The sequence below is a fragment of the Streptomyces sp. NPDC056452 genome (assembly GCF_042796085.1).
Taxonomy (GTDB): Bacteria; Actinomycetota; Actinomycetes; order Streptomycetales; family Streptomycetaceae; genus Streptomyces.
On the sequence record NZ_JBHTRI010000015.1, the window covers coordinates 1 to 56932 of the forward strand.

The 56932-nt window shown below is 70.9% G+C and carries 52 protein-coding genes (1 of these 52 cut by a window edge); 19 read left to right on the top strand and 33 right to left on the bottom strand.

The genetic code is table 11. From position 1 onward, the window contains the following. Positions 1–129: 129 nt before the first annotated feature. Positions 130–1083 (bottom strand): heme o synthase, encoded by a 954-nt coding sequence (locus tag ACFQ6X_RS16765; RefSeq protein WP_383182095.1) that lies wholly within the window; start codon positions 1081–1083, stop codon positions 130–132. Between the two features lie 285 nt (positions 1084–1368). Here ACFQ6X_RS16765 and tkt point away from each other — a divergent pair, with 285 nt between their 5' ends. The 6 genes from tkt (at position 1369) to ACFQ6X_RS16795 (ending at position 8385) form a co-directional block, all read left to right on the top strand. Beyond that, positions 1369–3456, top strand: a complete 2088-nt coding sequence (tkt, locus tag ACFQ6X_RS16770; protein WP_383182097.1) for a transketolase — start codon at positions 1369–1371, stop codon at positions 3454–3456. A 34-nt stretch (positions 3457–3490) separates the two neighbouring features. After that, entirely contained in the window at positions 3491–4609 is a 1119-nt protein-coding gene (tal, locus tag ACFQ6X_RS16775; protein ID WP_383182099.1) for a transaldolase, read from the top strand. Between the two features lie 5 nt (positions 4610–4614). Continuing rightward, positions 4615–6147 (top strand): glucose-6-phosphate dehydrogenase, encoded by a 1533-nt coding sequence (zwf, locus tag ACFQ6X_RS16780; RefSeq protein WP_383182101.1) that lies wholly within the window; start codon positions 4615–4617, stop codon positions 6145–6147. After that, the gene (opcA, locus tag ACFQ6X_RS16785; protein WP_383182103.1) at positions 6144–7175 is read left to right on the top strand and encodes a glucose-6-phosphate dehydrogenase assembly protein OpcA; all 1032 of its coding nucleotides are present in this window, start codon (positions 6144–6146) and stop codon (positions 7173–7175) included. The genes zwf and opcA overlap by 4 nt, the downstream gene beginning before the upstream one ends. Beyond that, positions 7172–7954 (top strand): 6-phosphogluconolactonase, encoded by a 783-nt coding sequence (gene pgl, locus ACFQ6X_RS16790; RefSeq protein ID WP_383182105.1) that lies wholly within the window; start codon positions 7172–7174, stop codon positions 7952–7954. Before opcA ends, pgl begins: the two co-directional genes overlap by 4 nt. A 71-nt stretch (positions 7955–8025) precedes the next feature. Continuing rightward, on the top strand, positions 8026–8385 hold the full coding sequence (locus ACFQ6X_RS16795) for a VOC family protein (protein ID WP_383182107.1): 360 nt from the start codon (positions 8026–8028) through the stop codon (positions 8383–8385). Between the two features lie 10 nt (positions 8386–8395). On the opposite strand, the gene ACFQ6X_RS16800 is transcribed toward ACFQ6X_RS16795, so the two are convergent. The 15 genes from ACFQ6X_RS16800 to uvrA all read right to left on the bottom strand — a co-directional run bounded on the left by ACFQ6X_RS16800 (position 8396) and on the right by uvrA (position 28435). Continuing rightward, positions 8396–9904 (bottom strand): PH domain-containing protein, encoded by a 1509-nt coding sequence (locus tag ACFQ6X_RS16800; RefSeq protein ID WP_383182109.1) that lies wholly within the window; start codon positions 9902–9904, stop codon positions 8396–8398. Beyond that, a complete protein-coding gene (locus ACFQ6X_RS16805) occupies positions 9901–10404 on the bottom strand; it encodes a PH domain-containing protein (RefSeq protein ID WP_383182111.1) in 504 nt (167 codons plus the stop codon). Before ACFQ6X_RS16805 ends, ACFQ6X_RS16800 begins: the two co-directional genes overlap by 4 nt. 4 nt (positions 10405–10408) lie before the next feature. Then, positions 10409–12061, bottom strand: a complete 1653-nt coding sequence (pgi, locus tag ACFQ6X_RS16810) for a glucose-6-phosphate isomerase (RefSeq protein ID WP_383182113.1) — start codon at positions 12059–12061, stop codon at positions 10409–10411. A gap of 154 nt (positions 12062–12215) precedes the next feature. Continuing rightward, a complete protein-coding gene (locus ACFQ6X_RS16815) occupies positions 12216–12551 on the bottom strand; it encodes an RNA polymerase-binding protein RbpA (RefSeq protein ID WP_079099553.1) in 336 nt (111 codons plus the stop codon). 109 nt (positions 12552–12660) lie between these two features. Further along, positions 12661–12897, bottom strand: coding sequence for a preprotein translocase subunit SecG (secG, locus tag ACFQ6X_RS16820; protein ID WP_069172160.1), 237 nt, complete (start codon positions 12895–12897; stop codon positions 12661–12663). A gap of 114 nt (positions 12898–13011) precedes the next feature. Next, positions 13012–13788, bottom strand: coding sequence for a triose-phosphate isomerase (gene tpiA / locus ACFQ6X_RS16825; RefSeq protein ID WP_383182116.1), 777 nt, complete (start codon positions 13786–13788; stop codon positions 13012–13014). A gap of 6 nt (positions 13789–13794) precedes the next feature. Beyond that, complete coding sequence (locus ACFQ6X_RS16830) at positions 13795–15006, bottom strand: phosphoglycerate kinase (RefSeq protein WP_383182118.1); 1212 nt, start codon at positions 15004–15006, stop codon at positions 13795–13797. 112 nt (positions 15007–15118) lie between these two features. Then, the gene (gap, locus tag ACFQ6X_RS16835) at positions 15119–16129 is read right to left on the bottom strand and encodes a type I glyceraldehyde-3-phosphate dehydrogenase (protein WP_351176312.1); all 1011 of its coding nucleotides are present in this window, start codon (positions 16127–16129) and stop codon (positions 15119–15121) included. Between the two features lie 223 nt (positions 16130–16352). Beyond that, positions 16353–19286, bottom strand: a complete 2934-nt coding sequence (locus tag ACFQ6X_RS16840; protein WP_383182121.1) for a M14 family zinc carboxypeptidase — start codon at positions 19284–19286, stop codon at positions 16353–16355. A 210-nt stretch (positions 19287–19496) separates the two neighbouring features. Beyond that, positions 19497–20486, bottom strand: a complete 990-nt coding sequence (gene whiA, locus ACFQ6X_RS16845; RefSeq protein ID WP_030919772.1) for a DNA-binding protein WhiA — start codon at positions 20484–20486, stop codon at positions 19497–19499. Further along, on the bottom strand, positions 20477–21511 hold the full coding sequence (yvcK, locus tag ACFQ6X_RS16850) for a uridine diphosphate-N-acetylglucosamine-binding protein YvcK (protein WP_383182123.1): 1035 nt from the start codon (positions 21509–21511) through the stop codon (positions 20477–20479). Before yvcK ends, whiA begins: the two co-directional genes overlap by 10 nt. Then, positions 21508–22467 (bottom strand): RNase adapter RapZ, encoded by a 960-nt coding sequence (gene rapZ / locus ACFQ6X_RS16855; protein WP_383182125.1) that lies wholly within the window; start codon positions 22465–22467, stop codon positions 21508–21510. The genes yvcK and rapZ overlap by 4 nt, the downstream gene beginning before the upstream one ends. After that, positions 22464–24596: an excinuclease ABC subunit UvrC gene (uvrC, locus tag ACFQ6X_RS16860; protein ID WP_383182127.1), complete on the bottom strand. Its 2133-nt coding sequence runs from the start codon at positions 24594–24596 to the stop codon at positions 22464–22466. Before uvrC ends, rapZ begins: the two co-directional genes overlap by 4 nt. A gap of 132 nt (positions 24597–24728) precedes the next feature. Next, positions 24729–25157 carry a Rieske (2Fe-2S) protein gene (locus ACFQ6X_RS16865; protein ID WP_383182129.1) on the bottom strand — a complete coding sequence of 143 codons (429 nt, stop codon included), beginning with the start codon at positions 25155–25157 and terminating at the stop codon, positions 24729–24731. A gap of 257 nt (positions 25158–25414) precedes the next feature. Beyond that, positions 25415–28435, bottom strand: coding sequence for an excinuclease ABC subunit UvrA (gene uvrA, locus ACFQ6X_RS16870; protein ID WP_383182132.1), 3021 nt, complete (start codon positions 28433–28435; stop codon positions 25415–25417). A gap of 174 nt (positions 28436–28609) precedes the next feature. On the opposite strand from uvrA, the gene ACFQ6X_RS16875 reads away from it, so the two are divergent. Together ACFQ6X_RS16875 and ACFQ6X_RS16880 are read left to right on the top strand one after the other, a co-directional pair. Then, positions 28610–29299, top strand: a complete 690-nt coding sequence (locus ACFQ6X_RS16875; protein ID WP_383182134.1) for a maleylpyruvate isomerase family mycothiol-dependent enzyme — start codon at positions 28610–28612, stop codon at positions 29297–29299. A 10-nt stretch (positions 29300–29309) separates the two neighbouring features. Continuing rightward, positions 29310–29966: an MBL fold metallo-hydrolase gene (locus ACFQ6X_RS16880; protein ID WP_383182136.1), complete on the top strand. Its 657-nt coding sequence runs from the start codon at positions 29310–29312 to the stop codon at positions 29964–29966. A 92-nt stretch (positions 29967–30058) separates the two neighbouring features. Here ACFQ6X_RS16880 and ACFQ6X_RS16885 read toward each other — a convergent pair whose 3' ends face one another. The 5 genes from ACFQ6X_RS16885 to ACFQ6X_RS16905 all read right to left on the bottom strand — a co-directional run bounded on the left by ACFQ6X_RS16885 (position 30059) and on the right by ACFQ6X_RS16905 (position 37114). Further along, the gene (locus tag ACFQ6X_RS16885) at positions 30059–31066 is read right to left on the bottom strand and encodes a TerC family protein (protein ID WP_383182138.1); all 1008 of its coding nucleotides are present in this window, start codon (positions 31064–31066) and stop codon (positions 30059–30061) included. 263 nt (positions 31067–31329) lie between these two features. Further along, complete coding sequence (locus ACFQ6X_RS16890; protein ID WP_383182140.1) at positions 31330–33264, bottom strand: TerD family protein; 1935 nt, start codon at positions 33262–33264, stop codon at positions 31330–31332. Between the two features lie 109 nt (positions 33265–33373). Beyond that, positions 33374–33952, bottom strand: coding sequence for a TerD family protein (locus ACFQ6X_RS16895; RefSeq protein ID WP_096629140.1), 579 nt, complete (start codon positions 33950–33952; stop codon positions 33374–33376). A 132-nt stretch (positions 33953–34084) separates the two neighbouring features. After that, positions 34085–36202, bottom strand: a complete 2118-nt coding sequence (gene uvrB, locus ACFQ6X_RS16900) for an excinuclease ABC subunit UvrB (RefSeq protein ID WP_329212212.1) — start codon at positions 36200–36202, stop codon at positions 34085–34087. A gap of 39 nt (positions 36203–36241) precedes the next feature. Further along, a complete protein-coding gene (locus ACFQ6X_RS16905; RefSeq protein ID WP_383182142.1) occupies positions 36242–37114 on the bottom strand; it encodes an MHYT domain-containing protein in 873 nt (290 codons plus the stop codon). A gap of 214 nt (positions 37115–37328) precedes the next feature. Between ACFQ6X_RS16905 and ACFQ6X_RS16910 the strand changes: the two genes are divergently transcribed. The 5 genes from ACFQ6X_RS16910 (at position 37329) to ACFQ6X_RS16930 (ending at position 42087) form a co-directional block, all read left to right on the top strand. Continuing rightward, on the top strand, positions 37329–38201 hold the full coding sequence (locus ACFQ6X_RS16910) for a glycerophosphodiester phosphodiesterase (protein ID WP_383182144.1): 873 nt from the start codon (positions 37329–37331) through the stop codon (positions 38199–38201). Positions 38202–38257: 56 nt separating this feature from the next. Then, on the top strand, positions 38258–38803 hold the full coding sequence (locus ACFQ6X_RS16915) for a methylated-DNA--[protein]-cysteine S-methyltransferase (protein WP_383182146.1): 546 nt from the start codon (positions 38258–38260) through the stop codon (positions 38801–38803). A 48-nt stretch (positions 38804–38851) separates the two neighbouring features. Next, on the top strand, positions 38852–40168 hold the full coding sequence (locus tag ACFQ6X_RS16920) for an MFS transporter (RefSeq protein WP_383182148.1): 1317 nt from the start codon (positions 38852–38854) through the stop codon (positions 40166–40168). Between the two features lie 63 nt (positions 40169–40231). Next, positions 40232–41185, top strand: a complete 954-nt coding sequence (locus tag ACFQ6X_RS16925; protein ID WP_383182150.1) for a pseudouridine-5'-phosphate glycosidase — start codon at positions 40232–40234, stop codon at positions 41183–41185. After that, positions 41182–42087 (top strand): carbohydrate kinase family protein, encoded by a 906-nt coding sequence (locus ACFQ6X_RS16930; protein WP_383182152.1) that lies wholly within the window; start codon positions 41182–41184, stop codon positions 42085–42087. The genes ACFQ6X_RS16925 and ACFQ6X_RS16930 overlap by 4 nt, the downstream gene beginning before the upstream one ends. 10 nt (positions 42088–42097) lie before the next feature. On the opposite strand, the gene ACFQ6X_RS16935 is transcribed toward ACFQ6X_RS16930, so the two are convergent. The 3 genes from ACFQ6X_RS16935 to ACFQ6X_RS16945 form a co-directional block, all read right to left on the bottom strand. Next, on the bottom strand, positions 42098–42739 hold the full coding sequence (locus tag ACFQ6X_RS16935) for a uridine kinase (protein ID WP_383182154.1): 642 nt from the start codon (positions 42737–42739) through the stop codon (positions 42098–42100). 63 nt (positions 42740–42802) lie between these two features. Next, positions 42803–43297 (bottom strand): cupin domain-containing protein, encoded by a 495-nt coding sequence (locus tag ACFQ6X_RS16940; RefSeq protein ID WP_383182156.1) that lies wholly within the window; start codon positions 43295–43297, stop codon positions 42803–42805. Between the two features lie 83 nt (positions 43298–43380). Further along, positions 43381–44046, bottom strand: coding sequence for a winged helix-turn-helix transcriptional regulator (locus tag ACFQ6X_RS16945; RefSeq protein WP_383182158.1), 666 nt, complete (start codon positions 44044–44046; stop codon positions 43381–43383). Positions 44047–44134: 88 nt separating this feature from the next. Here ACFQ6X_RS16945 and ACFQ6X_RS16950 point away from each other — a divergent pair, with 88 nt between their 5' ends. The 4 genes from ACFQ6X_RS16950 (at position 44135) to ACFQ6X_RS16965 (ending at position 46981) form a co-directional block, all read left to right on the top strand. Then, on the top strand, positions 44135–45346 hold the full coding sequence (locus ACFQ6X_RS16950; protein ID WP_383182160.1) for a pyridoxal phosphate-dependent aminotransferase: 1212 nt from the start codon (positions 44135–44137) through the stop codon (positions 45344–45346). Continuing rightward, complete coding sequence (locus ACFQ6X_RS16955; protein ID WP_383182162.1) at positions 45343–45981, top strand: peptidase; 639 nt, start codon at positions 45343–45345, stop codon at positions 45979–45981. Before ACFQ6X_RS16950 ends, ACFQ6X_RS16955 begins: the two co-directional genes overlap by 4 nt. 116 nt (positions 45982–46097) lie before the next feature. Then, a complete protein-coding gene (locus tag ACFQ6X_RS16960) occupies positions 46098–46595 on the top strand; it encodes a DUF3574 domain-containing protein (protein WP_383182164.1) in 498 nt (165 codons plus the stop codon). A 74-nt stretch (positions 46596–46669) separates the two neighbouring features. Then, positions 46670–46981, top strand: coding sequence for a hypothetical protein (locus ACFQ6X_RS16965; protein ID WP_383182166.1), 312 nt, complete (start codon positions 46670–46672; stop codon positions 46979–46981). Between the two features lie 7 nt (positions 46982–46988). Here the strand turns inward: ACFQ6X_RS16965 and ACFQ6X_RS16970 are convergent, their stop codons facing one another. The 3 genes from ACFQ6X_RS16970 to ACFQ6X_RS16980 form a co-directional block, all read right to left on the bottom strand. Continuing rightward, a complete protein-coding gene (locus tag ACFQ6X_RS16970; RefSeq protein WP_383182168.1) occupies positions 46989–48272 on the bottom strand; it encodes an SWIM zinc finger family protein in 1284 nt (427 codons plus the stop codon). Next, a complete protein-coding gene (locus ACFQ6X_RS16975; RefSeq protein WP_383182170.1) occupies positions 48269–51166 on the bottom strand; it encodes an SNF2-related protein in 2898 nt (965 codons plus the stop codon). Before ACFQ6X_RS16975 ends, ACFQ6X_RS16970 begins: the two co-directional genes overlap by 4 nt. Positions 51167–51289: 123 nt before the next feature. Beyond that, positions 51290–52348, bottom strand: coding sequence for a slipin family protein (locus ACFQ6X_RS16980; protein ID WP_383182172.1), 1059 nt, complete (start codon positions 52346–52348; stop codon positions 51290–51292). A 219-nt stretch (positions 52349–52567) separates the two neighbouring features. On the opposite strand from ACFQ6X_RS16980, the gene ACFQ6X_RS16985 reads away from it, so the two are divergent. Then, entirely contained in the window at positions 52568–52936 is a 369-nt protein-coding gene (locus ACFQ6X_RS16985) for a hypothetical protein (RefSeq protein WP_383182174.1), read from the top strand. On the opposite strand, the gene ACFQ6X_RS16990 is transcribed toward ACFQ6X_RS16985, so the two are convergent. From ACFQ6X_RS16990 to ACFQ6X_RS17000, 3 genes are all read right to left on the bottom strand, one after another. Beyond that, entirely contained in the window at positions 52930–53391 is a 462-nt protein-coding gene (locus ACFQ6X_RS16990; RefSeq protein ID WP_383182176.1) for a DoxX family protein, read from the bottom strand. The genes ACFQ6X_RS16985 and ACFQ6X_RS16990 overlap by 7 nt on opposite strands. 148 nt (positions 53392–53539) lie before the next feature. After that, a complete protein-coding gene (locus ACFQ6X_RS16995; protein ID WP_383182178.1) occupies positions 53540–54238 on the bottom strand; it encodes a class I SAM-dependent methyltransferase in 699 nt (232 codons plus the stop codon). A 60-nt stretch (positions 54239–54298) separates the two neighbouring features. Beyond that, complete coding sequence (locus ACFQ6X_RS17000) at positions 54299–55447, bottom strand: ADP-ribosylglycohydrolase family protein (protein WP_383182180.1); 1149 nt, start codon at positions 55445–55447, stop codon at positions 54299–54301. An 80-nt stretch (positions 55448–55527) separates the two neighbouring features. Between ACFQ6X_RS17000 and ACFQ6X_RS17005 the strand changes: the two genes are divergently transcribed. Further along, a complete protein-coding gene (locus ACFQ6X_RS17005) occupies positions 55528–55806 on the top strand; it encodes a DUF6343 family protein (RefSeq protein ID WP_383182327.1) in 279 nt (92 codons plus the stop codon). Positions 55807–55821: 15 nt separating this feature from the next. Here the strand turns inward: ACFQ6X_RS17005 and ACFQ6X_RS17010 are convergent, their stop codons facing one another. From ACFQ6X_RS17010 to ACFQ6X_RS17020, 3 genes are all read right to left on the bottom strand, one after another. Next, positions 55822–56190, bottom strand: a complete 369-nt coding sequence (locus ACFQ6X_RS17010; protein ID WP_329212185.1) for a tetratricopeptide repeat protein — start codon at positions 56188–56190, stop codon at positions 55822–55824. A gap of 89 nt (positions 56191–56279) precedes the next feature. Beyond that, on the bottom strand, positions 56280–56882 hold the full coding sequence (gene coaE / locus ACFQ6X_RS17015) for a dephospho-CoA kinase (protein WP_383182182.1): 603 nt from the start codon (positions 56880–56882) through the stop codon (positions 56280–56282). Positions 56883–56925: 43 nt separating this feature from the next. Continuing rightward, a protein-coding gene (locus tag ACFQ6X_RS17020) for a PAC2 family protein (RefSeq protein WP_383182184.1) crosses the window boundary here: on the bottom strand, positions 56926–56932 show its final stretch. 932 nt of this gene lie beyond the right edge of the window; 7 of the gene's 939 nt are visible here — the last part of the coding sequence; the start codon falls outside the window, past its right edge; it ends in the stop codon at positions 56926–56928.

A 56932-nucleotide genomic window follows, 5' to 3' on the forward strand; every position in this document is an offset into this window, starting at 1 on the left:
TGCGGGTTGGGGGCAACTCCATGCGACCCATAAAAATTGAGCCCCCGGCCGGTAACACCCGGGGGCGGGGGGGGGGTCGGGGAATTTGCCACGCCCCCCGCCCGTCGGCGGAGCTTCGTACCTGCGGGACTACCGCAGGAAGGGGTCCACCGCGATGGCGACGAACAAGAGGGAGACATAGGTGATGGACCAGTGGAACAGTCGCATCTCCTTGAGCTTTCCGCCGGTCACCCCGGCCCTGGCCCGGTTCTGCAGGCCGTGCGCCTCCCAGAGCCAGAAGCCGCCGGCCAGCAGGGCCACAGCCGTGTAGAACCAGCCGGTGTAGCCCAGCGGGGTGAGCAGCAGCGAGACGCCGACCATCACCCAGCTGTAGACGACGATCTGGCGGGCGACCACCCGGTTGGAGGCGACGACCGGGAGCATCGGGACGCCGACCCGGGCGTAGTCCTCCTTCACCTTCATCGACAGCGGCCAGTAGTGCGGCGGCGTCCAGAAGAAGATGACGGCGAAAAGAATGACTGCGGCCCAGGACATCGAATTGGTCACGGCGGACCAGCCGATGAGCACGGGCATGCAGCCGGCGATTCCGCCCCAGACGATGTTCTGCGAGGTCCGGCGCTTGAGCAGCATCGTGTAGACGACGACATAGAACAGAAGTGCGCCGAGCGAGAGCGCGGCCGAGAGCCAGTTGACGAGCAGGCCGAACCAGACCGTCGAAATCACTCCGAGGGCGATTCCGAAGACCAGGCACTCGCGCGGGCTCACCATGCCGGTGACCAGCGGCCTCTGGGACGTACGGTCCATCAGCGCGTCGATGTCACGGTCGATATACATGTTGAGCGCATTGGCACCGCCCGCGGAGAGATATCCGCCGATGGTGGTGGTGACTACGAGCCACAGGTCGGGCACGCCTTGAGCGGCAAGAAACATCACCGGAACGGTGGTGATCAGCAGCAACTCGATGATGCGCGGCTTGGTAAGTGCCACGAATGCCTTGATGCGGGCCCCGAACGGGCGTTGGCCCACTGGGCTCGGAGTCAAGGCGACCCCTGCGGGTCGGGACTCGACGGCCGTCACGCACACCCCTGACAGAGAAATCCCAGCAAGCTCCGGGCATGAAGGCCCGGTAAAGACTTGCGCGAACCAGACCACTGTAGACGTTGCGGATACGCCGCTCTTCGCGGGGGTGGGGTCGTGTTGGGGTGGCGCAGAAGTGAACGGTGGCGCTCATACGGGAGGCGAACTCCGCAGGTCGCCCGCACTGTGGAAAGGGCAGAAGTGAGGCCTTGTTCCGGGGGTAGGCTCGGCAATGCCCGGTGCGGTATCAGCCACCGGTTTACGAACAGTGGAGAGGAGCCCTGACTCAGGGTGAGCACCAAGCCGACCACCACAGACCTCCAGTGGACCGAATTGGACCAGCGGGCCGTGGACACTGTCCGCGTCCTCGCCGCGGACGCCGTACAGAAAGTCGGAAACGGCCACCCGGGTACGGCGATGAGCCTGGCTCCTGCCGCGTACACCCTCTTCCAGAAGGTGATGCGCCACGACCCGGCGGACGCCGACTGGACCGGCCGCGACCGGTTCGTCCTTTCCGCGGGCCACTCCAGCCTGACGCTCTACATCCAGCTCTACCTGGCCGGTTACGGCCTGGAGCTGGACGACCTCAAGGCCTTCCGCACCTGGGGCTCCAAGACGCCCGGCCACCCGGAGTACGGCCACACCACCGGCGTCGAGACGACGACCGGCCCGCTCGGTCAGGGTGTCGCGAACGCCGTGGGCATGGCGATGGCCTCCCGTTACGAGCGCGGCCTGTTCGACCCGGAGGCGAGCCCCGGCACCTCCCCGTTCGACCACACGATCTGGGTCATCGCCGGTGACGGCTGCCTCCAGGAGGGCATCTCCGCCGAGGCGTCCTCGCTCGCCGGCCACCAGAAGCTCGGCAACCTGGTGCTCCTGTGGGACGACAACCACATCTCGATCGAGGGCGACACGGAGACCGCGGTCTCCGAGGACACCCTCAAGCGGTACGAGTCCTACGGCTGGCACGTCCAGCGCGTCGACCAGTCGCCCAGCGGCGACCTGGACCCCGAGGGCCTCTACCGGGCGCTGCTGGCCGCCAAGGCCGAGACCGAGCGCCCGTCGTTCATCGCGGCCCGCTCGATCATCGCCTGGCCCGCCCCGAACGCCCAGAACACCGAGGCCGCACACGGCTCGGCGCTCGGCGACGAGGAGATCGCGGCCACCAAGCGGGTGCTCGGCTTCGACCCGGAGAAGACCTTCGAGGTCTCCGACGAGGTCATCTCGCACACCCGTGAGGCACTGGACCGCGGCCGTGAGGCCCAGGCCGAGTGGGAGAAGTCCTTCGCGGCGTGGCGCACGGCCAGCCCGGAGCGCGCCGCCGAGTTCGACCGCATCTCCGCGGGCGAGCTGCCCGAGGGCTGGGAGGACAAGCTTCCCGTCTTCGAGGCCGGCCACGGTGTCGCCACCCGTGCGGCCTCCGGCAAGGTCCTGCAGGCGCTCGGCGGGGTCATCCCCGAGCTGTGGGGCGGCTCGGCCGACCTGGCCGGTTCGAACAACACCACGATCGACAAGACGTCGTCGTTCCTCCCGGCAGGCAACCCGCTGCCCGAGGCCGACCCGTACGGCCGGACGATCCACTTCGGCATCCGCGAGCACTCGATGGCCGCGGCCATGAACGGCATCGCACTGCACGGCAACACCCGTATCTACGGCGGCACCTTCCTGGTGTTCTCCGACTACATGCGCAACGCCGTGCGCCTGTCCGCGCTGATGCACCTGCCGGTGACGTACGTGTGGACGCACGACTCGGTCGGCCTCGGTGAGGACGGTCCGACCCACCAGCCGGTCGAGCACATCGCCTCGCTGCGCGCCATCCCGGGCCTCAACGTCGTCCGCCCGGCCGACGCCAACGAGACCACGATCGCCTGGCGCGAGATCCTTCGCCGCTACACCAAGGTGTTCGGCAAGGGCGCCCCGCACGGTCTGGCGCTGACCCGCCAGGGTGTGCCGACGTACGCGGCGAACGAGGACGCGGCCAAGGGCGGCTACGTCCTGTTCGAGGCCGAGGGCGGCGAGCCGCAGGCCGTTCTGATCGGTACGGGCTCCGAGGTCCAGCTGGCCGTCGAGGCGCGGGACGAGCTCCAGGCGGCCGGTGTTCCGACCCGTGTGGTCTCGATGCCGTGTGTCGAGTGGTTCGAGGAGCAGGACCAGGAGTACAAGGACAGCGTGCTGCCGCCGTCCGTCAAGGCCCGTGTCGCCGTCGAGGCCGGCATCGGTCTGACCTGGCACCGGTACGTGGGTGACGCGGGCCGGATCGTCTCGCTGGAGCACTTCGGTGCCTCGGCCGACGCCAAGGTCCTCTTCCGCGAGTTCGGCTTCACCGCCGGCCACGTGGCCGCCGCCGCCCGGGAATCTCTCGCCGCCACCGCGCGCTGACCCGGTTATACGACTAGTAGGAGATGCAATTCTCATGACAGACGCACTCAAGCGCCTCTCCGACGAGGGCGTGGCGATCTGGCTCGATGACCTTTCCCGTACCCGGATCACCTCCGGCAACCTGGCCGAGCTGATCGACCAGAGCCACGTCGTGGGTGTCACGACCAACCCGTCGATCTTCCAGAAGGCGATCTCCGAGGGCCACGGTTACGACCAGCAGCTCACCGACCTCGCCACCCGCAAGGTCACGGTCGACGAGGCCATCCGCATGATCACGACGGCCGACGTCCGCGACGCCGCCGACATCCTGCGCCCGGTCTTCGACGCCACCGACGGCCAGGACGGCCGGGTCTCCATCGAGGTCGACCCGCGCCTGGCCCACCGCACGGCGGCCACCGTCGCCGAGGCCAAGCAGCTTGCCTGGCTGGTGGACCGGCCGAACACGCTCATCAAGATCCCGGCGACCAAGGCCGGCCTGCCGGCGATCACCGAGGTCATCGGCAAGGGCATCAGCGTCAACGTGACGCTGATCTTCTCGCTGGAGCGCTACCGCGAGGTCATGGACGCCTACCTGGCGGGCCTGGAGAAGGCGAAGGCCGCGGGCCTGGACCTCTCCAAGATCCACTCGGTGGCCTCGTTCTTCGTGTCCCGTGTGGACAGCGAGATCGACAAGCGCCTGGACGCCGTGGGCACCGACGAGGCGAAGGCACTGAAGGGCAAGGCCGCTCTGGCCAACGCCCGCCTCGCCTACGAGGCGTACGAGGAGGTCTTCTCCTCCGACCGCTGGGCGGCCCTGGACAAGGCCCGCGCCAACAAGCAGCGTCCACTGTGGGCCTCCACGGGCGTGAAGGACCCCGCGTACAAGGACACCCTGTACGTGGACGACCTGGTCGCCCCCGGCACGGTGAACACCATGCCCGAGGGCACGCTGAACGCCACGGCGGACCACGGACAGATCACGGGCAACACCATCGTCGGCACCTACGAGCAGGCACGTGCCGAGCTCGACGCCGTCGGGAAGCTCGGGGTCAGCTACGACGACGTCGTCCAGCTCCTCGAGGACGAGGGCGTCGAGAAGTTCGAGGCTGCCTGGATCGACCTGCTCAACTCCACCGAGGCCGAGCTCAAGCGCCTCGCTCCTTCGGAGGGCTGACCACCTTGTCTGGTGTTCCCGGAGTGAACCCGCTCCGTGACGCCCAGGACCGACGGCTCCCGCGTATCGCGGGGCCGTCGGGCCTGGTGATCTTTGGCGTCACGGGCGATTTGTCCCGTAAAAAGCTGATGCCCGCCGTCTACGACCTGGCCAACCGCGGCCTGCTGCCGCCGGGCTTCTCGCTCATCGGTTTCGCACGCCGCGAGTGGCAGGACGAGGACTTCGCCCAGGAGGTCCACGACGCCGTCAAGCAGCACGCGCGTACGCCGTTCCGTGAAGAGGTCTGGCAGCAGCTCATCCAGGGGATGCGCTTCGTCCAGGGCAACTTCGACGACGACGACGCCTTCGAGACCCTGAAGGCCACGATCCAGGAGCTCGACAAGGCACAGGGCACGGGAGGCAACTTCGCCTTCTACCTGTCCGTACCGCCGAAGTTCTTCCCCAAGGTCGTCCAGCAGCTCAAGAAGCACGGGCTCGCGGACCAGAAGGAGGGCTCCTGGCGGCGTGCCGTCATCGAGAAGCCGTTCGGGCACGACCTCACCAGCGCGCAGGAGCTCAACCAGCTCGTGCACGATGTGTTCCCGCCGAACGAGGTCTTCCGTATCGACCACTACCTCGGCAAGGAGACGGTCCAGAACATCCTGGCGCTGCGCTTCGCCAACACGATGTTCGAGCCGATCTGGAACAGGTCGTACGTCGACCACATCCAGATCACGATGGCCGAGGACATCGGCATCGGCGGCCGGGCCGGCTACTACGACGGCATCGGCGCAGCCCGTGACGTCATCCAGAACCACCTGCTCCAGCTGCTGGCGCTGACCGCGATGGAGGAGCCCGGCTCCTTCCACCCGAAGGCCCTGGTCGCCGAGAAGCTCAAGGTGCTCACGGCGGTGGAACTGCCGGACGACCTGGGCAAGCACACCGTGCGCGGCCAGTACGCGCACGCGTGGCAGGGCGGCGAGGAAGTCCCCGGCTATCTGGAGGAGGACGGTATCGACCCCAAGTCGAAGACCGACACCTTCGCCGCGATCAAGCTGACGATCAACAACCGCCGCTGGGCGGGCGTGCCGTTCTACCTCCGTACCGGAAAGCGGCTCGGTCGCCGGGTCACGGAGATCGCGGTCGTCTTCAAGCGCGCCCCGTACCTGCCCTTCGAGTCCGGTGCGACGGAGGAGCTGGGCGGCAACGCCCTGGTCATCCGGGTGCAGCCGGACGAGGGCGTCACGGTGCGGTTCGGCTCCAAGGTGCCCGGTACCTCCATGGAGGTACGGGACGTCACGATGGACTTCGCGTACGGCGAGTCCTTCACGGAGTCCAGCCCGGAGGCGTACGAGCGGCTTCTCCTGGATGTCCTGCTCGGCGACGCCAACCTCTTCCCGCGCCACCAGGAGGTCGAGCTCTCCTGGAACATCCTCGACCCGATCGAGGAGTACTGGGACAAGCACGGCAAGCCCGCCCAGTACGCGGCCGGCACCTGGGGTCCGGCCGAAGCCGACGAGATGCTCGCACGCGACGGACGGAGCTGGCGCCGGCCATGAAGATCGATCTCACGGAAACCACGTCCAGCAAGATCAACCAGGCCCTGGTGTCGGCCCGCCGTTCCATCGGCACCCCGGCCATCGGAATGGTGCTCACCCTCGTCGTCGTCACCGACGAGGAGAACGCCTACGACGCCCTCCGGGCGGCGGCCGACTCCTCGCGCGAGCACCCCTCGCGCATCATCGCGGTGATCAAGCGGATCAGCCGTTCGCCGCGCAGCCGGCGTGACGCCCGCCTCGACGCCGAGGTGCGGGTCGGTTCCGACTCGGGCTCCGGCGAGACCGTCGTCCTGCGTCTGCACGGCGAGCTGGCCAATCACGCCCAGTCGGTCGTCCTGCCGCTGCTGCTGCCGGACGCCCCGGTCGTGGTGTGGTGGCCCGAGGACGCCCCGGCGGACCCGGCGAAGGACCCGCTGGGTGCGCTGGCCCAGCGCCGTATCACCGACACGTACTCGGCCGAGCACCCGCTCGACGAGCTCGCGGTGCGTGCGGCGACGTACCAGCCGGGCGACACCGACCTGGCGTGGACCCGCATCACGCCGTGGCGCTCGATGCTGGCGGCCGCGCTCGACCAGCAGCCCGCCCAGGTCGTCTCGGCGACGGTCGAGGGCGAGTCGGACAACCCGAGCTGCGAACTGCTGGCCATGTGGCTCGCGGACCGGCTCGGTGTCCCGGTGGAGCGCACCCTGTCCGCCGGTCCCGGTCTTACGGCCGTCCGGCTGGAGACCAAGAACGGTGTCATCGTTCTGGACCGGGCCGACGGCTCGCTGGCCACGCTCTCCATGGTGGGCCAGCCGGACCGTGCGGTGGCGCTGAAGCGGCGGGAGACCGCCGAGCTCCTCGCGGAGGAGCTGCGACGGCTGGACCCGGACAACATCTACGAGGCCACGGTGAAGTTCGGCGTGGAGCGTCTCGGCGGTCCCGCCGAGGCGTCCTCGGTCGGTGCCGGGCACAAGCCGTCGTCCCCCGCCGGGGCCGCGGCCCCGGCGGCGAAGAAGGCCGCGGCCAAGAAGGCGGCCTCGAAGTGAGTGCTCCGCAGCTCGTCGTGCACCGCGACAAGGAGCTGATGGCCCAGGCCGCGGCGGCCCGGCTGATCACGAAGATCGTGGACGCCCAGGCCGCACGCGGATCGGCCTCCGTGGTCCTCACCGGCGGGCGCAACGGCAACGGCCTGCTGGCCGCGCTCGCCGGTTCGCCCGCGCGGGACGCGATCGACTGGTCGCGGCTCGACCTGTGGTGGGGCGACGAGCGGTTCCTGCCCGAGGGCGACCCGGAGCGCAACGTCACGCAGGCCCGCGAGGCCCTGCTGGACGCGGTGGCCCTGGACCCGTCCCGGGTGCACGCGATGCCTGCTTCGGACGGTCCGTACGGCGGCGACGCGGATGCCGCCGCCGCCGGGTACGCGGCCGAACTGGCTGCCGCGGCGGGCCCGGAGGACCACGGGCCCGTACCGACGTTCGATGTGCTGATGCTGGGCGTCGGCCCGGACACGCATGTCGCGTCGCTCTTCCCGGAGCTGCCGGCGGTACGGGAGACCGAGCGCACCGTCGTCGGTGTGCACGGCGCTCCCAAGCCGCCGCCCACCCGTGTCTCGCTCACGCTGCCCGCCATCCGGGCCGCGCGCGAGGTGTGGCTCCTGGCGGCGGGTGAGGACAAGGCCGAGGCGGCGGAGATCGCGCTGTCCGGTGCCGGGGAGATCCAGGCCCCGGCGGCGGGCGCGTACGGCCGCAGCCGCACGCTGTGGCTGCTGGACGCGGCGGCGGCCTCGCGGCTGCCGCGTGCGCTCTACCCGCCTGCCTCCGCGTAGGCACTGGTCGTCCGAGGCCCGGTTCCGCTCCCAGGAGCGTGGCCGGGCCTCCGTCGTGCCAGGGTGGCGCCATGGTGCGAATCGGGACTGTGGTGATGGGCGCGTCGGACGTACGGCGTGCGGCGGACTTCTGGATGGCGGCGCTCGGCTACGTGGAGCGTGAGCCGCTCGAGGACGACTGGGTGGTGCTGGTCCCGGCCGAGGGGCACGGCGCCGGACTGGCCCTGGGGCGGAGCCAGTCGCCCGTGCAGGAGGTGCCGCGCGTCCACCTCGATCTGTACACCGCCGAGCAGGACGCCGAGGTGGCGCGGCTGACGGGCCTGGGGGCGCGGCCGGTGGCGTGGGAGCTCTATCCGCCGGATCCGGACTTCGTGGTTCTCGCGGACACCGAGGGCAACCGCTTCTGCGTCATCGACACGACGCACGGCTGACCCGTGCCGCTCAGGTGCGCTCCAGGAACGGCTCCAGCAGGCCGGGCACGGCCTCCGCGGCGAAGGTGAGGCCTTCGGAGGAATCGGTGTCGTGCGCGGTGTACGCCCCGGCCCCGGCTGCCGTCGTGGCGGTGACACTCAACAGCCCGGCCCGGCGCTGGAAGCAGGACTGCTTCACCGTCCAGCCGATCACCCCGGTCCGCTGCAGGGCCGCCGTGGACCGCCGGACGGTACCGGACCGGGTCACGAGGTAGTCGCCGCTGACGGTGTGCCCCAGTGCCCGGTACGCGTCGAGGGCCAGCAGCACGGCGAGGGGAAGGAACACCACGGCACAGGCCAGCGCGATCCACAGGAGTACGGGCGTGAGTACGGCGCCCAGCACCGCCAGGGCCAGCACGGGGACCAGAACGGCCCCCAGCGCGCGGCGCAGCCTCCTGCTCCGGGCCGCGCGGGGGTGGGTGGTCAGCGGGGCACCGGTCGGGGTCCTTCTCTCCCGCAGGACCTCGGCCGCGATCGTGTCGGCCAGCGCACGGGGCGCGGCCGGGAGCAGGGTGTTGTGGTCGGCGCCCTGCGCTTCCTCGTCCTTGGCCAGCCCCGTGGTGATCGCGTCCACCCGCGCGGCGCCGAACAGCCGTACGCCGAGCGGTTCCACCAGGTCCACTCCGCGCAGCCGGCGTTCCTCGACGGAGAGGGAGCGGGAGGTCAGCAGCCCCCGCCGCACCCGCAGGGTGCCGCCGGGTTCGCGTTCCAGGCGGTAGTTCCACCACATCTCGACCCAGAGGCCGAGTGCCCCGACGACACCGGCGGCCAGGGCCGCACCCACCATGACCAGGATCGCCCAGACCAGCGGGGTGTCGAGGAAGCGGTCCGCGACCCAGTCGATCACCTCTCCCTGCACCCCGGCCCACTCGCTGATCTGCAGCAGACCGCCGACCGCGGCGCCACCCAGTGCGGGAGCGACGAAGGAGACCGGTGCGTAGCGGATCCAGTGCGGGTCGAGCGTGGCCAGTTCGCCCTCGCGGTGCGTCCCGGAGCCCGACTCCGCGGCACGGTCGAGGAGTTCGTGACGCAGCCGCTCCCCCTCGGCCCGGGCGACGGGGTCGAGTTCCAGGGTGGATTCGCTGCCGGCCTGTTCGCCGGTGCCGATGCGCACCGTGACCAGCCCGAGGAGCCGCAGCTGGACGGGGGCGGTGAGGTCGACGCTGCGGATCCGTGTCCGGTCCAGTGAGCGCCGTTTGACCAGCAGGAGCCCGGTGTGCAGATCGACGCGTTCGGGGCCGATGCGGTAGCGGGTGCGCCGCCACCGCACGTAGTCACCGGCGGCGGCGCACCCGATCAGGACAACCGCCCCGGCCAGCGCCCAGCCGATGGCTCGCGCGTATCCGAACCGGCCGGACAGCGCGAGGACGGCCGGTACGGCGGCGCCGGCCGCGACTCCTGCCGTGACGAGCGCGGTGACCAGCACCGTGCGCGGGTGGATCCGCCGCCACCGGGGGTCCTCGGCCGCGGCGGTGCTCACGTGGCGTCCCCGGGGGTGGCCTGCGTGACCCTGGTCAGCCGTTCGGCGAGCTCGGCCGCGACCTCGTGGCCGAGGCCCTCGATCTGCACGGCCCCCTTGGCGGACGCGGTGGTGACCGTGACCGTGGCCAGTCCGAAGAGCTGCTCCAGCGGGCCCCGCACGGTGTCCACGGTCTGGATGCGGGACATCGGCGCGATCCGCCACTCCTGCAGGAAGACACCGGTCCGTACGTAGACCGCGTCGTCGGTGACCTCCCACCGGTGGGTGCGGAACCACCAGAGGGGGAAGAGGACGGCGCACAGCAGGCCGATGACGGCCAGGGCCGCCGCGGGCACCAGGAGCCAGAACCTGGCCGGAGCGATGAAGGCTCCCAGCAGGCCCAGCACGGCCACCGCAGCGCCCGTCAGCAGCAGCCACTGGGCCCGCCACCAGCCGACGGCCCGCGGAGCCGGCGCGTTCCGCGGCGGCCTGAGTACTACCGTCCCCGCCCCCCTGCCCATCGGCTCAGCGACCCCGCAGCGTGCGGTACGCGGAGACGAGGGCGGCGGTGGAGCTGTCGAGCTCCTCGGCGCCGGTGCCCTCGGTCAGGACCGGCTCGATCTTCCTGGCGAGGACCTTGCCGAGCTCGACGCCCCACTGGTCGAAGGAGTCGATGTTCCAGACGGCGCCCTGGACGAAGACCTTGTGCTCGTACAGCGCGATCAGCTGGCCGAGCACCGACGGGCTGAGCCGGTCGGCGAGGATCGTGGTCGTCGGGTGGTTGCCGCGGAAGGTCTTGTGCGGAACGAGTTCCTCGGCGACGCCCTCCGCGCGGACCTCTTCGGGCGTCTTGCCGAAGGCGAGGGCCTGGGTCTGGGCGAAGAAGTTGGCCATCAGCAGGTCGTGCTGGGCGATCAGGCCGGGCAGCAGGTCGCCGACGGGCGCGGCGAAGCCGATGAAGTCCGCCGGGATGACCTTCGTGCCCTGGTGGATCAGCTGGTAGTAGGCGTGCTGGCCGTTGGTGCCGGGGGTGCCCCAGACGACCGGGCCGGTCTGCCAGTCGACCGGATTGCCGTCCCGGTCCACGGACTTGCCGTTGGACTCCATGTCCAGCTGCTGCAAGTACGCGGTGAACTTGGACAGGTAGTGGCTGTAGGGCAGCACGGCGTGGGACTGGGCGTCGAAGAACGCGCCGTACCAGACACCCAGCAGACCCAGCAGGAGCGGGGCGTTCTCCTCGGCGGGCGCGGTGCGGAAGTGCTCGTCGACGAGGTGGAAGCCGTCGAGCATCTCGCGGAACCGGTCCGGACCGATGGCGATCATCAGCGAGAGGCCGATCGCCGAGTCGTAGGAGTAGCGGCCGCCGACCCAGTCCCAGAACTCGAACATGTTGGCCGTGTCGATGCCGAAGTCCGCGACCTTGTCCGCGTTGGTCGACAGCGCCACGAAGTGCTTGGCGACGGCGTCCTGACCGGCCCTCAGCTCGGTGAGCAGCCAGTCGCGGGCGGAGGTGGCGTTGGTGATGGTCTCGATCGTGGTGAAGGTCTTGGACGCGACGATGAACAGCGTCTCCGCCGGGTCGAGTCCCTGTACGGCCTCGTGCAGGTCCGCACCGTCGACGTTGGACACGAAGCGGACGGTGAGCGAGCGGTCGGTGAAGGAGCGCAGCACCTCGTACGCCATGGCGGGGCCGAGGTCGGAGCCGCCGATGCCGATGTTCACGATGTTCTTGATGGGCTTGCCGGTGTGACCGGTCCACTCGCCCGCCCTGACCCGGTCGGAGAAGGCGGCCATCTTGTCGAGGACGGCGTGCACGGCCGGCACCACGTTCTCGCCGTCGACCTCGATCACGGCGTCGCGCGGGGCGCGGAGCGCGGTGTGCAGGACGGCGCGGTCCTCGGTGGTGTTGATCTTCTCGCCGCGGAACATCGCGTCCCGCAGCCCGGCGACGTCCGTGGCGGCGGCGAGCTCGCGCAGCAGGCCCAGCGTCTCGTCGGTGACCAGGTGCTTGGAGTAATCGATGTGGAGGTCGCCGACCCGGAGGGTGTACGCGCTCCCGCGGTCCGGCGCGTCCGCGAACAGCTGACGCAGATCGGTGCCGCCGAACTCCTCACGGTGCTTGCCGAGAGCCGTCCACTCGGGCATCTGATTGAGCTTCGTTCGGCTTTGTGCGTTCATCCGGGAAATCGCCCACTTCTACTCGTACCTGCAACATCCCCGCTGCCCCACCAACCTAATTGATCGGAAGGGCGCGACGGGGCAGCAGCGGGCTGCGGGACGACATACGGATTCCGGCCGGGCACCCATGGGGTGACCGGCCGGTGAACAGCTCTCAGATTTCGCCGCGGAGTTTTGCGAGGGCTTCGGCGAGGATCGCTTCGCCGTCCGCGTCGCTGCGCCGCTCGCGCACGTACGCCAGGTGCGTCTTGTACGGCTCGGTGCGCGGGGGCGCCGGCGGATTGTCCCGGTCCTGGCCGGCCGGGAAGCCGCACCGCGGGCAGTCCCAGGTCTCCGGTACCTGCGCGTCATGGGCGAAGCTCGGCTGCGTCTCGTGCTCGTTCGAGCACCAGAAGGAGATGCGGAGGCGCGGCGCGGACTCGCCGCGCTCGGCCTCCCCCATCGGCCCCGCTCCGACCCGGCTTCCCCGGATCGCGTTGCCACTTGCCACGGTCGTAACTCCCTGCGTGATGGTGCTCGAAGATGCCCCAGTCTACGTAAGGCCCAACGCGCGTCCAGTAGAAGGAGTTACACCCTCACCGGGAATCGCGAGCGACGGGTCAGCTGTCCAGCTTGATGAGCAGACCAAGGACGACAATGCACGCGAACCAGGCCAGACCAACCACAACGGTAATGCGGTCGAGGTTACGCTCGGCGACCGACGAGCCGCCCACGGACGACTGCATTCCGCCACCGAACATGTCGGAGAGGCCGCCGCCCTTTCCCTTGTGCATCAGCACCAGCAGCATCAGCAGCAGGCTGAAGACGATCAGGGCGATCTCGAACGCCAAAATCACGGCTGGTCCCTACTTTCCGGAATCTTTAGGACTGCATGTACGAACAGCGGGGGCCTGAGGGGGATACCCCTCTCGGCCCCCGCAAGGGTACGACGGATCGGCGCTACCGCATACTCACTGGTCGCGGAAGCGGACGATCTTGACGAACTCGTCGGCGTCCAGGGCGGCGCCGCCGATGAGCGCACCGTCCACATCGGGCTGCGCCATGATGGCCGCGACGTTGCCGGACTTCACCGAGCCGCCGTACTGGATACGGACGGCGTCGGCCAGCTCCTGCGAGTACAGCTCGGCGAGGCGGCGGCGGATCGCACCGCAGACCTCCTGGGCGTCCTCGGGGGTGGCGACCTCGCCGGTCCCGATGGCCCAGACCGGCTCGTACGCGATCACGATGGACTCGGCCTGCTCGGCCGGGACGTCCTTCAGGGCACCGTCGAGCTGCGCGAGGGTGTGGGAGACCTGCTCACCGGCCTTGCGGACGTCCAGGCCCTCACCGACGCAGAGGATCGGCGTCAGACCGTGCTTGTAGGCGGCCTTCACCTTGGCGTTGCAGATCTCGTCGTTCTCGCCGTGGTACTGGCGGCGCTCGCTGTGGCCGACGGCCACGTACGTGCACTTCAGCTTGGCGAGCATCGGGCCGGAGATCTCACCGGTGTACGCGCCGGAGTCGTGCGCGGAGATGTCCTGGGCGCCGTACTTGATCTTCAGCTTGTCGCCGTCGATCAGGGTCTGCACGGAGCGCAGGTCGGTGAAGGGCGGCAGGACGGCGACCTCTACGGCGTCGTAGTCCTTGTCGGCCAGCGCGAAGGCGAGCTTCTGGGTGTGGGCGATGGCCTCGAGGTGGTTGAGGTTCATCTTCCAGTTGCCCGCCATCAGCGGGGTGCGGGTGCTCATTAAGGGTCAGTCCTCCAGTGCGGCGAGGCCGGGAAGCGTCTTGCCCTCGAGGTATTCGAGGCTGGCGCCGCCACCGGTCGAGATATGGCCGAATGCGTTCTCGTCGAAGCCCAGGATGCGGACGGCGGCTGCGGAGTCCCCGCCGCCGACGACGCTGAAGGCCGAGGAGTCGACGAGGGCCTGGGCGACCGCCTTGGTGCCCTCGGCGTAGTCGGGGTGCTCGAAGACGCCCATCGGGCCGTTCCAGAAGACGGTGGCCGCGTCGGCGAGCTTCGAGGCGTAGAGCTTGTTGGTCTCCGGGCCGTTGTCCAGGCCCATCACGCCGGCCGGAATGGCGTCGGCGGCGACGGTGGTGGGGTTGCCCGGGGTCTTGGCCTTGAGGTCCGGGAACTGCGCGGAGACGACGACGTCGACGGGGAGCACGAACTCCACGCCCTTCTCCTCGGCGCGCTTGAGGTAGCCGAGCACCGCCGGGATCTGGTCCTCCTGGAGGAGGGAGCTGCCGACCTCGTGGCCCTGGGCCTTGAGGAAGGTGTAGGCCATGCCGCCGCCGATGAGGATGCGGTCGGCCTTCTCCAGCAGGTGGTCGATCACGCCGAGCTTGTCGGAGACCTTGGAGCCGCCGAGGACCACGGCGTACGGGCGCGTGACGTCCTCGGTGAGCTTCTTGAGGACGCCGACCTCGGTGGCGATCAGGCCGCCGGCCGCGTGCGGCAGCCGGGCCGGGAGGTCGAAGACCGAGGCGTGCTTGCGGTGGACGGCACCGAAGCCGTCGCCCACGTACACGTCGGCGAGCTCGGCGAGCTGATCGGCGAAGGCGCCGCGCTCGGCGTCGTCCTTCGACGTCTCGCCGGCGTTGAAGCGGAGGTTCTCGATGACGGCGACCTGGCCGTCGGTGAGAGCGGCGACCGTGGCGCGGGCGGACTCGCCGACGGTGTCGGTCGCGAAGGCGACCTCGGCACCGAGCAGCTCACCGAGGCGCGCGGCGGCGGGAGCCAGCGAGAACGCCGGGTCCGGGGCGCCCTTGGGGCGGCCGAGGTGCGAGGCGACGACGACCCGCGCGCCGGCTTCGGCGAGCCTGGCGACCGTCGGCTGGACGGCGCGGATGCGGCCGTCGTCGGTGATCGTGGTGCCGTCGAGCGGCACGTTGAGGTCGGCGCGGACGAATACCCGCTTGCCGGCGACCCCTTCGGCGAGAAGTTCGTCGATCGTCTTCATCTTGTTCGCGGTACTCCTTGGAAGGACGGATGAGCACGCAAGGGGCTCGGACGGCGCCACGTTGCGCCGCCCGAGCCCCTTACTCACATCGAGATGCCTGCCGATCCGAGGATCAGAGCTGCTCGCCGACGAAGACCGTCAGGTCGACGAGGCGGTTGGAGTAACCCCACTCGTTGTCGTACCAGCCGAGGATCTTCACCGACGTACCCTCCTGGACCATGGTCAGGGAGGAGTCGAAGGTGCAGGAGGACGGGTCGCCGACGATGTCCGAGGACACGATCGGGTCCTCGGTGTAGGTCAGGAAACCCTTGAGGTCGCCGTCGTCGGAGGCCTTCTTGAACGCGGCGTTGACCTCGTCCTTGGTGACCTCGCGCTGCAGCGTCACGACGAGGTCGGTAGCGGAACCGGTCGGGACCGGGACGCGCATCGCGATGCCGTCGAGCTTGCCCTTGAGCTGCGGCAGGACCAGAGCGGTCGCCTTGGCGGCACCGGTCGTGGTCGGAATGATGTTCTCGGCCGCGGCGCGGGCGCGACGCAGGTCCGAGTGCGGGAAGTCCAGGATCCGCTGGTCGTTCGTGTACGCGTGGACCGTCGTCATCAGGCCCTTGACGATGCCGAAGTTCTCGTCCAGAACCTTGGCCATCGGCGCCACACAGTTGGTGGTGCAGGAGGCGTTGGAGATGACGTGGTGGTTGGCCGCGTCGTACTTGTCCTGGTTGACGCCCATCACGATGGTGATGTCCTCGTCCTTGGCCGGAGCCGAGATGAGGACCTTCTTGGCGCCACCCGCGATGTGCTTCGCGGCGTCGGCCTTCTTGGTGAAGATGCCGGTCGACTCGATGACGATGTCGACGCCCAGCTGACCCCAGGGGATGTCGGCCGGGTTGCGCTCGGAGAGCACCTTGATGGTGTGACCGTCGACGGTGATGGTGTCGGCGGTGTGGCTCACCTCTGCCTTGAGACGACCCAGAATGGTGTCGTACTTCAGCAGGTGGGCCGTGGTCGCAGTGTCACCCAGGTCGTTGACAGCCACGATCTCGATGTCCGCACCCTGCTCCAGCAGCGCGCGGAAATAGTTACGACCGATGCGGCCAAAGCCGTTGATGCCTACGCGGATCGTCACGAACCGATCTCCTCGTTAGGTACGCCGGTTTTCGACGCCGGCGAGTTGTATGGGATGTCCCCGACCGCCTCCGACCCTACCTCTCCGAGGGCCCGGTAGTGACATCGAGTAGGCGCGGAACGGACAGCGAGGTCCGTACTCCCGAGTAGGAATACGGACCTCCGGTACTGCTGCAATCGCACGGGCGGGGCACCGGCCCCACCCGTGCGACGGTTACGGAGCGTCAACGCCCCAGGCTTCTCAGCGCCTTTCCGATCAGCTGCTTCCGCTCGGCGGCACCGGCCACGTGTTCGAGGCCGAAGCCGAGCAGCACGGTGTCGCGGGTCGTGACGGCGGCCTGCGAATGGAACAGCGGTCCGGAACGGGTCCAGTCGGCCGTGTTCTGCGGGCTGCCGGCCGGCGCCCCGGGGGTGCTCCAGGGGCCGAGGGCGGTCTCGAAGCCCTCGGTGTCCCGGGGCGTCCCGCCGACGACGAGCTCGGTGTCGTCCACGAAGACCCCGATGCCGCCCGAGCCCGGGTCGGTGACGTAGGAGACCGAGAGCTCGACCTGCTTGCCCGCGTACGCGGCGAGGGCCACGGAGACCTGCTGCCAGCCGTTGGAGCTGCCCGTGAACCGGTTCCAGCTGCCGGTCGTCCCGGTGCCGGTGCAGGCGTCGCCGCCGACGGTCAGGTAGTGGGTGAGGAAGGGGTGGAGCTGGGCGTAGTAGCCCTCCTCGCAGTCCGTGGGCAGGCCGGTGTCGGTGCCGCCGTTGGCGTCGGGCAGGGTCGTCCAGTCGTCCTGGCCCACGGTGCGGGCCTCGATGACGACATTGTCGTACCCCTCCTCGGTGTCGTAACTGAGCTGGAACCGCAGGCCCGGGGCGTCCGCCGCGGTGGTGCCCGTCAGGTCGACGGTGCGGGAGAGCCTCTTGTAGGAGTCGTCCTGGTGGGTGGCGGCGGCGAACCAGGAGCCCCCGTACGGCTCGAAGGGTGTGCGGACCCCCGGGTAGTCACCCGCCGCGGCGCTGCGGAACTGCGGGAACTCCTCCGGGTCCAGCGTGTCCGAGGTGACGGTGTACGCGCCCGCCGCCTCCAGTGCGTTGTCCGGGACGTCGCCGAGCGTTCCCGTCGCCCCGGACAGCCGTCCGGAGCCCGCGAAGGAGGGCGGCGACTTCAGCCCGACCCTGTTGTACGCGCCGAGGTAGTACTGCGAGAAGTCGTCGGTGCCTCCGGCGCCGGTGACGGTTCCGCCCGCCTGCTCGCCGGCGTTGATCAGCTTGCCGCCCTCGTTGACGTAGGAGCGGACCGCGAGCATGGTCGCGGCGGCCGGGCGCTGGGCCCCGGTGTACCAGACGACGGTACGGAAGTGGCTGAGCACCCCGAGGGCGTTCGGGGTGCCGTTCGCGGCGACGTCCCAGACGGCCGCTCCGTGGCCGTTGGCCGCGAGCGCCCCGGTGTACGCGGCGGTGTGCCGGGCGGGGGCGCCCTCCTCGGCGATCACCAGGGTGTCGCCGCGCGGCCGGTCGGCGACGGTGTAGCTGAAGGGGGTGCTGGAGGTGCGCTTGCCGGCTGCCGTGCGGCCGGTGAACCAGACCGTGACGGTGTCGCCCTCGTCGGCGTCCTCGACCTCGGCGCGGTACTGGTCGAAGTGGAGGTTGTCCTCGCCTCCGTAGGTCTCGCCGCCCTTCCAGGCCTTGAGCCGCTCGGTGTGCGTGCGCCCGCCGTCGATGCGGTAGTTGAGGCGCTTGTCGCGGACGGACTTGCGGGCGGTGACCGCCACTTCCTGGTCGCCGCCGCGGGCGTAGGAGGTGGTGAAGGCGTCAGGGGTGAAGTCGGGCGCGTCGATGCCGACCGGGGAGACCGGCCGGTCGGGGTGCGCGGCGGACTCGGCGACCGCGAGCGCGAACGGGACGTTCTTGGCGAACTCCTGCTGGATCAGCTTCTCGTCGTCCGGGAAGCGGAAGATCGAGCCGCAGTCGGCCGGTTCCCACGCGTCGTCGGGGTCGATCCGGGAGGCGGTCGCACACGTCGACATCTCCGGCGTGAACATCATCATCCTGTTGACGTTGGCCGCGTGTCCGTCGGCCTCGCCGTTGGTGACGTACAGCTCGGAGGAGACCTGTGAGCGGTATCCCGGGATGGCGGGCTTCTCCGGTGTCCCGGCGAGTGCCTTGTAGACGATGTCGTCGGGTGTGTCCGTGGCGACCTGCCATCCCACTCCGTACAGCAACAGCTGTGCGGCGGAGTGGTAGTTGATCCCGTACTGGAAGCCGATGCGCTTCTGGAAGGCGTCCAGTGCCCTGGTCTCCGGCTCGGAGGCGGGCGCGGTGCCGCGGAAGGTCTCGTCGCCCGGGTCCGGCGACGAACCCTCGTTGTCGTAGCCCCACTTGTAGCGGAAGTTGCGGTTGAGGTCGACGCCGTCACCGGGGGTGATGGCACCGTCGCCGTTGTTGTCGCGGAGGTTCTTGCGCCAGTCCCGTTCGCCGGTGAACGTGTAGTCGTAGCCGTCGGGGTTGGCGGAGAGCACGAACCACAGTTCGGTGGTGTCGACGATCCTCGTGATCCGCGGGTCCTTGCCGTACCCGTCGAGGTAGTGGTGCATCAGCCGGCGGGTCATCTCCGGGGTGATCCACTCCCGGGCGTGCTGGTTGGACATGTACAGCGTGGCGGGCCTGGAGCCGTCCTTGGCCTTCTTGGCGCCCTTGGTGAGCTTCAGGGCGAGGATGTCCTGGCCGCGGACGGTCTTCCCGATGCTGACGACCTTGGTGAGGCCGGGGTTGGCCTGGGCGGTCGCGAGGATCTCCTTCTGCAGGCCGTTCTCGCCGCTGTACGGGCGGAAGACGCCGTCGCCGGCTGCAGCGACCCGCTTCGAGGCCTTGGCGGAGAGGGTGTGCTCGGTGATCTCGACGCCCTTGCCGCGCAGCTCTCCGGCCTGCCGTTCGGTGAGGTAGAGCTCGATGGTGGCCGAGCCCCGGTCGGGCACCTGCTCGCTCAGCTCGTGGCTGTCGGTGCCCGCCTCGGCCAGCAGCGGCAGCTGGGCCGCGGAGACCTCCGCGTGCCAGACACCCAGACCGTCCGCGCCGCCGCCCCTCCCCTGGTCCGCCTGGGCAACGGGTACCGCCAGTCCGGCCATCAGTAATGAAGCCGCGGCGAGGATCGCTCGCGCTCTGCGTCTCATGAGCCCCCCATGCAGTTGTCTGTCACTTCCGTCCGCCGGGTCGGCGGACAGAGGACAGGTTCGTGATGGTCCATGGTCATGTCAATAGGGCCTCGTTGCGGCACAAAAAGCGTGTACCGGGCATGCAAGCGGGGTGCGTGAGGACTGTCCCGGCGATGCCGCCGCCGACGCCCTCGGGAGGTGCGCCGGCGGCGGAAGGTACGCGGACGCTCAGCCGACGAGACCGTCGGCCAGCTCCTCACTGAGGGTGGACTCCGTGCCCGGGATACCGAGGTCCTGGGCCCGCTTGTCGGCCATGGCCAGCAGCCGCCGGATCCGGCCCGCGACCGCGTCCTTGGTCAGCGGCGGGTCGGCGAGGGCGCCCAGCTCCTCCAGGGAGGCCTGCTTGTGCTCCATGCGCAGCCGTCCGGCCGCCGCGAGGTGCTCCGGGACCTCCTCGCCCAGGATCTCCAGCGCGCGCCCCACACGGGCGCCTGCGGCCACCGCGGCCCGGGCGGAGCGGCGGAGGTTGGCGTCGTCGAAGTTGGCGAGCCGGTTGGCTGTGGCGCGGACCTCGCGCCGCATCCGGCGCTCCTCCCAGGCCAGCACCGACTCATGGGCGCCGAGGCGGGTCAGCAGCGCGCCGATGGCGTCGCCGTCCCGGACGACGACGCGGTCCACCCCGCGGACCTCGCGGGCCTTGGCCGCGATCGAGAGCCTGCGGGCGGCGCCGACCAGGGCGAGGGCCGCCTCCGGGCCGGGGCAGGTCACCTCGAGCGAGGAGGAGCGGCCGGGCTCGGTGAGCGAACCGTGGGCCAGGAAGGCCCCGCGCCAGGCGGCCTCGGCGTCACAGGTGGCCCCCGAGACCACCTGCGGGGGCAGTCCGCGGATCGGCCGGCCGCGGCCGTCCACCAGCCCGGTCTGGCGGGCCAGCTGATCGCCGCCCGCCACCACGCGTACGACATAGCGGGAGCCCCGGCGCAGTCCGCCGGGAGCCATCACGATCAGCTCCGAGCTGTGCCCGAAGATCTCCAGGATGTCCCGCTTCAGCCGGCGCGCCGCCATCGCCGTGTCGAGTTCGGCCTCGATCACAATCCGGCCGCTCACCAGGTGCAGCCCGCCCGCGAATCGAAGAATCGCCGAGACCTCTGCTTTTCTGCAGCAGGTCCGGGTCACGGGAAGCCGAGAGATTTCGTCCTTCACCGCTGGCGTCATCGCCATGGGCCGATCCTTCCATGCATCCGAAAAATACGGTCGTACGCGGCAGCCAACAGCTCCGGATCGTGAATCGGAACACCGTCGGGCGAGGCCACCGGGGCCAGCTCGACCGCGGCTCCGAGCCGCTTGGCGGCGTCGGCGAGGGACTCACGGTCGGGCACGGCAGCCTCGTCGGCCAGCACCACGTCCAAGGCGAGTTTAGGGGCGTGTCGTCCCAAAACCTCCAAATGACGCTGCGGTGAGAAGCCTTCTGTTTCACCGGGTTGCGGTGCGAGGTTCAGCGAGAGGACCTTTCGGGCCTTCGTGGAGACCAGCGCGTCGAGCAGTTCGGGCACCAGCAGGTGCGGAATCACGGAGGAGAACCATGACCCCGGGCCGAGGACCACCCAGTCCGCGTCGAGGACGGCCGCGACCGCTTCCGGGACCGCCGGCGGGTCTGCGGGCACCAGGTGGACGGACTGCACCTCACCGGGGGTGAGCGCCACAGTGGCCTGTCCCCGCACGGTCACTATGTCCTCGGGACGCTCCGGGTCGTGACCCCGTACGAGCGCCTGGAGCTCCAGGGGTACGGCGGACATGGGCAGCACCCTGCCGTGCGCGCCGAGCAGCTTGCCGACCAGGTCGAGCGCCTGCACGTGGTCGCCCAGCTGTTCCCAGAGGGCGACGATCAGCAGGTTGCCCACCGCGTGCTCGTGCAGGTCGCCCTTGGACTCGAAGCGGTGCTGGATGACCTGGGCCCAGGTCTGGCCCCACTCGTCGTCCCCGCACAGCGCGGCCAGCGCCTTGCGCAGGTCGCCGGGCGGCAGGACGCCCAGCTCCTCCCGGAGCCGGCCACTGGAGCCCCCGTCGTCGGCGACGGTGACGACGGCCGTGAGATCACCGGTGATCCGGCGCAGCGCCGTGAGCGACGCCGACAGGCCCATACCGCCGCCGAGGGCGACGACCTTGGGCTGCGCGCCCCGCTTCCGGCCGGAGAGCGCGGAGGTCGCTCTGCTCAGCCTGCGCAGGCGCAGATTGCGACTGGTCACTCGCGCCCCATGTCCCGGTGTACGAGCACGGTCTCGATACCTTCCGTGGCCAGCCGGGCGGACAGCTTCTCCGACATCGCCACGGAACGGTGCTTGCCGCCCGTACAGCCGACGGCGATGGTCACATAGCGCTTGCCCTCGCGGCGGTAGCCCGCGGCGATCAGCTGGAGCAGCTCCGTGTACTGGTTGAGGAACTCCTTGGCGCCGGGCTGGTCGAAGACGTAGTCGGAGACCTCCTCGTTGAGCCCGGTGAAGGGACGCAGCTCGGGGACCCAGTGCGGGTTCGGCAGGAAGCGGCAGTCGACGACGAGGTCGGCGTCGACGGGCAGGCCGTACTTGAAGCCGAACGACATCACCGTGGCCCGCAGCTCCGGCTCCTCGTCGCCGGCGAACTGGGCGTCCATCTTGGCCCGCAGTTCGTGCACGTTGAGGCTGGAGGTGTCGATCACCAGGTCGGCGTCGCCCCGCAGCTCGCGCAGCAGATCCCGCTCGGCCGCGATGCCGTCGACGATCCGGCCGTCGCCCTGGAGGGGGTGCGGGCGGCGGACCGACTCGAACCGGCGTACGAGCGCGTCGTCGGAGGACTCCAGGAAGACGATCCGCCGGGTGACGTGCTTGGCCTCCAGGTCCGCGAGGGACTGCCGGAGGTTGTCGAAGAAGCGGCGGCCCCGTACGTCGACGACGACGGCGATACGGGCGACGTTGCCCTGGGACCGGGCGCCGAGCTCCACCATCGTGGGGATCAGCTCGGGCGGGAGGTTGTCGACGACGAACCAGCCGAGGTCCTCCAGACACTTGGCGGCGGTGCTGCGCCCGGCGCCCGACATACCCGAGATGATCACCAGCTCGGGGATGGCCGGCACGGCGGCCTCGGCCTTCTCCTTGGTGCTTCCCGTACTCACGTCTGCTGCTCCGTCTGCTCGGTCGTTCTGGCGTTCATGCGCGTGCTCGGTCATGACGTGCTGCCCCCGTCGTCCTCTTCCATGATCTCTCCTGTGGCCGTGTTCACGGCGGGCGCGGCCGGGGCGGCCGTGGCGAGGGCCGCGGCCACTGATTCCGCCGTCCTGCGGCCTATCCCCGGAACCTCGCAGATCTCGTCGATTGTCGCCTGCCTCAGCTTCTTCACGGAGCCGAAATGCTTGATCAGCGCCTGCTTGCGGGTCTCACCGAGACCGGCGACGTCGTCCAGCGGGCTGCTGCGGATGCGCTTGGCCCGCTTGGCGCGCTGATAGGTGATCGCGAAGCGGTGGGCCTCGTCGCGGATGCGCTGGAGGAGGTAGAGGCCTTCGCTGGACCGGGGCAGGACCACCGGGTCGTCGTCATCGGGCAGCCAGACCTCTTCGAGGCGCTTGGCGAGGCCGCAGACCGCGATGTCGTCGATTCCCAGCTCGTCCAGGGCGCGCTTGGCCGCGGCGACCTGGGGCTGCCCGCCGTCGACGACGACGAGCTGCGGCGGGTAGGCGAACCGCTTGGGACGGCCGTCGTCCTCACGGGGCTCTTCGCGGGGTTCCTCACGGGGCTCTTCACCGGGCACGGTGGGGGCGTCGGCCAGGGCGGTGGGCGCGCCTCCGGCGGCGCCTGCGGGCGCGGGCTCCGGGGACCCTGCCGGCCCCAGGGGCGCGGGTGACCCGGGTGCCGGTACGGGGCCCGTGGCGGCCGGAGTCTCCTCCCACTCCCCCGTGCGCTCCTTCTCCTGGAGGTAGCGCTTGAAGCGGCGCCCGATGACCTCGTGCATCGACCGGACGTCGTCCTGGCCCTCGAAGCCCTTGATCTGGAAGCGGCGGTACTCGCTCTTGCGCGCGAGTCCGTCCTCGAACACCACCATGGAGGCGACCACGTCGTCACCCTGCAGATGCGAGATGTCGAAGCACTCGACCCGCAGCGGTGCCGTGTCCAGGCCGAGCGCCTCGGCGATCTCCTCCAGGGCCCGGGAGCGGGTCGTGAGGTCGGAGGCGCGCTTGGTCTTGTGCAGCCCCAGGGCCTGCTGGGCGTTGCGCTGGACCGTGACCATCAGGTCCTTCTTGTCGCCCCGCTGCGGGATGCGCAGGCTGACCTGGGAGCCCCGGCGGTCCGCGAGCCACTGGGAGACGGCTTCCGGGTCCTCGGGGAGCGCCGGGACGAGGACCTCCTTGGGGACGGAGTCACCCTTCTCCTCCCCGTACAGCTGCTGGAGCGCGTGCTCGACCAGGCCCGCCGTGTCGACGGCCTCGACCTTGTCGGTGACCCAGCCGCGCTGGCCGCGCACCCTTCCGCCGCGGACGTGGAAGATCTGGACGGCGGCCTCGAGCTCGTCCTCGGCCACCGCGATCAGGTCGGCGTCGGTGGCGTCGGCAAGGACGACGGCGCTCTTCTCCATGGCCCGCTTGAGCGCCTCGGCGTCGTCGCGCAGCCGGGCCGCCCTCTCGTACTCCATCTCCTCGGCCGCCAGCATCATGTCCTTCTCCAGGCGGCGGATGTACGTACCCGTCCGTCCGGCCATGAAGTCGCAGAAGTCCTCGGCCAGTTCGCGGTGCTCATCGGGGCTGACCCTTCCGACGCAGGGGGCCGAGCACTTGCCGATGTAACCGAGGAGGCAGGGGCGGCCGGTCCTGGCGGCGTTCTTGAACACCCCGGCGGAGCAGGTGCGCAGGGGGAAGACCCGGAGCATGAGGTCGACCGTCTCCCGGATCGCCCAGGCGTGACCGTACGGACCGAAGTAGCGCACGCCCTTCTTCTTGGCGCCGCGCATGACCTGGACGCGCGGGAACTCCTCGTTGAGCGTGACCGCGAGGTAGGGATAGCTCTTGTCGTCGCGGTACTTGACGTTGAACCGGGGGTCGTACTCCTTGATCCAGGAGTACTCCAGCTGGAGCGCCTCGACCTCGGTGGAGACGACGGTCCATTCGACGGAGGCGGCCGTGGTGACCATCGTGCGCGTGCGCGGGTGGAGGCCGGCCAGGTCCTGGAAGTAGTTCGCCAGGCGCTGGCGCAGGTTCTTGGCCTTCCCGACGTAGATCACCCGGCGGTGCTCGTCGCGGAATTTGTAGACCCCCGGGGAGTCGGGGATCTGTCCCGGCTTGGGGCGGTAGCTGGAGGGGTCTGCCATGTCTCACACCCTACTTGCGGGCGGTGACAGCGCGGCATTCTCGCAGGGGATCCGCCCTCCGGCGAGCGCGGGGACCGGGGGCCGTCAGGGGTGCGCCCGACGCAGGTCCGGAGGCGGTCGCGCCGCCCGCTGTCAGGCTTCGGGGCCCGCGACCAGCTTTCCGCCCTCGACCTTCACCGGGACGGCGGGCAGCGGCACGGTGGCCGGGCCGTGCAGCGCCTTGCCGGTCGTCATGTCGAACCGGCTGCCGTGGCACGGGCAGTTGCCCTCGTTGCCCTCGACCTTGTCCAGGAGACAGCCCGCGTGGGTGCACTGCGCGCTGAACGCCTTGTACTGGCCCTTCGCCGGGCAGCTCACGACGAGCCGCTGCTCCCGGTAGAGCTTCGCCCCGCCGACCGGGACCTCGTCGGCGGCGCCCAGTTCGACGGGCGCGGTGGGCGTCGGCGTCTGTGCGTGGCCGAGCTTCGAGTCGGTCGAGCAGGCGGCCACTCCCAGCCCGGCGGCACCGGCGAGAGCGGCGCCCTTCAGTACGGTACGGCGGGCGGCGGGCAGGCCGGACATGCGGTCTCCACTGGTCGGGGGGACAGAGAGGCGTCGTTCGTGCCCCGCGGGACCGGATGCCCACGGACATCGGGCCCAGGTGGCACCTGAAGGCATCGGCGACAGACCCGACGATACCGGCGGAGAACGCCGCCCCTTCGACCGGGCCCGCCCGGACCCCGGCCGGCGGGGGCGGAGACCGGGGCGCGGCCGGCCGGGGCCAGGGACGGCACCGAGGCGGCCCCCGGGGTGCCGGGGGCCGCCTCGTCCGGACGGTGTCAGGCCTTCCGCGTGCGGGTGGCCTTCTTCGGTGCGGGCTCCTCGGCCGCGGCCTTCTTGGCCGTCCTGGCCGTGGCCGTCCTGCGGGCCGGGGCCGCCTTCGCGGCGACCGCCTTCTTGGCGGCCGTCCTGCGGGCCGGCTTACGGGCGGCGGGCACCGTGGCCGCACTGATCCGCTCCGCGCCCAGGACGGTCTGGAGGAACTTCCCGGTGTGGCTGGCAGGCACCGAGGCGACATGCTCCGGGGAGCCTTCGGCGATGACCAGGCCGCCGCCCTTGCCGCCCTCGGGGCCCATGTCGATGACCCAGTCGGCGGTCTTGATGACATCGAGGTTGTGCTCGATGACGATCACCGAGTTGCCCTTGTCGACCAGCCCGGAGAGCACCGTGATGAGCTTGCTGATGTCCTCGAAGTGCAGACCGGTCGTCGGCTCGTCCAGGACGTAGACCGTGCGGCCGGTGGAGCGCTTCTGCAGTTCGCTCGCCAGCTTCACCCGCTGCGCCTCACCGCCGGAGAGCGTCGGCGCGGACTGGCCGAGCCTGACGTATCCGAGGCCGACCTCGTTGAGCGTGCGGAGGTGGCGGGCGATCGTCGGGACGGCCTCGAAGAACTCCAGGCCCTCCTCGATCGGCATGTCCAGCACCTCGGCGATGGACTTGCCCTTGTAGTGGACCTCCAGCGTCTCCCGGTTGTAACGCGCTCCGTGGCAGACCTCGCACGGGACGTACACGTCGGGCAGGAAGTTCATCTCGATCTTGATCGTGCCGTCGCCCGAGCAATTCTCGCAGCGGCCGCCCTTGACGTTGAAGGAGAAGCGGCCCGGCAGATAGCCGCGCACCTTCGCCTCCATCGTCTCGGCGAACAGCCTGCGGACATGGTCGAAGACTCCGGTGTACGTGGCCGGGTTGGACCGGGGCGTACGGCCGATCGGCGACTGGTCGACGTGGACCACCTTGTCGACGAGGTCGTCGCCCTCGACGCGGGTGTGCCGCCCGGGGACCGACTTGGCCCCGTTGAGCTCGCGGGCCAGGTGGGTGTACAGGATGTCGTTGACCAGGGTCGACTTCCCGGAACCGGAGACACCGGTGACCGCGGTGAGGACGCCCAGCGGGAAGGACACGTCGATGTCCTGGAGGTTGTTCTCCCGGGCGCCGTGCACCGTGAGCAGGCGCGTCGGGTCGACGGGGCGCCGGATGTCGGGCATCGCGATGGACTTCTTGCCGGACAGGTACTGCCCGGTGACCGAGGCCTTGTTCGCCAGCAGGTCCTTGAGCGAGCCGGAGTGGACGACCTTGCCGCCGTGCTCACCGGCTCCGGGGCCGATGTCGACGACCCAGTCGGCCACCTTGATGGTGTCCTCGTCGTGCTCGACGACGATGAGCGTGTTGCCCATGTCGCGCAGCCGGACCAGGGTCTCGATCAGCCGGTGGTTGTCGCGCTGGTGCAGCCCGATGGACGGCTCGTCCAGCACGTACAGCACGCCGACGAGTCCGGAGCCGATCTGGGTGGCCAGCCGGATGCGCTGGGCCTCGCCACCGGACAGCGTTCCCGCGGCACGGTTCAGCGAGAGGTAGTCGAGGCCGACGTCGACGAGGAACTTCAGCCGCTCGTTGACCTCCTTGAGCACCCGCTCGGCGATCTTCTTGTCGCGGGCGTTCAGCTTGAGGCGGCCGAGGAACTCGGCGCACTCGCTGATCGACATCGCGGCGACCTGGGCGATGGACTTCTCCATCACCGTCACCGCGAGGACGATCGGCTTGAGCCGGGTGCCCTCACAGGTCGGGCAGGGCACCTCACGCATGTAGCCCTCGAAGCGCTCCCGGCTGGAGTCGCTCTCGGCCTCGGAGTGCCGCCGCTTGACGAACTGCACCGCACCTTCGAAGGCGGGGGTGGTGTAGGCGCGCTCACGCCCGTAGCGGTTGCGGTAGCGCACCTCGGTCTGGATCTTGTGGCCGTGCAGCAGGGCCTTCCTGGCACGCTGCGGCAGCCCTGCCCAGGGGATGTCCGTCCGGAATCCGAGCGCTTCGGCGAGTGCGTTGATCTGGCGCCCGAAGTACTCCTTGGTGTGGCCGTGCGACCAGGGGTGGATCGCGCCCTCGTCGAGCGACTTGTCCTCGTCCGGGACGATCAGCTCCGGGTCGACCTCCATGCGCGTACCGATGCCCGTGCAGTCCGGGCAGGCGCCGAAGGGGGAGTTGAAGGAGAAGGAGCGGGGCTCGAGCTCCTCGAAGGACAGGTCGTCGTACGGGCAGTAGAGGTGCTCGGAGAACATCCGCTCACGCTCGGGGTCGTCCTCCGGGAGGTCGACGAAGTCGAGTACGACCATGCCTCCGGAGAGGCCGAGCGCGGTCTCGACCGAGTCGGTCAGCCGGCGCTTGGCGCTGTCCTTCACGGTGAGGCGGTCGATGACCACCTCGATGGTGTGCTTCTCCTGCTTCTTCAGCGTGGGCGGCTCGGAGAGCTGGATCGTCGCGCCGTCGACCCGGGCCCTGCTGTAGCCCTTGGTCTGCAGATCGGCGAAGAGGTCGACGAACTCGCCCTTGCGCTCGCGCACCAGCGGGGAGAGCACCTGGAAGCGGCTGCCCTCGGGCAGGCCGAGGACCTTGTCGACGATGGCCTGGGGCGACTGGCGGGAGATCGGCCTGGCGCACTCGGGACAGTGCGGCTTGCCGATCCTGGCGAAGAGCAGCCGGAGGTAGTCGTAGACCTCGGTGATGGTGCCGACCGTCGAGCGCGGGTTGCGCGAGGTCGACTTCTGGTCGATGGAGACGGCGGGCGACAGACCTTCGATGAAGTCGACGTCCGGCTTGTCCATCTGGCCGAGGAACTGCCGTGCGTACGAGGAGAGCGACTCCACGTAGCGCCGCTGCCCCTCGGCGAAGATCGTGTCGAACGCGAGCGAGGACTTGCCCGACCCGGAGAGCCCGGTGAAGACGATGAGGGAGTCACGGGGGAGGTCGAGCGAGACGTTCTTCAGGTTGTGCTCGCGCGCGCCACGGACGATGAGACGGTCGGCCACGCCGGTCCGCACCTTTCTGGAGAGAAGTGGGGGAACTGAGCCCCTGTCCCAGGGTATGGGGGGCGCCACAGCGATGTAGGGAGTTTCGACTCCGAGCGTATAGCACGCGCATTCGATTTACGGACGGCTGATGACTCCTTCACCCGAATGAGTGGCGAGGCTAGGCTCGGCCTCATGATTGATCATGTGCACGACCTGGACGCTGTACGTGAAGCGACCGAACGGCTCCTGAGCGCGACGGGCAAACTGGACAACGCCGCCGTCGCCGAGCCGTCACGGCTGCCGGGCTGGAGCAGAGGACATGTCCTCGCCCACCTGTCACGTAACGCCGACGCCCTCGTAAATGTTCTCCAGGGCCGCCCCATGTACGCGAGCAGCGAAACCCGGGACGCCGACATCGACCGCGATGCGCCCCGCCCCCTCGCCGAACAGCTCGCCGACCTGCGCGGCAGCGGGGACGGCTTCCTGGCGGCTGCCGGGGCGCCCGCCGACTGGTCCCGCACGATCACGATGCGCAACGGCGTGACGGACTCCGCCTCGCGGGTCCCGTTCCGCCGCTGGGTCGAGATCGAGCTGCACCATGTCGACCTGGGGATCGGCTACGAGCTGGAGGACCTTCCGGAGGAGTTCGTGATCCGGGAGAACGACTTCCTGGCGGAGCGGTTCGCCGGGCATCCCGCCGTGCCGCCCACGACGGCGGTGACCCCCGACGGCCGTCTCTGGACCACCGGCGGGGGCGCCGACGCCGGACCGGTCGTGGTCCGGGGCAGCGCGGCCGACATCCTCGGCTGGCTCTGCGGGCGCCGCGACGGCTCCGGGCTCACCGCGGAAGGCGGCCCCCTTCCCGCACTGCCCCCGCTATAGGCTGAGACGTATGACGTACAGCGGAGCGGTCAAGGTCGGCGGACCTGCGAATGTGCACGAGCTGACGGATCTGATGATCTCCAAGGTCGCTGTCGGCCCGATGAACAACAACGCCTATCTGCTGCGCTGCCGGGCCACCGGCGAGCAGCTCCTGATCGACGCCGCGAACGAGGCCGGGACCCTGCTGCAGCTGATCGGGGACGACTCGATCACCTCGGTCGTCACCACTCATCAGCACGGTGACCACTGGCAGGCACTGGGCGAGGTCGTGGCGGCCACCGGGGCGCGCACGTACGCGGGACGGTACGACGCCGAGGGTATTCCGGTCCCCACCGACGTACTCGTCGAGGACGGGGACACGATCCGGGTGGGCCGGGTCGCGCTGACCGCCCGCCATCTGGCCGGCCACACCCCGGGCTCCATCGCGCTGGTCTACGACGACCCGCACGGGGCGCCGCACCTGTTCACGGGGGACTGCCTCTTCCCGGGCGGGGTCGGCAATACGCGCAAGGACCCGAAGGCGTTCGCGAGCCTGCTCCACGATGTGGAGACCAAGCTCTTCGACCCGCTGCCGGACGAGACCTGGGTCTATCCGGGGCACGGACACGACACCACGCTCGGCGCCGAGCGGCCTCATCTGCCGGAGTGGCGCGAGCGCGGCTGGTGACACCGGCGGCCGGGTGCCTGTTGGCCCCGGCCGCCGATTCGTCCACTGGTCGTGCTTCTACCGGCTCCGCTTCCGCCGGTCCTGCTTCGGGCCTACTTCTGGGCGCCGATGCTCTTGCTCTCCTCGTCGGACGCCTCCGCCTGCTCGGCCTCCGCCGCCGCCGTCCGCTTGTTGGCGATCAGGCTGGTGATCGTCGTGACCACCAGGACGCCGCAGATGAAGGTGAGGGAGAACGGGATGGAGATCTCGGGGACGTGCACCCCGGACTCGTGGAGTGCGTGCAGCACCAGCTTGACGCCGATGAAGCCGAGGATCACCGAGAGCCCGTAGCTGAGGTGGACCAGCTTCTTCAGCAGACCGCCGATGAGGAAGTACAGCTGACGCAGGCCCATCAGAGCGAACGCGTTGGCGGTGAAGACGATGTACGGGTCCTGGGTCAGGCCGAAGATCGCGGGAATGGAGTCCAGCGCGAACAGCACATCGGTGGTGCCGATGGCGAGCATGACCACCATGAGCGGGGTCATGACGCGCTTGCCGTTGTTGCGGATGAAGAGCTTCGTCCCGTGGTACCTGTCGGCGACACCGAAGCGGTGCTCGATCGACTTCAGGAGACGGTTCTCCTCGAACTCGTCCTCCTCCTCGCCGGCCCGCGCCTCCTGGATGAGCTTCCAGGCGGTGTAGATCAGGAACGCGCCGAAGATGTAGAAGACCCACGAGAAGTTGGCGATGACCGCGGCGCCGGCGGCGATGAAGATCGCTCGGAGCACCAGGGCGATCAGCACACCGACGAGCAGCACCCGCTGCTGGAGGTGTGAGGGCACCGAGAACTTCGCCATGATCAGGACGAAGACGAAGAGATTGTCGACGCTCAGCGATTTCTCGGTGATGTAGCCGGCGAAGAACTCGCCCGAGGCCTGGCTCTCGCCGAAGACCAGCAGACCGAGCCCGAAGAGCGCGGCCAGGACGATCCAGACGATGGTCCAGATTCCGGCTTCCTTGGTCGACACGTCATGGGGCTTGCGCCCGATGAAGAAGTCGACGGAGATGAGGGCGACGAGACCAAGAATGGTCAGCGTCCAAAGGGTCCATGAAACGTCCACTGCGCCTCCGGCAGTTCGCTACGGCTATAGATCAGCGTCGTCGCTGCCGGAGGTCTCTTCCACCCAGGGTGCGCGGGTTGCGCACGGGGCCGACGCCCCGGGACCGGTCACAGTCCGTACTGACGGGAACGTCGCGATCGGGAGTACTCCCCTCCGCCCAAAGAACAGTACAGGAACTACCAAGAAAAGGTAAAGTCACAGACAAGGGAGAGCCAAAAGGGCTGGTCAGGCCACTTTACGGAGTCTCCCCGGGACGCCCGGACTCAGCGATGGCCGTTACGCCGAGCGGCGGCCACCAGCGCGAGTACCTGCTCCAGGACGCGGCTGCCCTGCGGCGGCCTCAGCGGCTCGTACGTCCAGGCGTGGCCCACCCACGGATCGGCCAGATGGTCGTCGGCGACCGGGGTGATCCGCAGCAGCGACCGCCACAGCGGATCGAGCACGGGACCGTAGGCCCGCGCGTCCTCGCGGTCGGCCACCATCAGCAGGTGCACGCCCACGGCGGGGCCCTCGTCGGCCAGATAGCGCAGCTGGGTGACCGCCCGGTCGTCGAAACCGTGCGGGAAGTCGTTGACGATCAGCAACTGCTCGCCCGTGTCCAGGTCCGGCGGGAGCGAGTCGGCGGCACCGGCCCTGATGGCCATCTGCACCAGGTCGACGCGTCGAGTCAGCCGGGCGAGCATCGAAGCCACTCCCCCGGCACCGGCGGCGGGAGGCTCCGCGAGAACCCCGGAGCCGACCAGGGGCGCGAGCGCACCGGCCGCGGAGCCTGCAGGGTCGATGACATGCACCGAGAACTCGTCCGCGGGATAGACGGCGAGCATCCGGGCGGCCAGGGCGACCGCGGTCTCCATGCCGAGCCGGCGCAACTGGTCGCTGTCCGTCAGAGCGGTGGCCTCGGACGCCGTACGGCCGCTGTCGACCCAGATCCCGCGTTCCAGCGGCAGTCGCACCAGCAGCGGGATGTGCAGGTCGGTGCGCTCGGGCAGATGGAGGTCGCCGATGCGCAGCGCCATCGGGATCTCCATCGGCACCCGGTAGGCGTGCCAGACGGGGTTGCCCCAGCCCGCGTACGTGGCGGGGAGCGCGGGCTCGACCACGGCGGACTCGGCGGCCAGCTGGGCGAGATCGCGGTCCAGCGCCTCGCGCGCCCGCGCGGTCAGCTCGTCGCGCTTGGCCCGGGCCTCCTCACGAGCCCGGTCACCGGTGCCGCCGATGCGGCTGCGCGGGTCGGACAGGGCCCTGTCGAGCTCCTGGTCCATCCGGGACTCGGCGAAGTCGACCGCGCTGCGATAGGCGGCGGTGGCCCGGGCCAGGTCCTCGAACATGCCCCAGATCTGGTTGTAGAGGCGCTCGTCCATGGACCAGCCGGTGGCGTCACCGGCGACGGGCTGGGCGGGCTGTCCCGGTGCGGCGGGAGGCGCCACCGGAGGGGGCGGGGGCGGTGCGGTGGTCTGGCGGCGCGGATGCGCGTAGTCGATGGGGCCGCCCGTCGTGGGGTCGGCCACCGGCGGGGACGGCTCACCGACGGGCTCGGTGCCCCGGGGGTGGGGCTCACCGCCGCCCGTGGGCGGAACGGGGCCGGCCGGCTGACGTACGCGCCCCCCGTCCGCGGTGCGCGGCGGCGGGGGTGTCACGGAGCGGGCCAGGCCGGAGGCGACCGCCTCCTGTATCGAGCGTGCCAGCTCCGCGGCCTGTGCCACGCCCTGGTCGGCGAGCATCTCGGCGAGCCCGGCAGCGTATCCCTGGCCGACGGCACGGACCTTCCAGACCCCCTGCCGGCGGTAGAGCTCCAGTGCCGTCACGGCGGACTCGGCGTCCAGGCCCGTGAGGGTGAAGGTGGCGATCTCGGTGCCGTCGAGTCCGGTGACGGCGACGAACGGCGCGGCGACCGCACCGAACCGGACGGGCCTGCCGGCCCCCAGGGGCAGGGCCAGGAGCACGGTGACGCGGTGCACCGCGTCGGGGAGCGCCTCCAGGTCGACTGCGAGGCGGTGGTCGGCCGCGGCCTGCCTGGACACCTCGAGTCCGGGCAGCTGGGGCGATCCGGGGTGGGCGATCCACTCGACGCCGTGGACCGTGCCCTGCTCGTCCCCGAGCGTGGCACCGGCCACGACGGGCGAGCCCGCCGACACCCTGATCTCCAGACGGGTCTGGGGCAACGTGTGATTCTGCCCCCGGACCAGCTCGGCCGTCATTGCCCTGTCCCCTCGACGTTCGGTGTGGTGCCCTGCCATGGGCGCAGCTCCCGGCGGCGGATGCCTCCGGGAGCTGCTCGTACTGACGTCGGACCGAGGTCCGGTCCTGCTACAGGTGCGGCAGGATGGACGGCATCAGGTCCTGGAAGGTCCGGCCGTTGGCCGGGTTTCCGAGGGCGGTCATCTGCCATCCGCTGCCCGCACGGTGCACCTTGGCCATGATCTGGGCCGTGTACTGGCCGCCGCCGTCGAGCGTGTAGCGGGCGAGCTCCTGGCCGTTCGTCTCGTCGACGATGCGGCAGAAGGCGTTCTGCACTTCCTGGAACGTCTGGCCGGTGAAGGAGTTCACCGTGAAGACGATCTGGTCGATGTGGACCGGGACACGCTGCAGGTCGACGAGGATCGCCTCGTCGTCACCCCCCGAGCCGGCGCCGCCGACCAGGTTGTCGCCGGTGTGCTTGACCGAGCCGTCGTCGCTGACGAGGTGACGGAAGAACACGACGTCCACAGGCTGCTTGTCGGCGAAGAGCACCGCCGAGGCGTCCAGGTCGATCTCCCGGGTGCGCGAGCCGAACAGACCGCGGCGCGGAGCCGCCTGCCAGCCGAGCCCCATCCGTACCGCGGTCAGGGTCCCCCCGTCGCTCTTCTGCAGGCTGATGGCCTGACCCTTGGTCATATTGACCGTCACGCGCTGTCCCCTCTCCGCTTGCCCCGCAACCGTCCGTGTGCGGTTTCCCCGCACCCTACGCAGTCCGCTCAGGGCGGAAGCAGGTAAGGGCCGTTTTTGTGTCGTTCTTGCAACACACCTGGTGCACGCCGGTCAGGCCAGTCCCGCCTCCCTCATCTGGCGCAGCTCCTTCTTCAACTCGCCCACCTCGTCGCGCAGTCGGGCTGCCACCTCGAACTGCAGGTCCGCGGCGGCCGCCCGCATCCGGTCCGTCATCTCCTCGATGATCCCGGCGAGCTCCGTGGCGGGCCGGTCGGTGACCGCCGCGCCGCCCCCCTTGGCCTTGCCGGCCGAGGCCTTTCCGCCGAGTGCGGGAACGGGGGCCTTGGCGCCCTTGCCCTGCCGGTAGCCGGTGCCGAGGAGCTGCTCGGTGTCGACCTCCTCGCGGGCGATGGTCGCGACGATGTCGTTGATCTTCTTGCGGAGCGGCTGCGGGTCGAGCCCGCGCTCGGTGTTGTACGCGATCTGCTTCTCACGGCGGCGGTTGGTCTCGTCGATCGCCTGAGCCATCGCCGGAGTGATCTTGTCCGCGTACATGTGGACCTGTCCGGACACGTTACGGGCGGCACGGCCGATGGTCTGGATCAGAGAGGTGCCGGACCGCAGGAAGCCCTGCTTGTCCGCGTCGAGGATGGCCACGAGTGACACCTCGGGAAGGTCGAGGCCCTCGCGCAGCAGGTTGATCCCGACCAGGACGTCGTACTCGCCGGAGCGCAGTTCGCGCAGCAGCTCGATGCGGCGCAGGGTGTCGACGTCGCTGTGCAGGTACCGGACCTGGATGCCGAGCTCGAGGAAGTAGTCGGTGAGGTCCTCGGACATCTTCTTGGTGAGGGTGGTGACCAGGACCCGCTCGTCCTTCTCGGTCCGCTTGCGAATCTCGTGCACCAGGTCGTCGATCTGGCCCTCGGTGGGCTTGACGACGACCTCGGGGTCGACGAGCCCGGTGGGCCGGATGATCTGCTCCACGAATCCGTCGCCCCGGGAGAGCTCGTACTTCCCCGGGGTGGCGGACAGATAGACGGTCTGGTTGATGCGGCCCAGGAACTCCTCCCACTTCAGCGGGCGGTTGTCCAGGGCGGAGGGCAGCCGGAAGCCGTGGTCGACGAGCGTCCGCTTCCGGGAGGCGTCGCCCTCGTACATCGCACCGATCTGCGGCACCGTGACGTGCGACTCGTCCAGGACGAGGAGGAAGTCCTCGGGGAAGTAGTCGAGGAGGGTGTTGGGCGCGGTACCCGGATCACGGCCGTCGAAGTGCATCGAGTAGTTCTCGACGCCGGAGCAGGTGCCGATCTGGCGGAGCATCTCGATGTCGTACGTCGTGCGCATGCGCAGCCGCTGGGCCTCCAGCATCTTGCCCTGCTTCTCCAGCTCCGCGAGGCGCTGCTGGAGCTCGGCCTCGATGCCGCCGACCGCCTTCTCCATGCGCTCGGGGCCCGCCACGTAGTGGCTGGCGGGAAAGACGTGGAGCGACTCGTCCTCGCTGATGACCTCGCCGGTGAGCGGGTGGAGGGTGGAGAGCGCCTCGATCTCGTCGCCGAACATCTCGATCCGGACGGCGAGCTCCTCGTACACCGGGAAGATCTCGATCGTGTCGCCGCGCACCCGGAAGGTGCCACGGGCGAACGCCAGGTCGTTGCGGGTGTACTGGATCTCGACGAAACGGCGCAGCAGCTGGTCGCGGTCGATCTCGTCGCCGACCTTGAGCTGGACCATCCGGTCCACGTACTCCTGCGGTGTGCCGAGGCCGTAGATGCAGGAGACGGAGGCGACCACGACGACGTCGCGCCGGGTCAGCAGTGAGTTCGTCGCGGAGTGGCGCAGCCGCTCGACCTCCTCGTTGATCGAGGAGTCCTTCTCGATGTAGGTGTCCGACTGCGGGACGTACGCCTCGGGCTGGTAGTAGTCGTAGTACGAGACGAAGTACTCGACGGCGTTGTTCGGGAGGAGCTCGCGGAACTCGTTGGCCAGCTGGGCTGCGAGCGTCTTGTTGGGCGCCATCACCAAGGTCGGCCGCTGCAGCTTCTCGATCATCCACGCGGTCGTCGCCGACTTGCCGGTGCCGGTCGCGCCGAGCAGGACGACGTCCTTCTCGGCGCCGCGGACACGCCGCTCCAGCTCGGCGATGGCCGCGGGCTGGTCACCGCTGGGCTGGTAGGGACTGATGACCTCGAAAGGCGCCATCGAACGTTCGATCTTCGAAACGGGCCGCATGCAACCACCGTACGACCCGCCACTGACAACGGCGCCGGATCAGCGATTCCGCGGCTGCCGGTACTCCCCGCGGACCGCGGTCCCGTACGACGTGTGGCGCCGCTGGACGGGGATGCCGGGGACCTGCCCGGCGCTGCGCGGGCGGTCACCGGGCCGGCGGTCCGGCCCGTCGGGAGCGCCCATCACCACCAGCGGATCGAACAGCACGACCACCCCGGCGAGGAGCAGGAAGCAGGCCGGCCCGATCAGCATCGGCAGGAGCAGCGAGGCAGGTGTGTCGCCTGCCTGCGTCCCCTGGGCCACGGCCGGGTGCAGATGCACGCTGAGCGCGGCCATTCCCGTGTAGTGCATTCCGCTCACGGCGACGCCCATCACCAGGCTCGCGCCGAGGCTGGGCAGGAAACCGTGGATGGAGACGGCGGCCCACAGCGAGGCGGTCGAGGCCACCACGGCGATGACGACGGAGAGCGAGACGGTGACCGTGTCGTACGCGAACTGCCCCTCGAACTGCATTCCGGCCATGCCGAGGTAGTGCATCGAGGCCACGCCGAGGCCCGTGATCGTGCCGCCGGTGACCAGTGCCATGCGCGTGGCGCCCCGGTACCCGACGATGAAGATGCCGATCCCGACCATCACGATCGCCACGGCGAGGCTGGCGAAGGTGAGCGGCCTGTCGTAGCTGACCGGTGCCTCCTCGACCGAGAAGCCGAGCATCGCGACGAAGTGCATCGTCCAGATGCCGGAGCCTATGGAGGTGGCGCCCAGAGCCAGCCAGCCCGCCTTGAAGGAGCGCTCGGTGCGCAGGGACCGTGTGGTGCAGCGCAGCCCGAGAGCCGCGCCGAGGCACGCCATGAGGAATGCCACGACCGGGGTCAGGAGGCCGTAACTGAAACCGTCGACTGTGCCCTGCATGCTGGTACGCCCTTCGCGGAAGCCCGGGTTCGGGGGTGACCCTAAAGGGCGAGGCCCGGCAGGCAAACATAAGAGGGGCATTTTATCCGGCTCGGAGCCGGTCCACGATCCGGTAGCGAACAAACCGTTCACATTGTGGTCATCGCCCTCCCGTCGTCCGTTGGGTACCGACTGGGAGTCTCTGCATGTCCACACCCCGACGCGAGGAGTACACGTGTCCGTACGCACCGCAACCGCCTCCGCCGCTGTCGCCGCTCTGCTCGGCGGCTGTGTCCTGCTGCCCGCCGCCCAGGCGCAGGCGGTGGGCGCGAAGGACGGCCCGCTCGTCTTCGCCCACCGCGGCGCCTCCGCCTACGCCCCGGAGAACACCCTGGCGGCCGTGGACGCCGCCGACCGTCTGGGCATCGACTGGGTGGAGAACGACGTGCAGCTCACCAAGGACGGTGTGCTGGTCGTCGTGCACGACACCACTCTCGGGCGGACCACCGACGCCGAGCAGGTCTTCCCCGGCCGCGCCCCCTGGGCGGTCAAGGACTTCACCGCTGCCGAGATCGCGAAGCTCGACGCGGGCAGCTGGTTCGGCGCCGCGTACGCGGGGGCACGGGTGCCTACGCTCACGCAGTACCTGCACCGTGTCGAGCGCAACCGCCAGAAGCTCCTCCTGGAGATCAAGAGCCCGGAGACCTACCCGGGAATCGAGAAGGAGACCCTGCGGATCCTGCGCGAGGAGGGGTGGCTGGATCGCGGTCACGTCAAGCACCGGCTGATCGTCCAGAGCTTCGGTGCAGAGAGTGTGAAAGCTGTCCACGCTCAGCGTCCCGACGTCGTCACCGGCTTCCTCGGCACCCCCGCGGTGGCCGATCTGCCGGCGTACGCGGCCTTCACCGACCAGATCAATCCGTCGTACACGACGATCGGCGCCGACTACGTCGCCGCGGTCCAGAAGCTGAAGGGCCCCCACGGGAAGCCGCTCCAGGTGAACACCTGGACGGTCAACGACGCGGCGAACGCGGCGAAGGTGGCCGGCTTCGGTGTCGACGGCATCATCACCAACAACCCCGACATCGTGCGGGACGCCACCCGCTGAGGGATCCGCAAGGGCCGTGGCCGGGCGTTGTCAGTGGCCCGCCGTACCGTGGTCGCATGGACAGCAACGAGCAGAGCGTGGAGTGGTCCGTCGTGCAGAGCGACATCGGGCCGCTCCTGCTCGCCGCGACCGGCACGGGCCTGGTGAACGTGGTCTTCCACGCGCGCCCCGCCATCCGGGACAAGGCACTCGGGCACATACGGACGCGGCTGGGCGCGGAGCCCGTACAGGCACCCGGCTCCGCGCGGCTCGCCGAGCCCGAGCGCCAGCTCGCCGCGTATTTCGCGGGCGGGCTGCGCGCGTTCTCACTGGACCTGGACTGGTCGCTGACCTCCGGTTTCAACCGCGAGGTGCTCCGCGAGCTGGCAGCCGGCGTGCCCTACGGCACCGTCGTCGGATACGGGGACCTGGCCGGTCGGGTGGGGCAGCCGGGGGCCGCCCAGGCCGTCGGGGCGGCGATGGGCTCCAATCCGCTGCCGGTCGTGGTGCCGTGCCACCGCGTGGTGGAGAGCGACGGAGGGCTCGGCGGCTTCGGCGGCGGGCTGGAGACCAAGCGGCAGCTGCTGGCGCTCGAGGGGGTCCTTCCCCAGCCGCTGTTCTGAGGACTGTCGGGCGCGGTCCCGCCCGGGCACATCTGGGCCGGAAACGGGATGTCGCACGGGCATACGAACTGGCACACTTCGGCGGTGACAGAAGCCCTCCCCACCTCCCGGATCACGGCTGCGGACCTGCCCGCGCTGCAGCGCAGGACCTCCGCCGTACTCATCGGCAGCCAGATACTCGGCGGCCTCGGCGTGGCCATCGGTATCGCCCTGGCACCGGTCCTGGCGGCGGAGGTGAGCGGCTCCGATGCCCTGTCCGGGCTCGCCCCGACCGCCTCGGTGGCGGGCACCGCGCTGCTGTCACTGCCTCTGGCCGCCCTGATGACCTCACGGGGCAGGCGCCCCGGACTCGTTCTCGCCTATCTGATCGGGGCGGTGGGCGCGTCCCTGGTCGTGACCGCCGCCGTGGTGGGCAGCTTCCCCCTGCTGCTCGTCGGCATGGCCGGTTTCGGCGCCGGTTCGTCGGCCAATCTCCAGGCCAGGTTCGCCGCAGCCGATCTGGCCGAGCCGGACCGCCGCGGGCGGGCGATCTCCAACGTCGTCTGGGCCACCACGATCGGTTCGGTCCTCGGCCCCAACATCTCGGCACCCGCCGGCCATGTCTTCCGCGGCACCTCCGTGCCCGAGACGGCCGGTCCGTTCGCCTGGGCCGCCGCCATCTTCCTGCTCACCGGTGCCGTGGTCGCCGTGCTGCTGCGCCCCGATCCGCTGCTCACCGCCCGCGCGCTCGCCCCGCAGGAGACCGGGACCGCCCAGCAGCGCTCCCTGCGGGCGGGCATCGCGGCGGTGCGGGCCTCCCCGATGGCCCGTCTCGCGCTGGTGACCATCGCGGTGTCGCACACCACCATGGTCTCGATCATGGTCATGACCCCGGTCCATCTCGGGCACCACGGCGCGGACATCCAGCTGATCGGGCTCGTCATCAGCGGTCATATCGCGGGCATGTACGCGTTCTCGCCCATCATGGGCTGGCTCTCCGACCGGGTGGGGAGGCTGTCCGTGATCGGTCTCGCCGTCGGCCTGCTGTGCTGCGCCGCGGTGCTGGCCGGTACGTCGGGCGCCGGGCACGGCCGGACGGCCGCGGGCCTGTTCGTCCTGGGCCTCGGCTGGTCGGCCGGTCTGGTCGCCGGTTCGGCGCTGCTCACCGACTCCGTGCCGCAGGCCGCCCGCGCCGCGGTGCAGGGCCTCTCCGACCTCACGATGAACACGGCGGCGGGCATCGGCGGCGCGGTCGCCGGAGTGATCGTCTCCCGGCTGAGCTACGGCTGGCTGAACACGGCCGCCGCCTGTCTGTTGCTGCCGCTGGCCGCGCTCGCCCTGCGCCGGAGCCTCAACCGGCGGACCCCGGTGTCCGGGAAGGCCTGAGAGACCGACGGATCCCCGCCCCGTCCGGGTTTGCGGGCGCCGTGCCTGCGACAGGGATGGGGCATGCATCGGAACCCATCGGCATCCACGTCGCAGGAAACCGGCCGTCACGCCCCCGTGCTCTCCACCGAGGTGCGGGACGCTCTCGCCGACCGCCGCCCCGTCGTCGCCCTGGAGTCGACGATCATCGCCCACGGTCTGCCGCGCCCCCGCAACCTCCAGGTCGCGGAGGAGCTGGAGGAGCTCGTACGCAAGGCGGGGGCCGTGCCCGCCACCGTCGCCGTGCTCGACGGCCGGGCCCATGTGGGTCTGACGGCCGACCGGTTGGAGCGGGTGGCCGGGGACCCGGCGATGCGGAAGCTCGGCCACCGCGACCTCGCGCCCGCACTCGCCCAGGGAGCGAGCGGGGCGACGACCGTGTCCGCGACCGCGTTCCTGGCGGCGCGGGCCGGGCTGAGCGTCTTCGCGACGGGAGGGCTCGGCGGCGTACACCGGGAGTGGACCGAGACGCAGGACGAGTCCGCGGATCTGCGGCTGCTCGCCAGGACCGGCATCACCGTGGTCTGCGCGGGTGTGAAGTCGATCCTCGACGTGCCGGCCACGCTCCAGCGCCTCGAGACGCTCGGCGTCGGCGTGCTCGGTTACGGCACGGAGTTCTTCCCCGGCTTCTACCTGAGCAGTTCGGGCGAGCCCGTCGACTGGACGGTCCGTACACCGCGGGAGGTCGCGGACGTGATGCGGGCCCGGGAGGAGCTCGGGGGTCCCGCCGCCGCGCTGATCGTCGCCAACCCCGTACCGGAGGAGGAGCAGTTGGACCCCGAGGTGCACGACCGGGTGCTCGCGCAGGCTCTGGACGCCTGCCGGGAGCGCGGGATCGTGGGGCAGGCCGTCACCCCGTTCCTGCTGGAGTACCTGATGCGGGAGACCGACGGGGCGTCCCTGGAAGCGAATCTGGCCGCCGTGCGCGGGAACGTGCAGCTGGCCGCGCGGATCGCAGCAGCGGCGGCGGCGCGGTGACCGAGGGCGGGCTTCTCGTCGTCGGCGATGTGGTCACCGATGTCGTCGTCCGGCACGGCTCGGCCGTGGTCCACGGCACGGACACGCCTGCGCGGATCAGCACGCTGCCGGGCGGGGCGGGCGCCAACGTCGCGTGCTGGGCGGTTCGTTCGGGATGCCGGGACGCGCGACTGCTGGCGCGGGCCGGGGCCGATTCGGAGGCCTGGCACCGCAGTGCGCTGGAACGGGCGGGGGTGCGCCCGCTGCTGTCCGTCGACGAGCAGGCGCCGACCGGCACGGTGGTGGCCCTGGTCGACTCGTCCGCCGAGCGCACCTTCCTCACCGACAGCGGCGCGGTCCTGCGCCTCTCCCCCGACGACTGGTCGGCGTCCTTGCTGGACGGAGTCGCCCGGCTCCACCTCTCCGGCTATCTCCTCTTCGCGGCGACGAGCCGTGCGACGGCGCAGCTGGCGCTGCGGGAGGCCCGGCAGCGGGGCATCCCGGTGAGTGTGGACCCGGCGTCGGCGGGCTTCCTCGCCGCTCTGGGCGCCGGCGCCTTCCTGGACCTGGTCGCGGGCGTGGACCTGCTGCTGCCCAACGCGGACGAGGCCCGGGAGCTGACCGGCCTGCCGGACCCGGCCGACGCGGCGGCCAAGCTGAGCCGTCACGCCGGGCGGGTCGCCGTCACCCTCGGGGACCGGGGCGTCCTGCTGGCGGCCGGGGGCACGGTGACCGCACGGGTACCCGCCCCGGCCGTGCTGGATCCGGTCGACTCGACGGGCGCGGGCGACGCCTTCACCGGCGGTTTCCTCGCCGCCCTCATCGCCGGGGCGGACGATGCCGCGGCGGCTGCGGCCGGCTGCCGGGCCGGGGCCGAGGCGGTCGCGACGGTCGGCGGGCGCCCGGGGCCTCGTCCGGCGTAGGGGTTGGGGGTTACGCGCCGATGCCGGTCCAGGCGGGGTGGTGCGGGTCGTCGGCCCGCACCACCGCGTCCGCGCGGTCGGCGGGCGCCACCTCGTCCTCGTACCGCGCGAAGGCGGGCAGCGTCCACCGCTCGCTCTCCTCGGTGCGCCGTCGCAGCGCACCCGGCGAGAGGCGCAGATGAACGGCGAGGTCGAAGGGGAACCACTGCCCGAGGAGCAGCGGCCCGTGCATGATCAGCACCCCGCCCTCGGGCAGGGTCCGGTACGGGCTGCGGGTGGCCCGGTCCGTCACGGGGTCCCAGAGGTCGGGCAGCACCCGTCCGCTGCCGCCGGGCTCCAGCGGACGGAACACCTCGCGCCACAGCGCGTTGGTGTCGAACCAGCTGTCGGCGTACGAGTCGGGGTCCTCCTTGCCGTACTCGTAGCGCAGACTCGCCGGCCGCAGGAACCCTCCGGTGGGGACGGTGAGCACCGCACGGCCGCGCGCCCGCAGTTGCTCGGCGAGGCGTCCGGCGGGCTCACCGGGGCGGGCGGCCGGGGCGCCGTCGATGCCGATTCTGAGCCAGGGCCCGCCGTCGGCCGGTTTCAGGCCGTCGGCGTGCGCGGCCAGCGCTTCGGCCAGGCGTTCCCAGGTGATCGGTTCGAATCGCACGTATCCATCATCACCCGGCCGCGCCCCCTGCCGTACGGGAGCGCGGCCGCCCCGGTGCCGGACCTACGTCGCCGCCGGGCAGTCCACCGCGTCGGCGTCGTCGGAGAGTTCGCTGCCCTCGGGAAGCAGATAGGTCACCCACAGCACCACGGGTACCGTCCCGAGGTTGCGCCCGATGTGCCGGTGCTTGGTTCCGGACGGCTCGATGAACGCCGTTCCCGCGGGCGTCACCTCGACCGAGCAGTCGTCGAGGGTCCGGGTCAGCGTCCCGGACTGGACGACGGCGATCAGCTGGCCCGCGTGGGTGTGCCAGCCGGTGGAGCCGCCGGGCGCCACGGTGATGGTCCGGACGGTCACGTCCGTGCGGCCCTTGGGGGTCTTCACCTTCAGCTTGCCCTCGGACGTGCCCTTGGCGACGACGGTGCCGCTCACGCCGCTGCCGGGCGTCGCGACCGCGGCTGCCGGGACGAGACCGAGCGCGGTCACACAGGCGCCCACGAGCATGACCTTGCGCAGCGTGCCCCGCTGCTTGGTGCCGACCCTGCTGCCGAACTCCATGGACATCTCCCTCGTCCCGCCGGACCGGATGAACGAACCCACGCTACGCGCGAGTCGGGCTGCCGTCACCGGTGGCGCGACTGTCATCCCCCGCGGAGTTCGGTGGCGAGCGGGCCGTCCCCCTGCACCTCGGCCCGGCCCTCCCTGACCGCCTCGGCCAGTGTCAGTTCGCCGCGCCCCAGCGCCAGGCAGAGTTCGGCGTCGAGCACGATGCGGGCGTCGGGGTGCGGGGCGGGGCCGTACCCGTACGCATCGTCCCCCTGGGTGTCCCCACCGGTACGGATGTGGAACTCCCCCTCTTCCAGCCGGACTTCGACAACCCCCGCGTGCTTCGTCCCGTCCATCGCGCGCAGCAGCGGCAGGGCGAACCAGTGGGCACGGACCGCGTCGGTGGGGCGGCGCTCGGCGAGTGCGGGCGTGCCCCACCGGGCGAGCGCGGTGAGGACCGGGAGCAGTCCGCGGCCGTGTTCGGTCAGTTCGTAGACCGAAGCGGCGGCGGGCGGCGGAAGCCGCCGGCGCACGGCCAGGCCGCTCTGCTCCATGTCCTTGAGCCGGGAGGCGAGCACATCCGTGCTGACTCCGGGCAGGTCGGCGTGCAGATCCGTGTACCTGCGCGGGCCGGCCAGCAGTTCACGGACGATCAGCAGCGTCCACCGGTCGCCCACGGAGTCGAGGGCCCGGGCGGTGGCACAGAACTGGTCGTAACTCCGGCGGCGGGCGGGGCGTGTTGGCGGCTGCTGACGTGGCATGCGACGCAGTCTAGACATGTTGTTGGACTTTCCAAGCTCCAACTTGGTAAAACCAAGTAACACAGTTCGGGGTCGGGGAGGGCACAGCATGGAGTTCCGTCAGTCCAGCAAGCTCAACGAGGTCTGTTACGAGATCCGGGGCCCTGTCATCGAGGAGGCCAACGCCCTCGAGGAGGCGGGCCACAGCGTGCTCCGCCTCAACACGGGCAATCCGGCGCTCTTCGGGTTCGAGGCCCCCGAGGAGATCGTCCAGGACATGATCCGGATGCTCCCGCAGGCACATGGCTACACCGATTCGCGCGGCATCCTCTCCGCCCGCCGGGCCGTGGCGCAGCGCTACCAGGCGATGGGCCTCGTCGACGTCGACGTCGACGACATCTTTCTCGGCAACGGCGTCTCCGAGCTGATCTCCATGTCCGTCCAGGCACTTCTGGAGGACGGCGACGAGATCCTCGTCCCGAGCCCCGACTATCCGCTGTGGACCGCCGTCACCACACTCGCGGGCGGCAAGGCCGTGCACTACACCTGTGACGAGGCCGCGGACTGGAACCCGGACCTCGCGGACATGGCCTCGAAGATCACCGACCGCACCAGGGCCATGGTCATCATCAACCCGAACAACCCGACGGGTGCCGTCTATCCCCGCGAGATCCTCGAAGGCATGCTCGATCTGGCGCGCAGGCACGGGCTGATGGTGTTCGCCGACGAGATCTACGACCAGATCCTCTACGACGACGCCGAGCACCACTCCGTGGCGGTCCTGGCTCCGGATCTGTTCTGCCTCACCTTCAGCGGGCTGTCCAAGACGTACCGCGTGGCGGGGTTCCGCTCCGGCTGGATGGTGGTGTCGGGCCCGCAGCAGCACGCCCGCAACTACCTGGAGGGGCTCACCATGCTCGCCTCCATGCGGCTGTGCCCCAACGCCCCCGCCCAGTACGCGATCCAGGCGGCGCTCGGCGGCCGGCAGTCGATCGGGGCGCTCGTCGCCCCCGGGGGCAGGCTCCACGAGCAGCGCAACCGGGCCTGGGAGCGGCTGAACGAGATCCCGGGGGTGTCGTGCGTGAAGCCGAAGGGCGCCCTGTACGCGTTCCCCCGCATCGACCCGAAGGTGCACAACATCGTCGACGACGAGCGGTTCGTCCTGGACCTGCTGCTGCGGGAGAAGATCCAGGTGGTCCAGGGCACCGGCTTCAACTGGCCGCGCCCCGACCACTTCCGGATCCTGACCCTCCCGCACGCCGACGTCCTCGACGCGGCGATCAGCCGCATCGGCCGCTTCCTGAACGGATACCGCCAGTGATCTGCGCACGTTGCCGGACCCCCGTCCACACGCAGTTCGCGTCGCCCGGCCTGGTGGGCGCGATCGTGGAGGGCGGGCTCGATCCGGCCGAGGACCCCGGCTGGGCGGACTCCGGCGCGGCCTCGCCCGCCGAATACGCGCGCTGGGCAGGCCATCTGTGCGGTATGACCTGCCTGCGCATGGCGCTCGGCCCCGCCGCTCCGACCCTGTTCGCGCTGCGCGACGGAGCCATCGAGTACGGCGCGTACACCGAGGACGCCCAGGGGGTGATCCGGGGCCTGGTCTACGCCCCGTTCGCCGCGTACGTGACCGAGGCGCACGGCCTCGACGCGAGCGTCCACCGGCACCTGTCCCCCGACGGGATCCTCGGACTGCTGGACGACGGCAGAAGCGTGATGGCGTCCGTGCACTACGGAATCCGGCACCCGGAACGCCCGGCCCCGGGGCGGGGAGGGCATCTGGTCCTGCTGACCTCGCGCACCGCGGACGGATCGGGAGTGCACTTCCACAACCCGTCGGGGACGACGGCGGACACACGCGCGGCCGAGCTGCCGCTGCCGGTCTTCGAACGCTTCTTCGCGGGCCGCGGGGTGTCGTTGCCCGGAGTCATGGCCACGGGAGCGGCGGCGCCGTAGCGCCTCACCCTGAAGGGTGGTCCGGCCCGGATCCCGGTGTCCTGCCGTGCCGTTGCGACGGCCGCGTGCCACGCTGAGCGCCGTTCCGGCATCCGACCGCCCCGTGGGAGATCACCTTGCTGCGTCTGCGCAACCGCCCGAAGCCGGACCCCGAGCGACCCGCGCGGCGCACCGCACTCGTGGCGGGCGTGGCCGCCTGTGCCGTACTCGCCACGGGCACGCCGATCGCGTACGCCACACTCGGCAGCGAGGCACCGGTGGCGCGGGCGACGGCCGTCCGGGGCGCCGAGTACGTGGAGACCCGGCTGTTCTTCGGTACGGAACGCCCCGACGGCGGACCGGATGTGACCGACCCGCAGTTCCTCGCCTTCATCGACCGGTACGTCACGCCGGACTTCCCCCGCGGCCTCACGATCCAGGACGGCCGTGGGCAGTGGCGCGACTCCAACGGGGTGGTCGAGCGGGAGCGTTCGTACGAACTGATCCTGCTCTACCCGGCGTCGGAGGCGCGCCTGCGCGACCCGCGGATCGAGCGGATCCGCGCCGCGTACGAGAAGGCCTACGCCCAGGACTCGGTGGCCCGGCTCGACGAACGCACCCTCGCCGACTTCTGAGCCCCGGGGCCGTGTCCGCCCCGCCGCCGCCTACCGTTGCCCGGAAACGACGGACGAGCACGGGAGCGACGCACATGGGCGCGGCGATACGCCACTTCACAGCCACCGGACCGGGCGGCCAGGTCTTCACGGTGAACATCGAACGCGACTTCCGGTACGACCCGTACCGCGACTTCCTCGTGTGCGCCCACTGCGACTGGTCGCCGTCGCTGCTGACCACGAGGAAGCTCATCGACATGGCCGGGGAACACCTGGCGACCGTTCACGGTGCCGACCGCGGACTGGCGCAGCAGGAGAACGAATCGTTCCGCAAGGCCCGTTGGGTGATGCTGCCCCTGTGCGCGGTCCTGGTGATCGGACTGCTCGCCTATTACGCACAGGGCTGACGGTGCATCAGCCCCGCAGAGCGGTGAGCGCGCCCACCGGGTCGGTGTCCGGGGTGGCGCGGGGCCACCAGTCGTCCGCACCCGGGTCCGATTCGTAGCCGTACCAGCGGCCGTCGTGACCGAAGCGGAGCTGGAGGGTGCCCCCGGCGTTGGTCAGGTGGCTGCGCCAGGGCTGGAAGCGCGGGAAGCCGGCCGCCGCGAGGGCGGGGCGGGCCCGGTCGAACGGGCCCGCCGGCGGGTCCCAGGGGCTCTCCAGGACCGCGAGGCCCTCCGCGCCGCCCTGCCGCCAGGCGGCGACGGCGCGGGCCAGGTCGGTGGTGCTGCGGCCGGTGGCGTGGGCGAGCTCGCGGTAGAGCGCCCGGGTCGTTGCCGTGAGCCCAGCGGTGGGCCGGGACGCGGCGATGCGCACCGCGTCCTGCCAGGTGCTGAGCCCGGCGATCGGATCGTCCCCGGTGGTCAGGAGTGCGTGGGCGCGGGCAGCCGCGTCCGAGGCGAGGTGGTCCAGGGACAGCGGGTCATGGGCACCGGGCAGGTCCGGGTAGGAGGGCGGCTGTCCGGGGTACGGCGGCACGGGCAGCGGTGCCGGGAGCGGCGGCAGGAAGCGGCCGGCCAGGGCCTCGGCCGCCGGGAGCGAGGGCATCGCCGGAGTGGCGGGGCGCTCCCGGGCGGAGTGCTCGGCGTTGCGGCGGCCGAGCTCGTCGAGGAGTTCCCGCTCGCCCCGGCCGCGCATCAGCAGCAGGACGAAGGGGTCGCTGTCCAGGAGCCGTGCCGTCTGGAAGCAGAGCGCCGCCACGTGCTTGCAGGGCCAGCCGCGGTCCGGGCAGGAGCAGTCCGGGTCGAGGTCGCCGGCGGCGGGCAGCAGCCGGATGCCGGTCTCCCCCGCCGTGTCGACCAGGGAGTGCGGCATGTCCTTGTCGAGCAGCGCGGACAGATGCCCGGGCCGCGCCGCGACGGCGTCCAGGAAGGTGTCCCAGTCGGAGGCCGAGAACGTACGCAGGCGCAGCTCCGCGCGGTACGGGCGGGGGCGGCTGCCGTGGACGTAGGCGATGACCCGGCCGGGGGTGACGGTGATCGCGGCGACATGGCCGCCGTCGGCGTACGTACGGCCGCGGGCGAGCCGCCCCTCGTCCATCGACAGGGACTCCAGGGCGTCCACCCAGGCCCGGCCCCACCAGCTGTCCGCGAAGGGTTCCGCGGTGTCGGAGGCGCGGGCGGGCACCGCCTCGAAGGTGCGCCGCAGGTCGTCGGGGCCGGGACGCGCCGTGGGTCGGGGGCCTGCGGCCGGGCTCATGCCGTCCTCCGGAGCGAGACGAGGTCGGCCAGGTCACGGTCGCTGAGCTCGGTCAGAGCGGCCTCGCCGGATCCGAGCACCGCGTCGGCGAGGGCACGCTTGGACTCCAGCAGCTCGCTGATCCGGTCCTCGACGGTGCCCTCCGCGATGAGCCGGTGCACCTGCACGGGCTGCGTCTGGCCGATGCGGTACGCACGGTCGGTGGCCTGCTCCTCGACCGCGGGATTCCACCAGCGGTCGTAGTGGATGACGTGGGCGGCCCGGGTGAGGTTCAGCCCGGTGCCGGCCGCCTTGAGGGACAGCAGGAAGACGGGGACCTCGGCGGACTGGAAGCGGTCCACCATCCGCTCCCGCTCGGGCACCGGGGTACCGCCGTGCAGGAGCTGGGAGGGGACGGAGCGGGAGGCCAGGTGGGCGGAGAGGAGGCGGGCCATCGACACGTACTGGGTGAAGATCAGGACGGAGGCGTCCTCGGAGAGGATCGTGTCGAGGAGCTCGTCGAGCAGGGCGAGCTTGCCCGAGCGTCCGGTGAGCCGGGTCGGCTCCTCCTTGAGGTACTGCGCGGGGTGGTTGCAGATCTGCTTGAGCGAACCGAGCAGCTTCATGATCAGACCGCGGCGGGCGATGCCCTCGGACTGCTCGATGAACGCCATGGTCTCGCGCACGGCCGCCTCGTAGAGCGTGGCCTGCTCGCGGGTGAGGGAGACGGGGTGGTCGGTCTCCGTCTTCGGCGGCAGCTCGGGCGCGATGCCCGGGTCCGACTTCTTGCGGCGCAGGAGGAAGGGGCGGACCAGCCGGGAGAGCCGCTCGACCGCCTCCTCGTTGCCCAGGCCCGCAGCGGTGCCGGTGTTCTCGACGATCCGGGCGTGCCGGGACCGGAAGGCCTTGAGCGGGCCGAGCAGCCCGGGGGTGGTCCAGTCGAGCAGCGCCCAGAGCTCGGAGAGGTTGTTCTCGACGGGGGTGCCGGTCAGCGCGACGCGGGCCGGGGCCGGGATGGTGCGCAGCGCCTTGGCCGTGGAGGAGTGCGGATTCTTCACGTGCTGCGCCTCGTCGGCGACGACCAGCCCCCAGGTGTGCTCGGCGAGCCGGTCCGCGCTGGACCGCATCGTGCCGTAGGTGGTGAGGACGAAGCCGCCGTCCGGGTCGGTGAGCGTGCGGTCGGTGCCGTGGAACCGGCGCACGGGGACGCCGGGCGCGAAGCGGTTGATCTCGCGGTGCCAGTTGCCGAGGAGGGAGGCGGGACAGACGACGAGGGTGGGGGCGGCGTGGGCGCGGTGCAGATGGAGGGCGATGACGGTGATGGTCTTGCCCAGGCCCATGTCGTCGGCGAGGCAGCCGCCCAGGCCGAGCGAGGTCATCCGGTCCAGCCAGGCCAGGCCGCGCAGCTGGTAGTCGCGGAGGGTGGCGTCGAGGCCGGGCGGCGGCGGGAGGGTGGCGTCCTCGTCGAGGATGCGCGAGCGGAGTGCCGCGAGCGCTCCGGCCGGCACCGCCTCGACCTGTTCGCCGTCGACCTCGGCGCTGCCGGTCAGGGCGACGGCCAGCGCGTCCACCGGGTCCAGCAGACCGAGCTCCCGCTTGCGCGCCTTGCGTACGAGCGCGGGGTCCACGACAACCCACTGGTCGCGCAGCCGCACCACTGGCCGGTGGGCCTCGGCCAGCGTGTCCATCTCGGCCTCGGTGAGCTGCTCGTCGCCGAGGGAAAGCTGCCAGTTGAACGCGAAGAGGTGCTCGGCGTCGAAGAACGAGGTGCCGTCGGTGGCCGAACCCGGCGCGGGCCGGACGACGGCCGCGGCGGTGAGCGAACGGGCGAGCTCCCGGGGCCAGTGGACGGCGACCCCGGCCGCCGCCAGTCGTGGTCCCGCCTCACCGATCAGTTCGTACAGCTCGTCCTCGGTGAGCGCGAGCACGTCGGGGACGGGCTGGTCCAGCAGCCGCTCCAGCGGGGGCCAGACCCGGGCGGCGCGGCGCAGGGCGAGCACCGCGTCGATCCTCGCCCGCGGCCCGAACGGCTCCCCTGCCCCGCCGCTCCACAACGTCGCCGCATCGGTGACGTACGTCGGGTCGGCCAGGCTGTGCACCTGCGTGACGGCCGCGGCGGCGTGGCGGGCGGACGCCGGGGATCCGTGCGCGTCCGCGTCCGTCCCGTCGGTGGGGCCGGTGGTGTCGAAGAGTTCGTGGACCGACAGGTCGAGCCGGAGGGAGACGCGCACCCCCGCGTCGAGTCCGGCAGCCACCTCGACGGCCCAGGCGCGGGCGCCGGGCAGCTGCTGCGCCTCGCGCGCGGCGAACGGCGCGCCCATCGCGTGGCCCGCGGCAGGGGTCCGGGGCAGGGTGTCCGCCACGGCGTCGAGGAAGGCTCCGAGCAGGGCCAGGGGGTCCGGGACCCGCAGGGGTGCGCCGTCCAGCGGGACCGCGTGCCCCTCGGGGGGCATCGAGGCGGCGACCGCCCTGAGATGGGCGATGTCCTCCGCGTCGCGGGGCCCGGCCCGCCATGCGTCGTGGTCGTCGGCCGTCAGACCGGGCAGGAGCCTGCCGCGCGCCACCAGGGTGAGCGCGTGCAGCGCGGCCGCGCCCCAAGCGCGCGTGGCGGGGTGGGCGGAGGCCCGGTGCCGGGCTCGGGCGAGGAGCGGCACGGCATCCGCGACGGACAGCAGCACGGCGGGCACCGTGCGCCGGGCCGCGCCCGCGCCCTGCAGCCCGACGACCGTGAGTTCCGTGACGGTGTACGGCGGATCCCCGCTGTCGCCGGGCGGCCCGTCGGCACCGGCGAAGGGGGTACCTCCTTCGGGGTCCCAGAAGGCGATCCGGCCGTCCCGGGGCAGCGCTGCCGGGAGGAAGACCGCCGCGCACCGCACGAGCCGGTCGGCGGCCGGGACCGTGGTCCGCTGTGCCATGTCCACCGCCCCTCCCACCTCGGTCCGAGTGCTTGACTTCCTGTGTTGGCGAGTCTAGGCGGGGGGTACGACAACGCCCGCCCCGCACGTGTTTCCACGGTCCGGGGCGGGCGGGCGTCCGCGTCAGTGGCGGGCGAGGGGCTCGGTGTGTGCCCCGCCGGGCTGCCGCTCCTGCGCGGGGTCCGGCGGCACGGTTGTGGGGTCGGGTGGCGCGGGGCGCTCATCCGCCGGGAGGCGCGCGGCCCGCGCCACGGGCTGCGCGAGGTCCTCGCCCCGCGCATGGGACTCGGTCTGCGCAGGGGGCTCGGCCCGCGGGGAGGACCCGCCGTACCCGGACGGCGGGCCGGGCTCCGGCACGACCTGGGGAACGGACGGCGGAGCGGGCGGGCTCTGCGGCTGCTGCGCCTCCGCGGGCGGCTGCCCCTGCTGCGCGCGCTCCAGGAAGCGGAGCAGCTCGACGGGGAAGGGCAGCACCAGCGTGGAGTTCTTCTCTGCAGCCACCGCGACCACGGTCTGCAGCAGTCGGAGCTGCAGCGCCGCCGGCTGGCTGGACATCTCCTGGGCCGCCTGGGCGAGCTTCTTCGAGGCCTGCAGTTCCGCGTCGGCGTTGATGACCCGTGCGCGCCGCTCACGGTCGGCCTCGGCCTGCCGGGCCATGGACCGCTTCATCGTCTCCGGCAGCGACACGTCCTTGATCTCGACCCGGTCGATCTGCACACCCCAGCCGACCGACGGGCTGTCGATCATCAGTTCCAGTCCTTGGTTCAGCTTCTCCCGGTTGGACAGCAGATCGTCCAGGTCGCTCTTGCCGATGATCGACCGGAGGGACGTCTGCGCCATCTGCGAGACCGCGAACCGGTAGTCCTCCACGGCGATCACCGCGCTCGCCGGGTCCACCACCTTGAAGTAGATGACGGCGTCCACGCGGACCGTCACGTTGTCCCGCGTGATCCCGTCCTGTGCGGGCACCGGCATCGTCACGATCTGCATGTTCACTTTGCGGAGCCGGTCCACACCCGGAACGATCATGGTGAATCCCGGCGGCCGCACACGGTCGTGGAGCCTGCCGAGCCGGAGCACCACTCCGCGTTCGTACTGCTTGACGACCCGGGCCGCGGCCATCCCGTACACCGCCGCGCCCGAGACCGCCGCCACCGCTGCGATCACCAGCTCCTGGACCATCACGGCCCCCTGCGTCCGAGAGTGCGTTCCAGCACCCATCCATCGCGCCCTATTACCACGGTATGCCCGGTCTGCGCACCCGTCGAACCTCCGTCCGGGTGTCAGTGGCCCGGCCGGCCGCGCACCGGATGCCGGGGCTCCCCGGAACAGGCAGGGTGACCAGCACCAGCACGTCTCTGTGACATACCGATGAGCCGGACGAGCAGACGAGGACCCGCCATGTCCGTCACCGCGACCGCGACCGCCACCGACCGCCGCCGACGCCGCCACACCGGCGTCGCAGTCGGCGCGGCCCTGCTCACTCTCGGCCTCACGGGCTGCTCCGGCCTCGGGCGTACCGCGGTCGGACCGGTCACCTACACCACCGAGCGGGACAGGGTCATCAGCGTGAACAGCCCTTCGGTGAACGGCTGCCACCGTTTGGCGCCCGCGGGCGCCAACGAGGTCATCAACAGGACCCTGATCGACATGATCCTGTACCGCACCCGCGACTGCACCGGCGGTGGCACCACCTATGTCGCCACCACGTTGACCGACGCCAACTCCCCGCGCAGCCTGCCCTGGCGCAGCTACAGGTTCGTTCACTGACCGCTGCGCCGTGTACGGCCGCGCCCCCGGACCAGCGCGAACAGCTCCGCCGTCCGCTCCCTCCGGTCCCGGGCGATCAGGACGACCACGGCGATCAGCAGCGCGGGCATGACGGCGTTCGGAGGGTCCAGGAGCGTCAGCTGCACGATCGCCGCCCCGGCGAGCAGCCCGGCGAAGGCCATGGCGGCCACCCCGGACAGCAGGGGGATCAGCAGGGCGACGGCGCCGGCCAGCTCCAGGCCGCCGATCGTGTACATCGCGCCGCTGCTCCAGCCCATGCGGTCGAAGGACTCCACGGCCGACTCATGGGCGATGAGCTTGGGCACCGCGCTCAGTCCGAAGAACAGCGCGAGGACGATCCGGACCGCCGTCAGGACGACGGAAGCCCGGCTGCGGCGCGGCGACGCGGTGGTCGGTGCGGCGGGGGAAGCGGCGGCGGCACTGGTTTCGGACATGGGGGTCTCCTCATGGGGCGTCGTGGATGACGTGCGCCGGGCGGGTGCGGACCTGCCGCTTCGCCTTCCCGGCGCTTACAGAGGGGTAGACCCTGCCGGGGTCCGGAACTCATCGCGTTCCGGACCCCTGATTCACTTTCTCCGAGGGCTACTTGGGCCGGGCGAGCGCCCAGACACCGTCATCGGTGAGGTAGCGGTCGACGGTCAGTCCGGCCGCATCGAGACAGGCTTCGAACTGCTCCACGGACAGTTCCCGTGACCGGAACGTCTGGGTCCACCGCGCGTCCTCGAACACGTACTCGGCACGTACCTCGTTCACCCCGTCGCCCAGGGGCTCCGCCGACACGATGCGTATGGTGCAGCCCGCGGCCCGGTCCACCCGTTCCCGCGGCAGATCGGTGTGGTAGTCGGCACCCTCCCGCTGGAGGAGGACGACGCCGCCGTCCCGGACGTACCTGCGGCAGGTCCGCAACAGCCCCTCCCGGACGCGGTGATCACTCGTGTGCACCAGGAACGACGCGAGCATGACCACGTCGAACCTCTCCTCGCCGAGGTCCAGCGACTCGATGGGGCTCCGCACCGTGCGTGCGCCTTCGATGTGCCCCAGCATCTGCGCCGATTCGTCCACCGCGGTCACCGCGAACCCGCGTTCGACCAGTGGGTGCGTCACCCGTCCCGCCCCGCAGCCCAGTTCGAGGATGCTCGCTCCGGCGGGCACGGCCGCCTCGATCACCTCCGGTTCGTCTCCGGCGGACAGCCGCGCGTACAGCTCGACCGCGCAGCCGTCCGGGGTGATGGAGCCCGGCCCTGTACCCGAATGTCCCTCACGTATCAGTCGTCCGCTCATACCCGGCCGAACGCACGGCAGCCGGGCCCCGTTCCCCGGGCCGTCGCGGACGGTGCCCCGTCAGTTCTGCGGATAGCGGCCGTCCGGCCACACCACCGGCTGCTCGAGCTCCATGCACAGATCGTCGGCAAGCTCCGCGATCACGGCCCTGCCCTCCGTCGGGGCGAGCCAGGAGGCCGGCAGCGCCACGTCCCCGTGGTGCGCGCCGAGCAGATTGCCGCAGACCGAGCCCGTGGAGTCGCTGTCGCCCGAGTGGTTGACGGAGAGCAGCAACGCCTCGGCCACGTCGTCCGGTCCCGGCAGCACCAGCGCGCAGTAGACGGCGATGGCGAGGGCCTCCTCGGCGACCCACCCCGCGCCCAGTGACTCCACCCGCTCGGCGGTCGGCCCGCCGCGCGCGGCCAGGTCGACGGCGGCACGCAGCGCGGCCGTCGTCTCCTCGTGACCGCGGTGGCGGGCCAGCAGGTCCATGGCCCGCAGGACGGCGCCCGCCGGGGAGTCGCCCTCCAGCAGGTGCGTGACGATCGCGGCGAGCGCTCCTGCCGCGTACGCCCCGGTGGGGTGGCCGTGGGTGATCTGCGCGCACCGGGCTGCCAGTTCGAAGCTCTTCGGCGCGTCCGCTCCGAGCAGCCCGAAGGGTGCCGACCTCATCACCGTGCCGCAGCCCTTGGAGTGCGGGTTGACGGGGCCGGGCAGGTCGAGCGGTGCGTCGGCGCCGGGGACATGGCCGGCCGCGAGCCCCGTCAGGCAGGCGTTGCCGGGTGCCCGGCGCGCGTACAGCCAGGGCTGCTGCCTGAGCCATCCGGTCCGTACGGTGTCCTCCCCGCCCCGTGTCGGCGGGGAGGGATGGTTCTGGGTGTCGAGCCAGCGCAGGTAGGCATGGCGTAGGAGGGCTGTCTCCGAGCCGCCGATCCCCTTCGACCTGGCCCTGGAATGGGCCCTGATCAGCCCTTCGACCGTGAACAGCGTCATCTGGGTGTCGTCGGTGATCCGTCCGACGACCCCGTCCGCGTCCGCGACGGGCTCCCGCACGCCACTCTCCCCGTAGGCACGGCGGATACCGCCGAGCGAGAGGAATTCGACCGGGTTCCCCAGCGCGTCCCCGACAGCGCCGCCCAGCAGGGCGCCGCGCACCCGGGCCCGGCGGGCGACGACGTCGGCCCACGCCGTCTTTCGCCCAGTGGCGTTCCCCTGTTCCCTGGCGTCCACAGTCCGCTCCCCCTCATCCGTCCGGCATGGGTTTCCGTACACCGCACCGCGGGTTCATGCTGGGAGGAGAGGCGATGCCGATGCGTACCGGGAGTGAACCGTCCACCGCGCGCAGTCCCCTGCGGATGCGACTCTGGCTGAGTCTATGGGGCATGATCTGGGCCGCTTTCGGCCTGACGGCCTTCGTGCTGACCGGGCGCGCCGGCTGGGCGGCGGCGTGCGGCGTGCTGCTCGTGGTGACGGTCACGGACTTCTGTTTCGTCGTCCGCCACATCCGCCAGGGCTCGCACTACCAGCCGGGCAGGGACGTCCCGCCGTACGAGCCCGACCGCGGCGAGCGGGGCAGGCTCGGCCGCTGAACCCGGGTGTGCGGGTCAGGGGCGCTCGTCGAAGCGGGCTGCCTTCAGGTACTCCGGATTCGGGTCGAGCGCTGCCGCCAGCCGGAAGTGGCGGGTGGCCTGGTCCTCACGGCCGGCGCGCTGGAAAGTCCGGGCCAGGGCGAAGTGCGCGAAGGCGTTGTCCGGCTCACGCTCCAGGACCAGCTCGAACTCGAGCTCGGCCGGGCGGAGTTGTGCGGCGGCGAAGAAGGCGCGGGCACGCAGCAGGCGGGCCGCCGTGTTCTCCGGATGGGCGGCTATCACCGAGTCGAGCAGTTTCACCGCACCCCTCGGATCCCGCGCGGCAAGGAGCTGCTCCGCCGCGCGGAAGTCGATGACATGGGTTTCCGGGTTTCGCTCGGGCATGCCGGCATCCTTCCCCTCGCCTGCGGCACTTCAACGTCCGGGCACGTCAACGTCCGGCCGGATCCCGGTATTCCGTGCCCGGCACGGGCTCAGCCTCCGGCGGCCCGCGCGGTCAGTTCCGACCAGAGGGCGCGGACCTGCGGCTCCAGGGCCTCCAGCGGCCCGTCGTTGTCGACGACCAGGTCGGCGACGGCCTTGCGCTCCTCACGGGTGGCCTGCGCGGCCATCCTGGCGCGCGCGTCGGACTCCGTCATCCCGCGCAGCGTGACGAGCCGGTCGAGCTGCGTCCCGGGGGTGGCGTCCACGACCACGACCAGGTCGTAGAGCGGGGCGAGGCCGTTCTCGGTGAGGAGGGGGACGTCGTGGACGACCACGGCGTCGGGTCCGGCCGCCCGCTCCAGCTCCGCGGAGCGGGCGCCGACGAGCGGGTGGACGATGGCGTTCAGCGCGGCCAGGCGCTCGGGGTCGGCGAAGACGATAGCGCCGAGCGCGGGCCGGTCCAGCGTGCCGTCCGGGGTGAGGATCCCGGGCCCGAAGGCCTCGACGACGGCGCCGAGCCCGGGGGTGCCGGGCTCGACGACCTCACGCGCGATCCTGTCGGCGTCGATCAGTACGGCTCCGTAGCTCACGAGCAGCCGTGACACTTCGCTCTTGCCGGCGCCGATCCCGCCGGTCAGGCCCACTTTCAGCATGCGCCGAGCCTAGAGGTGTCCTGCGGGCGGCCGGGAGCCGCCCTCAGGAG

Bases quoted from the DNA above. Each gene is read 5' to 3' on its own strand.
- uvrC (WP_383182127.1), bottom strand. From the start codon at position 24,596: ATGGCAGACCCCTCCAGCTACCGCCCCAAGCCGGGACAGATCCCCGAC.
- whiA (WP_030919772.1), bottom strand. From the start codon at position 20,486: ATGGCGATGACGCCAGCGGTGAAGGACGAAATCTCTCGGCTTCCCGTG.
- ACFQ6X_RS16925 (WP_383182150.1), top strand. From the start codon at position 40,232: ATGCATCGGAACCCATCGGCATCCACGTCGCAGGAAACCGGCCGTCAC.
- ACFQ6X_RS16875 (WP_383182134.1), top strand. From the start codon at position 28,610: ATGATTGATCATGTGCACGACCTGGACGCTGTACGTGAAGCGACCGAA.
- ACFQ6X_RS16950 (WP_383182160.1), top strand. From the start codon at position 44,135: ATGGAGTTCCGTCAGTCCAGCAAGCTCAACGAGGTCTGTTACGAGATC.
- ACFQ6X_RS16965 (WP_383182166.1), top strand. From the start codon at position 46,670: ATGGGCGCGGCGATACGCCACTTCACAGCCACCGGACCGGGCGGCCAG.
- ACFQ6X_RS16975 (WP_383182170.1), bottom strand. From the start codon at position 51,166: ATGGCACAGCGGACCACGGTCCCGGCCGCCGACCGGCTCGTGCGGTGC.
- ACFQ6X_RS16915 (WP_383182146.1), top strand. From the start codon at position 38,258: ATGGACAGCAACGAGCAGAGCGTGGAGTGGTCCGTCGTGCAGAGCGAC.
- ACFQ6X_RS16890 (WP_383182140.1), bottom strand. From the start codon at position 33,264: ATGACGGCCGAGCTGGTCCGGGGGCAGAATCACACGTTGCCCCAGACC.
- ACFQ6X_RS16985 (WP_383182174.1), top strand. From the start codon at position 52,568: ATGTCCGTCACCGCGACCGCGACCGCCACCGACCGCCGCCGACGCCGC.
- ACFQ6X_RS16830 (WP_383182118.1), bottom strand. From the start codon at position 15,006: ATGAAGACGATCGACGAACTTCTCGCCGAAGGGGTCGCCGGCAAGCGG.
- ACFQ6X_RS16880 (WP_383182136.1), top strand. From the start codon at position 29,310: ATGACGTACAGCGGAGCGGTCAAGGTCGGCGGACCTGCGAATGTGCAC.
- ACFQ6X_RS17005 (WP_383182327.1), top strand. From the start codon at position 55,528: ATGCGTACCGGGAGTGAACCGTCCACCGCGCGCAGTCCCCTGCGGATG.
- ACFQ6X_RS16840 (WP_383182121.1), bottom strand. From the start codon at position 19,286: ATGAGACGCAGAGCGCGAGCGATCCTCGCCGCGGCTTCATTACTGATG.
- coaE (WP_383182182.1), bottom strand. From the start codon at position 56,882: ATGCTGAAAGTGGGCCTGACCGGCGGGATCGGCGCCGGCAAGAGCGAA.
- ACFQ6X_RS16990 (WP_383182176.1), bottom strand. From the start codon at position 53,391: ATGTCCGAAACCAGTGCCGCCGCCGCTTCCCCCGCCGCACCGACCACC.
- pgi (WP_383182113.1), bottom strand. From the start codon at position 12,061: ATGAACGCACAAAGCCGAACGAAGCTCAATCAGATGCCCGAGTGGACG.
- ACFQ6X_RS16980 (WP_383182172.1), bottom strand. From the start codon at position 52,348: ATGGTCCAGGAGCTGGTGATCGCAGCGGTGGCGGCGGTCTCGGGCGCG.
- ACFQ6X_RS17010 (WP_329212185.1), bottom strand. From the start codon at position 56,190: ATGCCCGAGCGAAACCCGGAAACCCATGTCATCGACTTCCGCGCGGCG.
- ACFQ6X_RS16865 (WP_383182129.1), bottom strand. From the start codon at position 25,157: ATGTCCGGCCTGCCCGCCGCCCGCCGTACCGTACTGAAGGGCGCCGCT.
- ACFQ6X_RS16795 (WP_383182107.1), top strand. From the start codon at position 8,026: ATGGTGCGAATCGGGACTGTGGTGATGGGCGCGTCGGACGTACGGCGT.
- tal (WP_383182099.1), top strand. From the start codon at position 3,491: ATGACAGACGCACTCAAGCGCCTCTCCGACGAGGGCGTGGCGATCTGG.
- tpiA (WP_383182116.1), bottom strand. From the start codon at position 13,788: ATGAGCACCCGCACCCCGCTGATGGCGGGCAACTGGAAGATGAACCTC.
- ACFQ6X_RS16805 (WP_383182111.1), bottom strand. From the start codon at position 10,404: ATGGGCAGGGGGGCGGGGACGGTAGTACTCAGGCCGCCGCGGAACGCG.
- rapZ (WP_383182125.1), bottom strand. From the start codon at position 22,467: ATGACCGAGCACGCGCATGAACGCCAGAACGACCGAGCAGACGGAGCA.
- ACFQ6X_RS16940 (WP_383182156.1), bottom strand. From the start codon at position 43,297: ATGGAGTTCGGCAGCAGGGTCGGCACCAAGCAGCGGGGCACGCTGCGC.
- ACFQ6X_RS16905 (WP_383182142.1), bottom strand. From the start codon at position 37,114: ATGCAGGGCACAGTCGACGGTTTCAGTTACGGCCTCCTGACCCCGGTC.
- uvrB (WP_329212212.1), bottom strand. From the start codon at position 36,202: ATGCGGCCCGTTTCGAAGATCGAACGTTCGATGGCGCCTTTCGAGGTC.
- ACFQ6X_RS16945 (WP_383182158.1), bottom strand. From the start codon at position 44,046: ATGCCACGTCAGCAGCCGCCAACACGCCCCGCCCGCCGCCGGAGTTAC.
- opcA (WP_383182103.1), top strand. From the start codon at position 6,144: ATGAAGATCGATCTCACGGAAACCACGTCCAGCAAGATCAACCAGGCC.
- ACFQ6X_RS16995 (WP_383182178.1), bottom strand. From the start codon at position 54,238: ATGAGCGGACGACTGATACGTGAGGGACATTCGGGTACAGGGCCGGGC.
- ACFQ6X_RS16920 (WP_383182148.1), top strand. From the start codon at position 38,852: ATGTCGCACGGGCATACGAACTGGCACACTTCGGCGGTGACAGAAGCC.
- ACFQ6X_RS16970 (WP_383182168.1), bottom strand. From the start codon at position 48,272: ATGAGCCCGGCCGCAGGCCCCCGACCCACGGCGCGTCCCGGCCCCGAC.